The organism is Mastigocoleus testarum BC008 (genome assembly GCF_001456025.1).
Taxonomy (GTDB): Bacteria; Cyanobacteriota; Cyanobacteriia; order Cyanobacteriales; family Nostocaceae; genus Mastigocoleus; species Mastigocoleus testarum.
The window spans coordinates 1-57,671 of sequence record NZ_LMTZ01000105.1; the positions used below are offsets into that span (position 1 = coordinate 1).

Here is a 57,671-nt window from a genome sequence, read left to right on the forward strand (position 1 = left end):
TCTGATTATTACGTTAGTTCTGGCTCACAGTTAACACTGTCCAAAACCAGACGGCTAGCGTGTTGCAAATTTTCGGAAGAGTCTAATATCGTTTACTGTGTTGGTGTGTCTAATAAAAATGAGAATAACAAAATTTCAAATGGAAAATTTAATTTAAGCTATCACAATGTATGAAAAGCTCAGCCAATCAAAACCCCTTCTCCAATCCTCAGAAAAGTATTTTCGGTGGTAATATCAAAGTTGGTGGAAACCTAACCGTTGGAAACATTACTCAAAGCAATAATTCCGCCACAACAAATCAACCCACAAGCCGAACCAAAAACCCAACCCCAAAGCGCACAATATTAATCCTTGCATCCAGCCCAATAGATCAGGCAAGATTACGCTTAGATAAGGAAGCGCGGGAAATCGATGAAGGTTTACGAAGGTCACAAAAACGAGAACAATTTACCTTAGAACAAAAATGGGCTGTCCGTCCCGATGATTTACGTCGCGCACTTTTAGATTTTCATCCCCAAATTGTTCACTTTTGCGGACATGGTAGTGGAGAAAAGGGACTAATGTTAGAAAACAATCTGGGAGAAGCACAGTTAGTTCCCACCGATGCTTTAGCAAAACTATTTAAATTATTTAGCGATCACGGTGTAGAATGTGTCGTATTAAATGCCTGCTATGCTGAAGTCCAAGGAGAAGCAATTTCCCAACATATTAACTATGTAGTGGGGATGAGCGATGAAATAAGTGATGACGCTGCAGTTAAATTTGCACTTGGTTTTTACGATGCATTAGGTGCTGGTTGGTCGTACAAAGATGCTTATGATATGGGATGTAATGCGATCGCGTTAGAAGGAATTCCAGAAGAATTGACCCCAGTATTAAAAACAAGATTAATTTAGATCGAGTAACTGATAACTGATAACTGTTAACTGACAACTGTCAACCAACTTTCTGATACTCTGGGTATTCAGAGAGGAGAAGCCCTAGAGGAATCCAAATGTCAGAAAATTTGAGAAGTCGAGCAATTACACAGGGTCCAGAAAGAACACCAAATCGCGCCATGCTCCGTGCGACCGGTTTTGGTGATGGAGATTTTACTAAACCCATTGTGGGAATTTCCAATAGTTTTAGCACCATCACCCCTTGTAATATGGGGATAAACCAGTTAGCCCAAAGAGCAGAAACTGGGATTCGGGAAGCAGGGGGAATGCCCCAAATGTTCGGTACCATTACCGTAAGCGATGGTATTTCCATGGGTACTGAGGGTATGAAGTATTCCTTGGTATCGCGGGAAGTAATTGCTGACTCCATTGAAACAGCTTGTACCGCTCAAAGTATGGATGGGGTTATAGCTATCGGTGGTTGCGATAAAAATATGCCGGGTGCAATGATTGCCATTGCAAGGATGAATATTCCGGCTGTGTTTGTTTATGGTGGGACGATTAAACCGGGACATCACGATGGACGTGACCTGACTGTTGTGAGTGCTTTTGAGGCTGTTGGTGCTTACAAAGCTGATAAAATTGACGATAAAGAATTATTAGAAATCGAACGTAAGGCTTGTCCTGGGGCTGGTTCTTGTGGTGGAATGTTCACTGCAAATACCATGTCTTCTGCTTTTGAAGCCTTAGGAATGAGTTTACCCTATTCTTCTACCATGGCTGCGGAAGATGCAGAAAAAGCTGACAGCACGGAAAAATCAGCATTTTTCTTAGTGGAAGCCATTCGCAAACAAATTTTACCCCGCCAAATCATTACTCGTAAATCTATTGAAAATGCTATTTCGGTAATTATGGCGATTGGTGGTTCTACCAATGCGGTCTTACACTTTTTAGCGATCGCTCGTGCTGCTGGTGTAGAACTTACCCTGGATGATTTTGAAACTATTCGTACCCGCGTTCCAGTTTTATGTGATTTAAAGCCTAGTGGTAGATATGTGGCTACAGATCTACACAAAGCTGGTGGTATTCCCCAAGTAATGAAAATATTACTGGAACATGACCTATTACATGGGGACTGCTTAACTATTACTGGTCAAACGGTGGCTGAAGTTTTAGCAGATGTACCTGCAGAACCATCAAGTAATCAAGATGTAATTCGTCCTTGGGATAATCCTATGTATAAGCAAGGACACCTCGCCATTTTGAAGGGTAACTTAGCACAAGAAGGTGGTGTTGCCAAAATTACTGGTGTTAAAACTCCACAAATGACTGGTCCAGCGCGGGTATTTGAATCGGAAGAAGCTTGTTTAGATGCAATTTTAGCCGGTAAAATTCAAGCCGGTGATGTAGTTGTCGTCCGTTATGAAGGACCGAAAGGTGGTCCGGGAATGCGGGAAATGTTAGCCCCAACCTCAGCTATTATTGGTGCTGGTTTGGGTGATTCGGTTGGTTTAATTACTGACGGACGTTTTTCTGGTGGTACCTACGGTTTGGTGGTCGGTCACGTTGCTCCGGAAGCAGCTGTTGGCGGTACTATCGCCCTTGTAGAAGAAGGGGATTCCATTACAATTGATGCTACTGCACGTTTATTGCATTTAAATATATCTGATGAAGAATTAGAACGTCGTCGGGCAAATTGGAAACCGCGATCGCCACGTTACAATACAGGAGTACTAGCAAAATATGCCAAACTAGTATCTTCTAGTAGCTTGGGAGCTGTTACTGATTTGGATTTATTTTAAGCGATTGAAGATTGAGGATTGGGGATTAAAGATCGTTTTATTGAAGTTATCTATATAACTATTAGAACTCTAAAATGCAGTACAAAGTAAAAAAATGATTATTAAGCTAAGTTAAAAATAGATTAGTAATCAAATAATAACTATGTACCCTTTGCACAGATATAGCGATCTAAATTCCTAGTTCTCAATTCCTTGAACTTTTCTAATTTCTTAAATTCACTTAATTCTTGCAACTCCCACGCAGAAAATGAAATTTAAACATTCAATCAACCTACATAAAGGTACAACTTTTCTTTTTGTTCTAGGTCTAATGTTGTGGTACCAGAATTTTACTATAGGACCTTGGGTATATTTGGCTTTGCATGGTAGTTATGGAATCATGTGGTTGATTAAAGACAATATGTTCCCAGATAAACAATGGGATAAAGAAACTTCCATACCAATGGGAATATTTATTTTTGTAGGTTTGGGCTTATATTGGGTTGCTCCATTTATTTTGATAAGTAGCGGTTCTCAACCTCCTGCTCCATTAATAGCCTTAGCTATTATCATGAATTTATTTGGAGTTTTTTTACATTACAGTGGCGATGCACAAAAGTACTATACTCTCAAATATAAGCCTGGATTAATTACGGAAGGATTTTTTGCTCGCTGTCGCAATACCAACTATTTAGGAGAAATCCTGACTTATAGTAGCTTTGCAATCTTGGCTCAACATTGGCTTCCTTTTGTTGTTTTGGGGTTATTCGCTTCAGCAGGATTTATTCCAAATATGATTAAAAAAGAGAAATCACTTTCCCGTTACCCTGAATTTGAGGAATATAAAGCTAACTCGGGATTAATTTTGCCTAAATTATTTGGATTTGGAATTGGTACTTCAACTCAAAGCTCAACAACAGCAAATACATCTCAAGAAAGTCGTTAATTTGATTATTTTGTAAAAGCAAGACTCAATCAGCTTTACAACAGTTTAAAAGAGGTCTATCTGCTAAGTTCTCAAGTTCTTCAGACAGAAGTAAATTTGTCCATTTTTCTTGTAGTGAAGTGTCTTGTGGTTTCGCAAGACGAAGCTTTGCTAAATTCATTAAGGCATCATACCAAATTCCGTTTTCCGCATACAGTTCTATTTGTTGCAAAAGAGTTCCCTGTTTGAGTTTTTCTGTCAGGTTAGGGCTTAGTTCTATACGTTCTATCCATCCGTCAATTGTTTCTAATTTGGCTGGTTGTTCGGGGTCGCATTTAACTCTAACCTTGAGAAACCAATGGTACATTTTGTGATGCATTTTCTCACTTATTTCCAAGGCTTGAATACTTTTATTCATAGGAATGCTAACAACACCTGGAGTTTCTGGTTTATTTAAAAAATTTCTATATAGTGTTTTACTAGGTGTTTGAGATTCATCTTTAATTACAAATTCTATTGTTGCAATTGACGATTGATCGTAGGGAACAAAAAACCAGAAAGTAGGGTATTCAGCTGTTGTTAATCCCCAAACTTTAGTCACAGGAATTATTTCTTCCCGATCAAATGTAATTGTTTGTTGGTAATCAGGAGCTAAAGCCATTAGAGGTTGTTCGCCATTATTACATCCCCTACTAGCAGCTCCTCCACGATTCCCTGCTGCACTGCGGTCGGGTGGTGGCGGTGGTGGTGTAAATTTTAATGAGTTACTTCTAAAATTAGTAGGATTAGCAAAAATTTCTGAGGAGTAAACAATATTTACCAAACATAATCCAATTAAGGTAGCAGATAAATTTATAATAAATAAATTTATTATTTTTCGCCTATTTTTTACCATAATTAAATTAAAAAAATTATTTAAAGAGAAATATTTATGAATTATTCTGTTTACAGAACTTTGAAGTTTTTAATATAAAGTGCTTACAATAGATAAAACTTTTTATGAGTCTTAATATTCAATATTCTCATATTAATTTGATAAATTGAGAAGACTGCAATTTATTGTTACCAACTATTTATTTCTGCTTGATTTTTGAACCTAAATATACTGTTGTAATAACATTGGTGCTGACAAAAATTAAAGCAGCAGGAATAAGAGGAATCAAACAACCAAATAAACTTAACAAGATAATTGCAATTCCATACAAAATAATAAATCCTATCCCTACAGCTAACAGCAAATAGCTTGGTCGTCGCACATACCAAGCAAGTGAAATACCAACTATCGACCAACCCCAAATCCAAATCACCTCAAACCATATTGACCAACTCCATAGGAGGGGTCGTCCATCTAGAACAGCACTTAGCAGTTGACTGACCATTTGTGCTTGGAGAATAACTCCCGGTATAGTTTTTTGTTTTCCTTCAATCGTATAAGGAGTCAAAGAGTAATCTCGAAAGCTCTCTGCGGTGGTACCAATGAGAATTATTTTATCTTTTACTGCTGCAGCATTGAGTTTACCTGCTAACAGTTCTCCTAAAGTAATCTTGGGAGCGATCGCTTGTGGGGAAGGAGAAAAGCGGTAGTTGAGTAAAATTTGGTGTCCTAAAGCATCAATCCTTTGGTATGCTCCAGTATGTGCTTCCAAAGGTTTAAATTTTAATTGACCTAGTTTCCATTTACCTTGCGACGTGAATTGTAGCTTAACTCCTTTCTTGTATAGATAGCGCAAAGCTAGTTGCACGCTTAAAGCATAAGAAGCTTGACAGGGAGAAGAGAGAGGAGGAGTTAAGGCTAAATAATGGCGGCGCACTACATTATCTTTATCCAGAAGAATATCGCTAAAACCTAAATGGTCTTGGGAAACTTCTGGAGGTGGAGCAACACCAGATTTACCTGTTTGGGGTTCGCTAACCTTACAAACTGCAACTAACCGATTCTGCATTAATTTTACTAGTTGGGGATATTTTTTATCTGTTGGATAATCCCGGTATATATCTAAACCAATAGCTGCAGGTTGATGTGGCTCTAACTTCGCTAATAATTGGGTAAGAAATTTATCTGATAATGAACCTCGAGGTTTTTCCGATTGTTGCGATCGCACATCTTCTTCGGTAATAGTTACAATCAGTAGACGCGAGTCTGGTTTCTCTGGGGGTCGCATTTGCATTAACCAATCAAAGGCTTGGATTTCTAATGATTGCAGTAATCCTAAATATCGGCTTCCCATTAATAACCCAGTCATTAATAAGCTTGCGAACAATATAAACGGTAAGCCCAATCGATTTAAAACTCCAATTCTTGGAGTATGGATAAATTGCTCTGATTGTGAAGGTGTAACTACATTAGTTGGATTACTGGTTGAACTGAAATATAGTTGCGACCAAGTTAAGGGTAACTCAGCAGGATTTTGACAGATTACAGGTAACCAAGTAGCACAGGGGAACTGATTTTCTAGTGCTTGTAATCTTTCCCTTGCTTCCCGGACGGCTAAATATGAGGAATCTCCCCGTGCAAAAGCTTCTAAAAAATACTTTAAAAATTGCTGTGCGACTCGGTCGGGGACGGGTTCGCGCATAACGACAATTTGGGGAATATTTAAATCTGCAAACTCCCGCGCTAATCCCAAACCATCGCAGGAGTTGAAAATTGCTAATTGTAATCCCCTTTCCACAGCTTTTTTCAAAGCATACTTTAACTGACTAATTGTTAAACTTTCAGTTTGATTGATGTAGATTTTTCCCGTTTCATTGGTTTGAGTTGCGCTATGTCCGGCGAAAAAGAAAATTTGCCAATCTTGTTCCCATAATTTATCTGTGAGGTCTTTAGATTCCGGCTCAACTAAAAAAGTAATATCTGCATTAGGTAAATTTTCCAACAGTATTCGGTCTACTTTAGTATCAATTCCTTGGCTATTACCCAATATTGCCAGTATTTTTACTTTCCCGTTGGTAGCTGTCATTTGCTCTACTCGTTCGTAACTAGGCGCACTCAGAGCTATTTCAGCTTTAGGATAGCGTTCGATTAAATCCCACAAATGCCAAGGAAATTTTTGTAATCGTAGATCTCTAGTTTGTAAAATTACGCGTATTGTGTCGCCAGGTGTGAGTTTTTCCAACCATTTCTCACAGATGGGACGAAATGAATCAGATGCTAGCCAAGTATTAAAATTAACTTTTAACTTTTGGGCTGCTTGATGACATTCTTCCAAACTAGGGGCTTGAGTAACCTGCTTTGGTAAACCTATGGGGCGAGATGGTAAACGGAGATGACGATAAATAGATTGCCAATGATAATAATCGCGGAGAATAGTTGGGTTGGGGGGAAGTTTAGCCGTAATTTCCACCGCAGGGAGAGCATTTTCATCACCTATCTGTAAAATTGCGTAAAAACCTTGTTCAAAATCTCCCTCTATTAACTTTAAAACTACTAACTTTCCCACAGTCGCTTCTCCTAAGATGGTGATCCTCTTAGTAAATTCAGTAACGCGAAATCGCTTGAATAAAATTTACTGCAAATTATATTGACTTGGCTACTTTTGCTACATAGTTTGTAATTATTATCGCTGCAGATAAAGTTAATTGGGATTTTCTGGAAATGGGAAGGAGCATTAAAGGAATAATTATTTGAATTACTCATCTTTCAATTCAAATCTTTACCTTGATTCAGTTGGATATATATTATATCTTCCTCTTCTTAGACCAAACCTGAAAGTTTTGTACCTGTCAATATATAGGGATTCCCAAGAAGTTTTAGTTGTCCACTGTTGATTATGGAGAGTGTTCTGATACACTCTAAAGTATACCATTGGGAAAACATCTGTTCCCACAGCTTGACCACATCTATTGTATTTAGTGTTTGGCATCTTCATAGTGATTTTAATACTAGATCTGGGTTCGATGTAGTACTTCCTACGCCTGTATGTGAAAAAGCTGAACTCTGCAAGTCTATGAGTATCGTTATGGATAGTAAATTTATATGTTTTTCTCGTAGCGCTTCTTACGCAAGATGGTCTGGGTTTAGGTCTATGGATATGAGGTAGAGGGATTCCAAATCTATCTTTCTTCCGGTGAGCTTCTACTTTTTCATTTCCCACGACAAAAAATGTAGATAATAACAATCCTGCGATTAGTAATCTTTTCATAACTCTTGTTTAGTTAATAAATTTATTTGTTGTTAGCTACTACGATAACTTTCTATTTTTATGCATCAATACGGTTAAGTTAAGAATTATTTTGAAACGAATAAGATGCTCTGAGACACTATAGAGACTGAGTTCTACCTGTCTACCTGCAGCGAAGGTATAGAGTTTCTATTGCTTCTCTACCAAGAAATTCAGGCTTGAATGAAGCGCAGCTTTTTATATAAAAAAGCAAAGTTATTTGTTGTCAAAAATTATAAAATGAAGTACTTAAAGATATATTCAAACCCTAAGTACTTCACATTCAAAATAAGAATATATGGAAAATCAAATACTCAAGTTTAGCTGCATGTCAATCTGTAGGTATACTTGAGAAAATTTGATCCCATATGAATCTTTCTTCTTGGCCAAATTCTTTTCTTCAAATATGGATTAGAGCTTCTCGCAGATAAATATACAATAGCATTGCGTGTTGGGAAAAGATAACCATGCTGTCCAGCTTTTAAGGAATAATTAGTAATTTTCCATTTAGAGGAATTACGAGGAATATACTTTACTTGAACCTTAATAGGAGATGGACAAGCATTGTCTAAATAAAATTTGTATGCGGTTTCATCTAGTCTACGTTGGTCTAATTCTCTTCCGGTCTTCCGGATACCAGAGTTTCGATTAAATACATCAAGGTCTTTGATACCCCAACCTGCATAAACAGGACTAAGTACACTTGAAAATGCTAATCCTAAAAATGCACCTGTGGTTGCAGTTTTAATAACTACTTTTTTCCAATTATTATTCATATTTTTATACCTGTTTATTTGATTTATCTGTTGCACTTATGAGGTCAGTTCCTCTGATGTCACTCTCTACGATGACTTTTAATCTTTATGCACTTGAAGCGAAAATTTTTGGAAAAATCTTTCAAACCCGTTTTTCGCGAGCAATCATTACTTCACTCTTAATGATCTGAATTTTTCTAGCCATTCTTCCCTTCTCGACTATTTTCAGATTGCGATCGCTCACCTGAGAAAAATCCTCAAAACCTTCAATCCTGAATACAGTTCCTATTTAAAAAGTTACGCAAAGTTATCTTTTGAGTAAATTATTAAGGATGAATTACGTTTGCGTCGGGAAGTAGATATTTGTTCAGATTGAGGTTTGTTATATAAATTCAGCCGTAATATCATGTCCATTAAATCAGTTACGATATGTCATTGCGAGCGGAACGGAGCGCAGCGTCTCCCCTCGGGAGAAAACAATCGCAGGATTTTGCGATTACTATGTCCTGTCGGACACGCTGCGCTAACACTCCGCTATCGCTGCGTTCGTAATGACAAGCGTAATTACAAGCGTTTAACCGGACATGATATAAAAGGTTGATAAAGTCACCACAAAATATGGGTTTTACACTACGATTATTAACTGAAGACTTACAACTATTTGAAAATAATCAGGACACAGCAACAAGTCCTGTAGAAATGTTGTATCTGGAAGTTGTTTTAGAATCAGGAGAAGGACTAGTTTGGGAAACAGAACCAATATCGGATGACTGGGAGAGAGAAATATTATGGCTTTAGATTTGACGTCTTTGTCTCATGCTTCCGTAAAAATCTACTACCAACACCTAACACAAATAGACTACCTAACACTATAGTTGGTTCTGGTACTTCAGTGCTTGTTTGAGAACCAATTTGTTTGATTTCTAAATCATCCGCACCATTACCAAATCCTGTTCCTCCATTCAAATCGTCACTTTCATCTGCACTCAGGAACTTGATTGATGAGTTAATAGCCAATCCAAGTATACCCGAACCTGATTTTGTAAACGTCTTATCCACTTCATTTATTTCATAGATACCGGGAATACTATCATTTAATATAGATTTGATGTCGTTCACAAAATCATACCGCAAATCAGAAGATACTTTTATTGGAGTAAACCGTAAAAAACTTTCTGGATTTTGATAATTATTAGCATCCCCGAAGTAAATCTGATAAGTAATTTCATCATTATTTAATACAGCGCTAAGATTAGCTTTAAATCCGCTGCTCGAAAGTCCTAAAGTATCAAGCTCTCCACCTACTTGTGAACCATTTATTAATCTTCCCGGTTCATTTTTAATATCAAAATTACTTTCAAAAACTGTAATCGCATTTTCGAATATGCCGATGTTATCATTGTTTAAAAAATTATCTTTTATCTTTGTATTATCATCTCTCTCAAAAATAGCTTCAAATTGTAATGCAGGAAGATTCTTTGATTTATTATATGTCTTACCTTTTCTCGCTGCATTCGCTGATTCTGTAAAATTTCCTATAGCTGATGTTGTAATTAATGAAAACATTAGGGTTGAAAGAGTAAATTTTCGTAAATTCATTTTTTATTAATTAGTGATTTTTATTTTGATAGATTTATACTATCATTCAAGTATTATTTACCAGGTAATAGTACATAAAATTTACTTTTGTTTTAAGCATACTTTATGTGTTTTTTACACATAACAAAAAATACAAATTTAATTAAAAATATTTTTACAGAAAACTATTTATGATTTTTAATAGTATGTGTTAACAGAATTCTCAACTACATTGATAACAGTATTGATTGATAATTCAGTCAAATTCTATTAAAATTTTGTTTTATACAGATGGCATTAAAAATGACTATTTTTTGGTCGTATAGAATTTTAAAATTTAAAGTTTTTGTTTTTATTGTTTTAAGTAATTTAATACTGAGTGTTTTAGGCAATAAGACTCTGGCTCAAATTACTGCAGATGATAGTCTTGGTAACGAGCAATCAGTAGTTTCACCAGCAAGTAGTCAAACTGACTTAATTGAGGGAGGAGCAGCGAGAGGGAATAACCTCTTTCATAGTTTTCAGGAGTTTAATATTGGTCAAGGACGAGAAGCTTATTTTGCCAATCCAGTAGAAATAAAAAATATCTTTAGTCGAGTGACGGGAAGTAATCCTTCTCGTATATTAGGTAAATTAGGCGTTTTAGGCGATGCCAATTTATTTTTCATCAATCCGAATGGAATCGTCTTTGGAGAAAATGCAAGCTTGGATGTAAATGGTTCTTTTCTTGCTAGCACGGCAAATAGCATCCTCTTTCCTGATGGCAAATTCTTTAGTGCTAATAATCCCCAAGGGAGCCAACCTTTGTTAACTATTGATGTTCCCATTGGTTTGCAATTTGGAGGTGTACCTGGAAATATAATTAACCGCTCGGTGGTAAGTGATGAAGATAGTGGCGAACTTGTTGGACTTGGGGTAAAGCCAGGAAAAACTTTAGGTTTGCTGGGTGGAGATATCCAAATAGAAGGTGGTTCTCTAAATGCGGAAGCTGGAAGAATTGAGTTGGGAAGTGTCACAGGGAATAACACAGTCAATCTAACTTTAGGAGATGAAGGGTTTTTATTAGGTTATACAGGAGTAAACAATTTTGCAGATATCAGTTTATCTCAAGCTGCTGAGGTGGATACAAGGGGTGACAAGGGAGGTGATGTTCAAATTCAGGGAAGAGAAATAACCCTTACAGAAGGTAGTCAGGTACTTTTAGATTCTTTCGGGGAAGGAAAAGTTGGAGATTTAACCGTAAAAGCGACGGAATCGGTCAAATTAGAAGGTACGGGAATAGGTGAAGATGAAGAAGGAGAGTTTCAATTTCCCAGTGGATTTTTTGGAGATGTTACCGATATAGGTGATGGGGGAATAATTTCAATTGAAACCAAACGATTGATAGTCAAAAATGGGGGAAGTATCTCAACATCTACTTTTTGGGAAGGAAAAGGCGGTAATTTAACTATCAAAGCATCGGAATCAGTAGAAGTTTTAGGCACAGCACCAAATGGTGATTTTCCCAGTGCTTTATTTGCTGATGTTTTCGATACAGGTGATGGCGGAAATCTAACAATTGATACACAAAAACTCATTATCAAGGATGGAGCGCAAGTTTCAGCTTCAACTTTTGGTGACGGTAGTGCAGGAAATTTAATAGTGAAAGCTTCAGAATCAGTGCAATTAGAAGGTGTGGTCCTAGGAACCGATATTCCCAGTGGCTTGTTTACTTCAGTTGAAGAAGGGGCTACAGGTAACGCCGGAAACTTAAGCATTGAAACTGGAAAAATTACCGTTCGCGATGGCGCACAAATTGCAAGTACTGCAAGAAATGGCTCCAAGGGTGGAGATTTAAATATAAATGCCTCTGATTCTATCCTTGTAAGTGGAACTGCACCCAACGCAACTTTAATTAGTGGACAAAGCGGGATTTTTGTTTCTGCAGAACCTGCATATACAGATGAATCAGGAGAATTAGTTCCCACTACTGGAAATTCTGGAAACTTGTTGATTAATACTGGTAAGTTAATTGTTGAAGATGGGGGAAAAATTTCAGCGGATACTTTTGGTTCTGGTAGAGCAGGTGAGTTAACTTTGAATGTCAATCATTTGATTGTCCGCAATGGAGGATTGGTTAGAACTGGTTCTTTGCTAGAAGATGGTGCAGTTAATCAGGAAAGAGGAAACGCTGGAAATTTAACAGTTAATGCAACTGAATCAGTACAGGTAATTGGGACTGGTACAATTGGAGGTGTGCAGGTTAATAGTAATTTATTTACAGCCTCTGAAGGTTCTGGAGATGCGGGAAATATTTTTGTAACTACCAAGAAAATGGATATTCGAAATGGTGGGGAGGTAACTGCTAGTTCTTCCGGGGATAAAATAGGCGGAAATATCAATCTTGATGTTGATTCTCTTACTCTGGATGATGGAACTATCTCTGCCCAAACCCGTAGTAATACTGGCGGTAATATTAACCTGAACTTGCAAGACTTATTATTACTCCGTAACGGTAGTAATATCTCCACTACTGCAGGAAATCAGCAATTTGGTGGTAATGGTGGCAACATTACAATTAATACACCTTTTATTGTTGCTTTACCTCAAGAGAATAGCGATATTACAGCCAATGCTTTCAGCGGCAATGGTGGTAAAATTGACATTACTACTAATGCTATTTTCGGAATTTTTCCTCGAGATACATCAACTCTATTTAGCGATATTACAGCTACTTCCCAATTAGGAGTTAATGGCGAAATCAGTATTGATACCCTAGATTTAGATCCTTCTAGCGGTTTAGTAGAACTACCTTCAAACCTTGTTGATACTTCTCAACAAATTGCTCAAGGTTGCAGTACTACAAGAAGCCGAAAAAGGGTTAACAGCTTTACTCGCATCGGAAGGGGAGGATTACCTTTAAGTCCGAATGAGTCACTCCGGGGACGTGCTGTAATTACAAACTGGGTTGATTTACCGTCACAAATTGTTAGTAAAAGACCTAATCAAAGGAGGAATCAATTATCTGCAGTACCTGTAGGCTCTCAATCTAGCGATCGCGATCAGATTATCGAGGCTCAAGACTTAGTTGTAGATGCAAAGGGTGATATCTTCCTTGTGGCTAAATCGACTCAGAGTAATGTTACTCCTTCTGGTTTTTCATGCGGTAAATAAGAAGGCGACATATAAGAAATTTTATGAAATATGAATTTATGAAATATAAATTTATGAAATATAAATTTATGAAATATAAAAATGGTCGAAATAACCACCAAAGACTTATAGGTAAACTACTGACGGGTAATAGAGGTTTTATTCGTCATCTTAAAATTAATTACTTCCCTGTATTTACTGTCTTGGTTTTGGTAACAACTTTTTTGTGCGTTATTACATTTCCTGTAACTGCAACTGTGGAGATATCTTCAGAACCGCAAACTGTATCTCTGCAACAGGGTAAAAAACTGTATGAATCTGGAAGATTTACAGAATCTGTCAAGATTTTGCAACAAGTTGTAAAAAAATATCGCAACCAAGGAGATGAATTACAGGAAGCTGTAGCATTAAGTAATTTGGCATTAGTCCATCAAAAATCTGGCAATTTAACTCAAGCACAGCAAACAATTAATGAAAGCTTGAAATTACTGGAAAACACTTCTACTAACCAAAATTTAAATATCCTGGCCCCAATTCTTGATATTCAAGGTAGTATTCAATTAGATTTGGGACAAGCAGAGCAAGCCTTACAGACTTGGCAACGTAGTGAAAAAATTTATCAGCAATTAAATAATAAAAGTGGTATTGTCCAGGCTCGCATCAATCAAGCACAAGCATGGCAAGTTTTAGGATTTTACCATCGAGCTTTAACGACTTTAACTGAATTACAACAAAATTTAGAATCCCAACCTGATTCCATTACTAAAGCTGTAGAATTAAGGGCTTTAGGTGATACGCTGCAATTATCAGGTAATTTACAGCAATCGAACCAAGTACTACAGCAAAGTTTAAAAATAGCCCAAAAGTTAGATTCTCCTCAAGATATAAGTTCTGCTTTATTTAGTTTGGGTAATACAGCTCGTGCAAAGCAAGACTTTGAAAGTGCGATCGCTTTCTATCAAAAAGCTGCTGCGATCGCGCCCGATCGAGTTACTAAGGTTCAAGCTTTAATTAATCAATTCACGCTGTTAGTAAACAGAGAAGACACAACAGCACAACAGCTATTACCACCGATTCAGAATTTACTGAAAAATCTACCCGTTTCCCAAACATCAATTTATGCTCGCATTCACTTGGCTCAAAGTTTATTAAAATTAGAGACTAAACCTGAAAAAGTAGTTCGGGAACAATTTTTCCAACTCTCCATTTTCCAACTCTCCACTACAGCCATAAAACAAGCTCAAGATTTAGGAGATAAGCGAGCGGAAAGTTTTGCACTTGGAACTTTGGGGAATATATATGAGAAAACTGAACAGTTTGCCAATGCTCAAAGTTTAACTCAACAAGCGCTTAATATCGCACTAGGAATAGATACTCCGGATATTACTTATCGTTGGTATTGGCAATTAGGACGCTTATTAGAAAAACAGGGAAATATACAGGATGCAATTATTGCATATGATGGAGCTATTAGTAATTTACAGACTTTACGTAATGATTTAGTCGCAGTGAATCGGGACGTACAATATTCCTTTAAGGAAAGTGTAGAGCCAGTATATCGCGAGTCAGTTGCATTATTATTAAGTCCACAAAATGTAGGAAAAACCCAACAAACCGATCAAGATCAAACCAATCGAGACCAAAAAATCTTAGATAAAGCCAGACAAAGGATTGAAGCACTACAATTAGCAGAATTAGATGATTACTTTCGACAAGCTTGCATAGATGCTCAAACTGTTATTTTAGACAAAGTAGTAGATGAGGATAATCCCACTGCTGCAATTATTTACCCAATTATTCTGCCGCAACAGTTACAAGTAATCGTCAAAATACCCAAACAACCCTTACGTAGCTATACAGTTAAAAAATCGCAAGAAGAAATCGAAGCTGTTCTCACGCAGTTGCGCGAATATCTTTTAGAGAGCGATCGAGAAGAAGAAGTACAAGCATTATCCCAGGAAGTATATGGTTGGTTGATCGAGAATATAGAGTCAGATTTACAGAATAGTGGGGTTAAAACCCTAGTATTTGTCCTAGATGGAGCATTAAGGAATGTCCCCATGGCTACTCTGTATGATGGTCAACAATATCTCATTGAGAAATACGCTGTAGCCCTTAGCTTAGGACTCCAATTACTTCCTCCCAAACCCATTGCAGAACAACCACTCCAAGTCATAGCTGCTGGTTTAGTAGAACCACCAACAGAATTTAAAAAGTTTCCACCCCTACCAGGAATTACATCTGAATTTGATTTGATAAACCGAGCAGGGGTATCTACTAAGCAATTACTCAACCAAGAATTTACCAGTAATAATTTAGAAAAAAGTGTTAACACTAATCCCTTTAATGTCTTGCACTTAGCAACCCACGGTCAGTTTAGCTCTCGACCGGAAAATACTTTTATTCTTGCTGCCGATGGTGCTATTAATGTAAATCAGTTTGATAGTTTGCTGCGTCGTCGGGATGAAATCCGTCCAGAACCTTTAGAAATGCTAGTTTTAAGCGCTTGTCAAACTGCTACTGGCGACAATCGCGCCACATTGGGGTTAGCAGGGGTATCGGTGAAAGCGGGTGCTCGTAGTACATTAGCTTCATTGTGGCATATTAGCGATCGCTCTACTGCGGTATTGATGGGTGAATTTTATCGCGAGTTAGCAACTAGCAAAGTAACGAAAGCAGAAGCTTTACGTCGCGCTCAAGTTAAACTCTTGAAAAAATATCCTAATTATGAATATCCTGCTTTTTGGGCTCCTTATGTATTACTTGGTAATTGGCTTTAAATGCTGATGGATGGTTTTAACATACTGTCCCAAATGATATTACTGCAGCAAAAATAAAATTGACTATTTGAAATATGAGCAAGTTTAATATTGATATACTGAAAAAAACCTAAGTCTTATAGGTGCAGGAAAATAGAATTTCATCTCGAAATGCATTTTATTAGTGAGAGAAAGTAATATGCCAGTAGTTCTGATTAAAGGTATTTTCAAACCTGCTGCTGGTATACCTGATGGTGATACGATTCGATTTGCTCCATTCAACCCATCTCTTCTACTCAGGCTAGAAATAAAAAGTAAAAATCCCCGTATAAACTCAAATAATGGCACAATTTCCCTACGCTACGAAGGAATTGATGCTTTAGAAAAAGATGCTGTTGAATCTTTTGCTTCTCAAGCTACCGCAACTAACCTCAAGTTATTGGGTTTAAAAGGAGTAAATGATGAAACTGAAGGTTATATACTTGCTAGCTGTGTTGGGACTAATGGTAGACCAATTTCCTTTGTATTTTCTGGGACAACAGATGAGAAGGATGGTTCCCGAATATTCCTCAATCCAGAAAGAATGAAGGATAGTGTAAACTACAAACTATTAAAAATTGGCTTAGTGTATCCATTGTTTTATGATAATCTTTTTCCCGAATTGAGGGAGACATTGGCTTCGACAACAGCTTCAGTACGAGAGTCAGGTTTAGGAATTTGGCCTAAAGACAGAACAAAAAAAGGTGTAACCTGGAGAGGTCCTCGTTCTCTTGCAAAACTTCCACCAATATTTCCTAAGTTGTGGCGCAGATTAGAAAACTATACCAAAGTTCGTGATTTTAAACATCGTTGCGCAACCTTAAGGTATTTTCAGGAATATTTACAAACAAAGCACGATCGCATTTTTATTGTTTCTGAATCTAGGTTTACTAGTTTGGCTCGCATTGTAGCAATTAATAATAATAAAATTAGTCTTTCCTATTTACCTGAAGATATAGTATTTCACAGGATACTTTAAAAGTAGGGTGTATTTTAATTAAAGGGAACGGGGAACGGGGAACGGGGAACAGGGAACGGATTCAAGGAATTGATGTGTAGAGGTATTTTTTGAAATTTGTATTATATGATGTCCGCTTAATTACTTATGAAAAAATATGTTTGTAGTAGCGCTTTAGCGCCAATGTTTGTCTATTGCGCTAAAGCGCTACTACGAACCTTATTACAAGTGTTTTACCGGACATGATATTAGACCCAATCATAAGTTTCATTTGGGGTTAAAGTGCGCTCGAGTTTGATATATTCACTTTGTGTAGCTTCAAGTAGGTGAATCATCTGAATTTTTTTACCTTCCTGTGCTGCGCGAAAAGCAGCTCTGAGGGCGATACTTTTGATATTACCCCCGGCTACATTTAACCGTCCTAACTTTTCAAAATCTCTGGATTCATCAATATCCAACACACCATGGGGGAAAACTCTTTGCCAAATTTTGATTCGTTCTTCTTCATTTGGGAAAGGAAACTCTACAACAAAGCGCAAGCGACGCAGGAAAGCAGTATCGAGGGCATCTTTGATATTGGTGGTAATAATAGATAGTCCGTTATAATCTTCTAAACGCTGTAACAAGTAACTAACTTCCATGTTTGCATAACGGTCTTTAGAATCTTTAACTTCGCTTCTTTTCCCAAATAGAGCATCACCTTCGTCAAACAGGAGAATAACCCCACCAACTTCAGCAGCATCAAAGAGTTTTGCAAGATTTTTTTCGGTTTCACCGATGTATTTGCTTACGGTAGCAGAAAGGTCGATTTTGTAGACATCTAAATTTAACTCCCGTGCGATAACTTCTGCAGCCATGGTTTTACCGGTACCTGGTACCCCAGCAAACAAAGCGCAAGTACCCAAACCGCGATTGTTTTTACCCCCGAACCCCCATTTTTCATAAACTACACTCCTTTGACTCAAATGAGCAATCATTTCTTTAAGAATCAGCTTGGGTTGTTCTGGAAGAATTAAATCGTCCCAAGTAGCTTTAGCTTCGATACGAGTTGCGAGATTATCTAGGGAGGGTCGGGCTTGAGCGCGACAGCTATTCCAAAGGGCTGCTTTTAGTTCCTTCTCATCATTCAAAGCTGATGTCTGAGATAATGCAGTATGAGTGGCATTAGCAATAGCCTCAGGAGTAAGTTGAAAATTAGTTACTAGAAGATCAATTTGGGATTCTAATTGGGAAGAATAATCGCCAAGATTCTCAAACCAAATTGACCTTTGCTCTTGATTGGTAAGCGGTTTAACTTCCCAAGTAGTTATGGAACGGCGAGATAATTGCAAAGGTTCGGGGCTGCTAATAATTATAGGTGCGTTAATATTATCTAAGAAAAAGTTTAAAGCTGTCTGTCGAGAAGCATCAGTATCATTTAGGTTTTCACAGTCTAAAAACAAAATGCTGGGTACAAGTCGATGTTCTCTTTTCCAAAGCAGAATTAATCGGTCTAAATCGGTTACTTTCGTAGGCAAAAACATTGCAGATGTATAATAAAGCGCCCATCCTATTTCCTTACTAACCCGAGCTGCTATGTGCAATTTGCAACTTACTTGAGTACCGCATAACTGGATGAAGGGATTTTTAACAGTTGTTTGCCACTGTTGTAAGATTTGTTTAACTATTTGAGAATGTGTTGAAGATAAGTCTTTAGAGTAAGTATCCGCTGGAATTGGCTTGATTCTACTTTGAAGTTCGCGATCGATTTTATTATCTCCCAATAAATGATAAAGTAATCTGCGGTTAACTCGAAGAGGACTGTTAATTAAAGCAGTTTTATCGGAAATAGAGATCAATTCCCAGTTTCTCAAAGGAGATTGATAGTGAAATAATTCAAAGGAAAAATCAGAAAATATTGTAAGAGCTAAATTAAAAGTTGGATAGTGTATTTGGGAATTATTTTGGATTTGGGCAATCAATTTATTAAAATGGCTATCTAATTCCCAGCCAATACAAAGCAATAGTAGCTGTCGTTCTAATTTAGATAAATTAAAAGATTTGCAAAGTACTTCAAAAGCAGGGAGATATTCTTGTTCGGCAATTGTAGCACTTAATTCTTCTATTAATTCTAGTTGGGAGTCCTGGGGATATTCTTTCCCATCTATACAGGATTGCAGTCTTTGACGGATTTTATCAATCGCATTCAAAAGATAAATTAAATCTTGTTGACTGACTTGATGGGATGGGGTGAGAGTCATAGAGAATCTTTAACTTTAAATGTAAATAGACTAGATTTTACTTATTTTTGTAGAAGAATAAAAATATCTTTTGGTTTATTCCCATTAGATTATTAACATAGTAAGATACTGCAAAACCTATCAAACTGAGATTTACTTGTAAAAGTATTTAGTTGTAAAGTATCTAGTTTCAAAAATACCTGCCTTAATAAATAGTAAAAACTTTAAGTTTTATTGATATGTCTAAAGAAGAAGATTTGAATCGGCGATATAGTTCGGCTAATCAATCTCAAAATCAACAAAGACTCAAAGGTTCTAAGTCTCTAAACCCTAAGCGTTCTTTGAATCCCAAACGTTCTTTGAATCAGAGCAAGTCTTTAAATTCACCTAATTTATCACAGGATTTAGGTGGTAGTAGTCCCTTGATAAAAGTACCCTCGAGTAGTCTTGGGGGTTCAAGTTTATTAATGAGGGCTGCTAAAAATACTAGTTTTACTCGAGAAGTTGATGGAGGTAATAACGGACAAAATTCCTCAAAATATTTATTTAATAAAGAAAACAAGAAGGAAAATGAGAAGACAAAGCAAAATAATGAAAATGGACAAATAAGTCCTCCAGGTGACGTAGATGAGTGTCAGAATCTTTTAGCAGAAATTGCTCAGTTAGCTCTGGAGGTAGACCAACGTTATAGAGATCTACTCGAAGATAAACACAATTTATATAATCGACGGCGAAATATTAGCGATCCTCCATTAACAAGTTCTTCTGGTAGGAACATCGGATCGTGGGAGGGACATCAAGAGAAATATAAGGACACGAGAGAACTGATGGAGAAAAAAATCAAAGAATTTCAAGAGAATGATAATTGTGACGATAAGTTCGACCCGCTAGGATACGGATTTGAAAAGGAGTACGAGCTTGCGGAAAGCTATGTAGGAAAACCGGCTCCAGAAGAACCTCTTCCCAAAGATCGCAATCAACTGCTAGATAAAGTTAAAGAGTTGGGAGGATATGTCGAAGATGGTGCTATATGGTTCGATAAAAACGTAAGTCCTGTTGTAGTGACTACATTGACTGTAATCGCTGCTATCCTGGGACTTGTTTTTGGAGGTTTCAAATCACCATCACCATATTAGTTATCATAGTTACAGGATTCACGCACAAGAAAACAATCACTTCTCTATGAGGTTAACCGAAACTCTGAGCCCTCTTATGGCGATCGCAGTCATTGATTAATATGGTTTGGGATCACATTTTCGTAAGGTAATAGTTATCCCAAGCTATTAGAAATCCCTCAAGATTACGTAAGTTCTAAGTTAGAGATTTTTTTACGTCAATAATTTATCTAACAAATTTGGATGCTTTAAAAGGTAGTAATGAGTTTATAAGATTAATTTATTCATTATTTGTTTGAGGATATAAAAAATATAAAGATGGGAAAAGAAGTAATATGAAAAAATATTTTTTTAAATATTAAGAACAAAAATAGTAACTTAAAAAAAATTAGCAATGAAATCAAATATTTATTTAAATGTACACTGGCATAAAATTCTTTCACTTCCTACTTTAGACTGGGCTAAACCTTTTTTGCCTATTGTGGAAGTACCCGAACATATTTTAAATAACTTGGATGCTTTGAAAGTTATTTATGCTAATTCGACTAATAACTATAATACAAAAAGGAGAAAAACAAAATTTTCATTAGAAGAAAGAGGAAAGCAAGAAGCGTTATTAACCAGAGAAATGGTCAGTGAGTATCTGAATGAAATTAGTAAACAAATTTCAAAAGAAGCTGCGATAAAGTTGGAACGATGGTTTCATTTTCATTTTTTTAATAATGAAGCTGAGATAGCGTTAAGAGAGTGGGGATTAGTTTTACATTATAGTTACATGACTCCAAGGGATCGGAAGTTTTATAGAAAAATTCCTTGTCCAGCTTCATTGATGCTATTACTCCCAGAATTAGAAAATTTAGTTAAGCTACAGACGGCAAACAAAATTGAAGAAGAGATATTAAAAGCAGCTCCTCTTGTAGAAATTGAAGAATGGGAAAAAGAATATGGCTTTGTTCCTGAAAGTGGAATGAAACCCTGTTTTGAAAGTGTGTTACTTCGACAAGCGCTAGATTCTACTTTAATATTTAAAGCTTTGCGGATAATTGCATGCAAGCTGGATCCTAAAGAACAAAAAGAAGTAGTTGATTGGGCTGAAAATCAATTTCAAAGAATCTATAGTCATAGACCTAAAATCCAACAGAGTGGAAGACTTTGTGGTGGTAAATATTTACTGAGTGAACTACCAGAATTGGATGAAAGTTTAGTACTTTCATACTAAGATTAATAGTTTTTTATAAATGAGATTCTGACAGAATTCCAGATGATTGGGATTGGTAATTAAATTAAAAATGACTAGAATTACAGATATTAAAAAAATAAAAAGCAAAATTGAACCTCTGTTGGGTCAAAAATGTTGGAATCTAGCAATGGGTCACGGATCATTTCTTACTTTTGAGTTTGGAAAAATAAAAATCCCCGCCAGACCGTCTTTTCTACAGAAAAAATGGCATAGCTTACCACCAAGTAAACTCAAGGAAGAATTACAAGATAGCTACAAAAAAATTTTGCCACCAGAAGGAGAATGGCATCTTTGGATTTATATGTGTGCTTGGGAGATACTTCACAACAATCAAATTCTGGTAAATAGTGAGGATGAACGAGAAGTAACGGAGACTTATATCTCAAATTTTGATGGATTAGTACTTAAGTCTTTAGAATTATTAGATGATAATGAGTACTAGATATTTAGCCGCAGTATTTTTTATATCTCAAGAAGAAAATATCTCTTTAGAAACTTTGCTGGAAAAAGTCCAAGCTACTGATATTGGGAACCCACATAGTGATGTTGAGAATGAATCAAGCAACTCATCAGAATCTTTAAAAGCACTATATTGTAACTGGTCATATTTTACAGGTTGCATTGCATGGCTAAAAAAATTAGATTATTATTTACTACTTGTAATTTGGTTTTCACAATCTCAATTTCTTAGAAAGTTACCTCTTGAAGATTTAGATTTGCCTGTGGAAGAAGATCCAAATTTAGAGCTAGCTCTTACTTTCAGAGATGCTTGTGAAGAAATTTTACCAGAAGTTGCTTATATAATCACGCACTTAGATCGAGCTGAATGGGAAGAAATTGTAAAAATTGAAAATAAAATTCAAGGCTTATATGCTGATTTTATTGCTAATCAAGGTGGATTAACTTATCTTTCTGGGTTAATTGCTGATGTACTGACACCTCGTCCGCAAGAATATGAAAGAGATAATTTACCTGTGAAAAACGGTAAATTAGTATTTAGTAGCAGAGGGAGTTATCGTTGGTTTTAAAAGTAGTGATTTTATAGCTTTGCTGACTATTTTAAACATCACGTTCTCTGTAATTTTATTAAATCTTACCCATCAAATCAATATCAGCAAAATAGTTCCACTTCAGTATCAGAAGGAGAAATATAGCCCCTAAATCATTTGTGTTCGCGTGAGCGTACCGTAGGTAAGAATTAATATTGTAGAGACGTTGCATGCAACGTCTCTACAGGATTTATCTATTCACAAATGAAATATGATTGCTATAAGAGAATCGATTGGAGTTATAAATTAGGCATTGCTTAGTTATGGGATGATTTAGCCCCCCTAACCCCCCAATTATGGGGGGAATAAATCTCTCAAAGTCCCCCAAACTTGGGGGATTTAGGGGGCTACACTGGCGACTATAAATTTTAAACATTCATCCCTATATTCTGCAACGCCATAAATTAAATCTCGTTGCTTGATTTGGTGAGATGGGGTAAGGGTCATATATGAAAATTTCTAATATTAACAAGTGTAAGATAGACTAGATTTTATTTATTTTAGCTGAAGAAGAAAAACCTGTTTTAGCTGCTTCCCATTAGGTTACTAACATAGTACGATGTTTCGAGTGTTATGAAATTGGGATTATTTAGGTTTTATTAAGATGTCTAAAGAAGAAGATTTTGAACGCTGGCGACATAACACAGGTAATGAGTCTGAAGACGAACAAAGTCTAGAAGGTTCAGAATCATTAAACCCGGATCGCCCTTTGGATAGCGATCGTTCTTTGGATGAGAGTAGTTCTCTAGATTCACCTAATTTAGGGGGTAGTAGCAGATTCAGCAAAGTACCTTTGAGCAGTCTTGGTGGTTCTAGTTTATTGATGAGGGCTGCTAAAAATACTATTTTGGGTGGTCGCGCTACAGAATTAGTTCAAAGTAGCAACCAAAACAAAGAATCGCAAAAATCAAATAAAGAATCTGCTCCTCTATCAAATAAACTTGATGTTAAAGATACAAACAAAGATCAATTAGTTGTAAGTCTTCCAAGGACTCCAATTGATATCGCATCTGCAGATACTTCTGCAAAACTTTCTGGTGAAGAACAAATTTTTGTTAATGCACTCTTAGGTTTGGGTGTAAGTCGTCAAAAAGCTCTTGAGGTTCTCGAGCAAATAAAATCTGGCGAACGGGACCGCAAAGTTTTAATGGATGGATTGTTATCGGTCAATCCTGCTTTAGCAGCAACTTTACAGGTTAGTGGAATATTCGATAAGATCATCGATGGCTTGGTTGAATATTACTCAAAAAATAAATCACAGCAAAATATTTCTAGCCCCCCATCGCAAGCAGAGAAAGAAGAATATTTATCAAAAGAAGAACAAGAAGGATTAATAAAACAGCGCGAGTATTATCACAATCTTAAGACTGCTTTACCTACTGCAGTAGAAAGAACCAATCAAGACTTAGCTAAAGATAAAAAACAACCCTTTAGCTTCGATGGGTTGATGAAGAAAATTGAGAAAGGTTCGGGTAAACAGGACGATCCAAATGAAGGTAAGAAGCAAGTCGAACGTATTAATCGAGAAGTCGCCGATAAAGTCCAAAAGCTACATCGAGTTGACAGTCAAAGTCCCAGACAAATCGATCCAACTGCCATTCGTAATACTATTTTAGTCCGGGATTATACTGAAGCACAAAAAGCTGTAGGTGGGGATGAACCTCAAAGAAAAATTTTAGAACAACGTTTTAATAACCTCAAGCCAGATGGAGCAGAAGGGGAAATATCTCAAAAAGCTGTAATGAGCAAAGCCAATGCAATGTTCAAAGCTGCTACTGGTAAAGATGGTCCTGAAAACGAAAAAGATCGAAGATTGCTTGAAAGTTTCCGTAATTCGGTTATTTTAGAGTGGATGCCCAATGCAATCAAACAAGATAAGCAGTCCGGGAAAAGCGATGATAATCAAAAATCCAAAGATCCAGTAGGAGCATTCAAGCAAGGGGTAAAAGCTAGAGCACTCAAACAGTTAGAAGAAAATAGGCAATTAATATTAGATGCTAAAAAGGAATATAGCGAGTCTAATAATCCCCAAATATCCCGTCGAGTTGAGCGTTTGCGAGAAGTAGAACGAAAAGATAATCAACTAGCACCAAAGCAGAAAGAATTAGAAAAGCTTTCGAAAAATGTTGGAATTCTAATTGCACATGGGGAAAATACTGCTCAAGTCTACAGAAAGCGAGGTAATACAAACAAAGCAGATAAACTAGAGCAAGCGATCGAAGCGAGAAAAATCGAACAAGCTGCATACTTGCAAAAGTTAGAAGAGGTAAAACAAGCTAGATTCACTTTACTTACCCTTTTCCCTGCAACGGGTGTATTGAAAGGTGATGATGTTAAGGGAGATAAGACTGATGGAGAAGTTGTTGAAAGATTGAATTCGGGTTTCGATAGCGTTCTTTCTGATATAGAAAAAGTTGAAGCAGGTATTCATAGTGGAGATATACCAATCACCAAACTTGGTGCAGTAGTCAATCAAACTTTAGCTGAAATACCAACGGACGAAGAGAAACAAGTAGTTCAAAAGTATTTAGAGTCAGAACGCAGCAAAGAAAATAAAATTGCTCTGTCCTCATTTGCGATTCAAATCGGATTAACGGTAGCTGCTCTGTGTACGGGAGGAGTAGTAGGAATAATTATAGCTGCAGTGGGAGCTAGTTTAAGTATTGGTAGTGCGGCTTACGAGTGGGAAATTGCAGATGACTTGAATACCGTAGCCAATACGGGTAAAGTGGGTGGTAATCAGTTACTAGAAAATCCCCAAGCAGCCCGTTTTAACTATGTAATGGGCTGGGTGAATTTAGTTTTAGCTGGGGTAGATGTACTGCTCGCAACTGGTGAAGTAAGTAGTTTATTTAAAAATGCGAAAAATGCTGAACGACTGATCAATCTTCCTGGAGGTGAGGTTTTTAGTCGTTTAGAACCACAAGAAATCCAACAGTTAGATCGGGTTCGACGATTAAGGGAAGCTGGAAAAACTGATGAAGCTGAACAAATGTTACGCCAACTTAAGGGAAAAGTTGGTGAAACTGATGCTGAACTTGGTTTAAAAACTCTTTCTTCTGATGAAGCTGCGCAAATTAGTGGTAGGGGTCAAAAAGGTACGGGAGACGATCTTAATGCCGATAGTTCTGCCACTCCTAAAATAGAAACACCTCACACAAGATCGGAAACGGAAGTAAAATTACAACAACTTCGTGATAGTTTGAGCGAAGAAGGTAAAACTTATTTTGATTCACTGCGAAGTTCTCGCGATAATTCGCAGGAGTTTTTAGAATGGCTCGAACAGAAAGGCAACCCTCAAAAATATATAGAGGGATCTGCTAGAGGAACTGCCAATCAAACGCGAAGAGCTGCAGAATCGGCACAACGAGTTCAGCAAGCTAGAAAGCGGCTTGATGAAATTAACTTTTTTGATAGAACTGACGTCCTAAAAATAATTAATAGAGAAGATAGTGCTGCGTTACGCAGTAAAATAGCCGCAGAAATATCTAAACAAGATGCTCTTAGACAGTATCCTCCTAAAGACGGCTATCAAGTTTTTGAAGAAGTTCTCGTTTCCGAAGCTGTACCAGGATATAAAAGTAAAGAACAATGGATTGCTGATAATCCTACTAAAAATCCAGATTCTGTATATTTTTTAAACGGACAATTATGGCGCAATGTTTCTGATATTGATTTAATAGTTGTTAAATCACCTTCTGATAAAAGTAAATATAAAATTATTAGAATAGAAGAAATTAAATCTGGTAAAAATGACTCACCTAATAAAGCAAAAAGACAACAAGAAAATATCATAGACGCTATTAGAAAAATGAGTGGAGAAAACCAACAATATCAAATTCATCTTGATAAAAGAACTGATATTAGCTCTGAATTTGATACTAGTAGTATTCACAGTGCAGAAGCAGTTACTCGCGGTCCTAAAGGTAAGCAATTTGATGAACCTCTGCTCTTGAATTTTGCAGAGTTAAATGAACTAGTTAAAAAAATATTATCTGAAAAAAAAGGTAAATAATAATGGGTTTTTGGTTAAAAGGAACGATAGATGAAGTAGGTTGTGAAGGTGAAGGATGTGTTAATTGTCCTTATCGCATTATGGATACTGAGAGTTATGCTTGTACCGCCGAAAATTACTGGAGTGCGCTTTATAAGGCAATAGCTTTATGGAAATTACTAGAAGATGAGAGAGGACAACAGCTTTACAATCTTCTAAAAGAAGAAATTGAAATTAACATAGTAGATGAGGTACCTGTTATTACCTTAGAGAAGATTAAGAAAGTATTATCACTACTCGCAGGTTTAGATGAAGCTTTGTATGCAATTTCTGAAAAAGATTGGTTTATTAAACCTGAACATATTGATTATGTACTAAAAAATGAATCAGATTTAGTAAGTTCATGGCAAAATACTGATGGTAAATGGGTTCATACTTTAGCGAACTCTCTAAGTCAAGTACAGGGAGCAGAATTTTTCCTCAAAGGTGCACTTCGTGTCGGACGAGAAGTTGAACTGGATTAAATATCTTGGAAAAAAAAGAATTTCACAAGAAAATAGCAGCTACTATCACTTCAATTAAAGAATTAAATACTTTAAATTTTGAAGAAAAAACTTTTCCCATTCGCGAGTATAAAATGGTGGGAGTAATGAATAAAATACTGGAGGTTTATTTAGCAATTAAAGTAGATTCTGATTTACAATCAGATCCTATATTTCAGGATTATCTTGATGAAAGCGCTAATTTGTTTTATGGAACAATAACAGCTGATATATATCTTTATACTCGCTCAATTGAAAGAATAGCTGGCTCAATATTAGAACCAGGAGAATGGGAAAAATTATTTTGGCGAAGATCGGCATTTGAAGCACTCAAAGAGTTATATCAGGGTACAGTTTTTGAGCAGTATTTAGTAGATCAAGTAGAAATTGATGAAGATACTGAAGAGCGTATGGAATTCTTAAGTCAAAGAGAAGGACCTGTAAGCGAAGATGACATTCCAAAAGGAATTCCCTCATCTCACTGGTGGTGGTGGGGAGAACCTCCAGAAGAATCAGATGATGACTAAATTCTAGAAGGAATAATTTGCTAATATACCTTCTTCGCAAGTATTAATTAAAACTTGTTATTCACAAGTTTTTGATATAAAAAATATATTTATTTACCGTGATAGAATTATCAATGTTTGACACAGCTTACCTCAGCTTTCACTTTATATAAAAAGAAAAATTACATAACAATTAATAGATATATGAATTATTTAGCGATCGCTACTGTTACCACCGCTTTAAAAAATATACTCCAAGTGGGCATAAATAACGAAATGCCAGGTACTCAAGTAACGACAGTGCGACCAGATAAATTAAACGCTGGGGTAAAAGAAAGGAAGGTTAATATATTTCTTTATCAAGCCGCTCCCAATAGAGAATTATACACCATTGATTTAACTACCCATCGTCCTAAAGATGGTATGACTCAAAAACATGCACTCGCTCTAGATTTAAATTATATTTTGACATTTTACGGTAACGAAATGTCTTTAGAAACGCAAAAACTTTTAGGACTAACGGTTAAGACTTTAGTTGATTACTCCAAGCTAAGTAAGGATATTATTCAAGCCACTATAGATAGAGATCCTTCTCTTAGAGACTCCACTTTAGCGAATCAAGTTCAAGAAATAAAATTTATTCCCAACATAATGACTCCAGAGGAGTTATTACGCATTTGGTCTATTTCATTTCAATCACCTTACTCTTTATCCTTAGCTTATCAAGCAAGGGCTGTGACAATTGAAGGCGAAGTAATAGGTAAATCTGCCTTACCAGTACGAAGTACTAGTATTTACTTAAGCTTTGCTAGCCCCACAATAAAAGAGATTGAAGTTGAACCGACAAGCTTTAACACCAACAAGGCTATAACTATAGAAAGTAGTCTAATAATTTATGGTGACAAATTAAACAGTGACGATACAAAAATCAAGATAGGTAATGCTAGAATAACACCACAGAAAGTTGAAGATAAAGTAATCAAACTAGATCTTTCTTCTATTCCAACATCGGAAATTAAGAACTTAAAAGCTGGAGTTCAGAGCTTACAAGTAATTCAAACTCCCAAAAATAGCGATCGCAACCCAGTAAAAAGTATTGAATCTAATGCTTTACCTTTGGTTTTGCGTCCTAATATCGTCGGTGATATAGTCCTTTCTCAAAACAAAGCAAATTGGGAAAATTTATACTCTGGTGAGGTTGCTCTTGAAATCGATTTGAAAGTTAGCAAGAGACAACGAATATACCTACTGCTTAATGAAATATCCAACTCTCAACCAGAAGCTTACGTTTTCCCAGCAAAAAAAATCGAAGACAACCTCAATCGGATTGTTTTTTCAGTCCGTAATGTCAAAATCGGAGAATATCTAGCAAGAATTCAAGTGGATGGAGCTGAAAGTCCATTAAAGATAGATACCGATCCTAACAGTAACACCTACGAGGAATATTATCAGCCGAAGATATCAATTTCTCATTCCCAATCCCTGAATCTGAACGGAAACTCTTCTCGCAAAGACATCAGTGCTTCGTCAAAATAGTCACTGAATCTCGAGGAAGGCTTTTGGATTTACTAGCACACTCATAATTTTATACATCAGGTATATTTCTTGGATCGTAAGAAAAAATAAATAATTTCGCTAAAAATTATCCAATATGAAAGATGTTTGTTAAAATGCGTAATGTTAATAGCATAATATATATGTTAAATAAATAATGTCTCGATTATGTAACTATTGTTGAGGTACTATCTAATCAATATTTAATAGGACTAGCTTATGGAGAAATAATTTGAAATAGTTTGTACCATTACCATATATTTATCCTAAGCGATCTGTTTTTTTGATTGCCATTATTTGTCATATTAAAATTCTGTTGTCTCGCCTGATAAGGGTGAATCAATACTATGAAATTGCCCAACATACAACTATTAAAAGATGAATTTTAGCAGTAAATATTTCGGAGGTTAGTACTTACCTAATATATATCTTAGGTATTAGTAAATTCATGTTGTCAGGGCGAATAGTGAATGTTAATGTGCCTATAGGCTCAAAATCTTGTTCCCGAAATCCCAAAATCAGAAATGAACAGCAGTTAGAATGTAAAATTCAAAGACTGTTGGTAAAATTTGCTGTGTTATCTTCACCTATATTTTTGATATATGAAGATTCTTCATTGAAATACTAAAACATTTACAAAAAAATTACTTTTATCCATATTTGCAAGTGGTTATGTTTATAGTATATCGTTATGTTTGCACTCACAGCTATGTTATCTTTCATCTATTAGATTTTGGACAAATGAAGCTTGTTAGCAAGACATATGCAAAGCGTTGATTGTTAATCAATAATACTTGAACAATTATCCAGAAATTATGACATTTTAGTTTTAATAAACTCACATGTAACTAAAATAAAACCCATAGACTTCATTTAAGTAATATTCAATGTTGCAGTTATTTTCGATCTCTTTTTCAAGAGATCTGAATTTCGGCTCTGCAATATCAAGTTATGTTATATCAGCAAACAGAGAATAGGACACAGAGAACAGCAACTAAAAATAGAAATAATAACTGATAACTGTTAACTGTAGCCTGTAAGGGCGTGGTGTTAGCCATAAACTGTTAGCGCCTAGCGGAAGCGTACCGTAGGTATTGCGTGCGTGCGCGGTAGCGCATTAACTGGTAACTGGTAACTGATAACTGTTAACTGGTAACTGATAACTGATAACTGATAACTGATAACTGTTAACTGGTAACTGATAAAGGAAAATAATAATGGCTAGACTAGATTACTTTGCTCCTGGTGTATACGTCGAAGAGGTTGATCGCGGTAGTCGTCCAATAGAAGGAGTACAAACAAATATTGCAGCCTTTGTTGGGTTTACTGAAGCTATTCGGAATGGTGCAGAAATCGGAAAACCAATGTTGGTTACAAGCTGGAACCAATATTTGCAGTACTTTGCAAGAGAGAATTCCGATGGATTTACAGATTTCGATGCTTATTTACCTTTTAGCGTAAATGGTTGGTTTTTGAACGGAGGTGCTCGCTGTTGGATCGTCAGTATTGGTACACAATTACCCAAACCAGCAGAACAAACCACTCAACCAGGACCGGAATCGACTGCATTAACTGTTAAAACAACAGCAAAGCGAGATTCTCTACAGTTCACCCTTAAAGAGGGACAAACAGATAACGGTTCTGTAAAAGTAGAAATTATTCCCGATGAGCCAAAAACAATCGAACCCAGTGACGAAAACGCTCCAGCACCTATTCCTGCAGAATTTTTCCAAATAAAAATCCTTAGAGATGGGGAAGAACTCGAACAGCACGGAAACTTGACTATGGATCCTGATGTTAGTCAAGAAGTCGGAACTTACGTGCAAACAGCACTGCGTACATCTCAATATATTAATGTAGAAATTAAAGCACAAAAAGGATTACCTTTAGCTCGTCGTCCCATCAACGGTCAATACGAGGTGAGTCCTCCTCCAGTATTACCTACCCAAGAAAATTTAACCCGATATGTGCAAGGGGTGCGCGACGATCGCAGCGGTATTCAAGGGCTATTTGAGATAGATGAAGTCACAATAGTAGCCTGTCCGGATTTGATGAAAGCTCACCAAGTTGGTTTGCTCGACTTGGACCAAGTCCACGGAATAATGGAGTTGATGGTTAGTTTGTGTGAAAACGCCGCTCCCAATCCACCTAACCGTATGGTTGTTTTAGATACACCATATGACGTAAATAAACCTCAAGAAGTAGTGAGATGGTTGAATGATGACTTCTGTCGTCGTTCTATGTTTGCAGCCTTGTACTACCCTTGGATCAAAGTACCAAATCCACGTAAAAATGGAAAACCAATTCTCGTACCTCCTTCCGGTCACATGATGGGGGTTTGGTCCCGGACAGATGAAAGCAGAGGTGTATATAAAGCACCTGCGAATGAAACTCCTCGGGGTGTAAATGGTTTAGCTTATGACTGTAATTTCCGGGAACAAGAACTACTCAACCCTCTAGGAATTAACTGTATCCGTACATTCCCCGGTCGAGGTATTAAAGTTTGGGGTGCAAGAACTCTGGTAGAACCAGATAAGAGCGAATGGCGTTATATCAGCGTCCGTCGTTTAATGAGTTATATCGAAAAATCAATCGAATTAGGTACTCAATGGGTAGTATTTGAACCCAACGATCAAGATTTATGGGCGCGGGTAAGACGTACTGTCAGCAACTTTTTAGAACGTCTATGGCGTGAAGGTGCATTATTTGGAGCATCACCAGAACAGGCTTATTATGTGAAATGTGATGAGACTCTCAACACACCAGATACAATGATTTTGGGACGCTTGTATGTGGAAGTTGGTGTTTGTCCCGTACGTCCTGCTGAATTTGTAGTCTTCCGCGTCAGTCAGTGGACGGGTCAAGACGAAGAATAATATTGGAACTGCAATAGTAGAGGTATTCTATATTCTATTGGAATATCTTTACTTACAATTACTAAACTTGCGATCGCTAAACTTGCAAGAATTAAACTTGCAATAATCAAACTTGCAGGAATCAAACTTGCAAAAATTAACAAATAAATTACTAAGAAGTTACTAGGAAATTAAATTATGGCTGTACAAGAAGAATTATTAGTCAGTTGTAGGTTTTACTTTGAAGCTGATGGTTTAACAGACAAACAAATTTTGGAAGTTTCTGGTTTAAGTTCGGAAACACCAGCAGCAGGTGGGGATAAGGTATTAGGTTCGAGTAAAAATGCAATCAATTTGCGTCAAGCTGCACCTACCCGTGCAAAGTTTACCCAAGTAGTAGTAAAAGTCGTAGCTACCACTAATAAAGACCTTTATAAATGGTATGAAGACTGTAACAAAAATGAAGGTGGTAGATCGGACTGGGCTTCTAACCGTAAAGCTTCTTCAGTCAGCGTTTACGACCAAGCTGGGGATATGAAAGCTCGCTGGGAGTTACTCAATTCCTATCCGACCAAATATGAAGGACCAAAGTTAGAAGCAGGTTCTAATGATGTTGCAAATGAAACTATCACCTTAGTCCACGAAGGTATTAAGCGCGTTCAGTAATCATAATGGGGCATGGGACATTAGATAATGAGCATAGTAAAAAATACTAATCCCTAATCCCCAGTCCCTAATCCCTAATCCCTAATCTCCAATCCCCCAAAATGACAAATCTAATCAATAAGTTTCCCGAAGTTTTAACCAATGCTCGCTTTTATATTGAATTGAAACTTGATGGAAGTGAGGAACCTGTTGATGGTTACTTCATGGAATGTAAGGGTTTCAAAATTAGCCAAGAAGTTATTGATATTTGCGAAGTCACACCTAGACGTTGGGGTGCGGCTAAAACAGGTCAAGTAGTACGGACAAAAATTCCTGGGAATGTGAAGACAAATAATATTACTTTACGTCGAGGAATGACTAGGTCTACAACTTTGTGGAAATGGTTTGAAGCCGTTCAAGAGGGTAATTGGGCGAAACAACTTCGTAATGGCTCTTTAAGTATTTATGACCAAGCAGGAACTCAACAAGCAATATTTCAATTTAAAGGTGCTTTTCCTGTTAGTTATATTGCAAGCGATTTAAATTCTAGTAGTAGCGACTTAGAAATTGAAGAAATGGAAATTGCTGTAGAAATTTTTACTCGCCAAAAGTAGATATTAGCTGATTTTACTTGTATATTTGTGGTTTGGTAATTGGTAATTGGTAATGGGTGATGGGTGATGGGTAATTGGTAATGGGTGATGGGTGATGGGTGATGGGTAATTGGTAATGGGTAATTGGTAATGGGTAGTGGGTAATAAGATATTAAATAATTCATTATTGGTAATAAGATAGTAAAATTAACCTGTTTATCATATTAATTAGATTCAGTAAAAACTATTTGGTAACAACTATTGGATAACTACTCTAATGTTACAAACAAAATTTGAATTCACTTTACCTAAAGGCTATTTAGATGGGGATGGTAATTTACATCGTATTGGAGTAATGCGTTTAGCTAAAGCAATAGATGAAATCACACCTTTGCGAGATCCCCGTGTAAAATCAAATCCTGCCTATGCAACTGTAATTATTCTTGCTCGCGTAGTTTCTCAGCTCGGTGCACTCGAAGAAATAACTCCTGCAATTATTGAAAATCTTTTCGCTTGTGACTTGAATTATTTGCATCAATTCTATCGTAAAATTAATGATTTAGAAGAAGAAATTACAGAAGTTAAAGAGAACAAAAAAAATATTAATAATTCAGCTTTCTCTGTTCGAGATTAATAGTTATTATGGGAAGGTATAAAGATGAGGCTTTCAGATGTTGTTAATTTATTTAATTTTAGATTTAGAGTAATTTCTAACTTCGTTCGCTATCCCATAGAAAATATTACTCGAATTGTAGAACGTCGCGCCCAAAATATTTATGAAAATATCGAAATTCCCTGGGACAAGGACAAAGAAAATTTAACAGGAGATAATCGAACTGAAAATAACCAAACTAGACAATCATTTATTAGAAGAAAGCATAGTACAGGAATACAAACTAAGGAATTTAGAGAAGGAAGTATTCGGGATATTTCCAGTTTTAATGGAAGGTCTTCCACTATACATTTTAATGGGAATAATTCTCAAGTATTAAATCAACAGTTAATAGACAAGCAAAATAATTTAGATTTACTAAATTTACTTCCACCTTTAAAACCTAATGCTGAAATTAGAGGTCGTAGAGGTCGGTATCGAGTTGAAAGTCTCAACTTAAATCAAGAATCGGAAAGGGTACGACTCTATCAAGGTATTCATGTTCTTAATAATAAATCAGTTTGGATAGAAGAATATTTACTACCAGAATTTGACTTCAATCAGCAAGAAACTAGGGAAACAAAGGAGAAATTTGAATTATTATCCACCATTAACTTTAAAAATGAAAGCGGGAAAGACTTTCGTTTAATTACTCCATGGGATACTATCGCTTCTCGTGATGAAAGACGTTGTTATTTGATTACTGAATTTGTAGATAACAGAACTACATTGCGAGAATACTTGTATAATAAGCAACACCCAATGACTTCGAAGCAGGTATATAAAGTCTTAGAACTAGTATTAGTCTCTCTGACATATCTGCACACAGATTCTAAAATCAATTTACCTTTAGATAGAAGACCTCATGGTAATCTTAGTCTGGATAGCCTAATTATTTCTACAGATGAATTATACGACAACAACGAAGATGAGCAATTTTTTATATATTTGAGTGATTTTGCTCTGTGGGTAAACCTATTTCAACCACCCAACTTAAAATTAAGTTATCCTTCTGTAGAAAAAGACTTACAAGATTTGGGAGCGATCGCCTTTTATCTTTTACATGGTGGAGATACCGATCCAGTTTACGGTCACCCTCTCGATCCGAGAAATGAGAGACACTGGGTAAATATAAGTGATACAGCGTTAAAAAATTTCATTAGGTCTCTGTTGGGATTAGATACCACATTTGTAACCGCTGAAGATGCGAGAATTTTTCTCTTAACAACATTGCAACCCCAAGTCCAAAACATTGGAGAATACACAAATCTTGAATTTCAAGATGAAGAGCAGGAAACAAACAATGATTCAAAAGTTATCCCGATCGCACTGGTAATTATTATTTTAAGCTTAGTGCTGGGTTTTGTCGGAGGAATTAGTTGGTTTCTCTTACATTGGATTATGACAGGTAAACCTCCTTTAATGTCTGCAGAAAAAAAATCAACTTGTTGCATTCAGGAAGTACAAGTAACTGAAGCATTAAAGGAAAAGCCAAAACTTACTTATAATGCTCCGATTTCTGAGACCACACTAAAGTATTTGATGAAGACAGAAAATCTTGTTTCTGCGGGTAAAACATTTCCCGAAGAACTACGCGATCGGGTACAAAATTCATTAGGATTGCAGTTAGATTATCAACCGGTTAAAAATATTGATTTTGCAATTAAAAACTTTGATAATAAAGATAAAATAGATTTTTTTATTACTCAGTTAGCATATAAATTAAAAGGACAGTTAGAAGATAAAGATCTTAAATTTGAGACAGTTGCTTATGAAGGAATAGTAGTATTTATTCCCTTTAGCTATTCTCGAAGAGAAAATAGTTTCCCTACAGCATTAGACGGTAAAATTTCTTTTGATGATTTACGAAAAATTTATAGCGGTCAAATTAGTAATTGGAAAGATTTAAATCAAAATTTACCAGATTTACCGATTAAACTTTATATACCCGAAGATGAAGTTATAGTACAAGAATTTCGACAAGTATTATTTCAAAATCATGCCCAAGAAAGAAAGTTGTTTGATGAGTTAATAGATAATGGAAAAATCATCAAAAAAACAACTCCCAAGACATTAAGAAATGTACTTTATGAATTTGAAAGTAATGATGAGGGTGGAATTGGTATTGGCTTTGGTGTTTTGAGCCAAATTTATAATCAATGTGCAGTTTATCCATTAAGTATTGGAGAAAAAGGTAAAGAAATTCAAGCATTAATACAGAAAAATGGTGAAGATATCAATCCAAAAATTAATTTATGTAAGAAAGGAGGTTATCATCCTAACGCGAAAGCGATTAAAGAAAAGTATCCTTTGAAATATCCGATTTCTATTGTTTATCCTCAAGAACATAAAGAATCACCCGGTAAAGTATTTATTGAAATATTACAAACAGACGAAGTACAAAATTTACTTAGAGAAGCTGGATTAGTACCAGTACCAAATGACAATTAAAATTCTTTATTTTTCTAAGTTCAGTTTGCGGATAGGTCGGTAATTACAATAGCAAAAGGTAAAGAATAAAAAATATAAGGTAATTATATGGTAAGGAATAATAGTACAAATTATGAATTAAATTACGTTACAACTAATCGCTTTTACGTAGAAATGGAGAGTAATATTACAGCATCATTTAGTGAATGCTCTGGTTTGGGAGTCAAGATAAAGAAAGAAAATTATCTAGAAGGAGGTGTAAACGATCAACAAAGAGTTATTTTAGGTCATGCAGAATTTTCTGATGTAACCTTAAAACGTGGTGTTACCGATGATTTAGTATTTTGGGAATGGCTAAATAAAACAGTTAGCGACGGTCAAAAACAGCGACGAAATATTAATATTATAGTTTTTAATCAAGCTGGGGAAACCATGCAGAATTGGACGTTAATTGCTGCTATTCCTATCGCATGGAAAGCACCAGGATTAAAAGCATCTGGTAATAATGTAGCGATTGAAGAATTGACTTTAGCTTATGAAGGATTGAAAGTTATGAAAAAAGCTGAAGGTGGAGGTGCAACTAATCTTAGTCCAGGACGTCATTCATCTGGATATTTTATTAACTAATTTTAGCGTTTGCAAAGATAATGACTAAGAATTAAATCATGTTTTTTGATTCTCTGGGATTACAAGATCCTTTATCACCACTCGAAACATTAGGACAGAAATTTCCTCCATTACAACCACCTTCTCCGTTAGGTTTCTCCGAACCTCCTTTAGGAGAAAATGTGAATGATGGAGAATTTCTATCATTTCCTTTTGATGAAGCTTTCAACTCTTTACAATTAGGCTTTCCCGAACAATCTAGAGATAGCGAGGGTTTACAGAGTCAAAATATTCGAGTGTTTGAAGAATCAAGAAATGATGAGAGTCCTTATTCTATCTCTCAAAATATAGAATCAACCGATTTACAGACACAACCTTCATTACAACAAACCGAACAACAAAGGGATACTACTGTTCAAACTAAATCTGAAATTCTACAAACTTCAATTCAACCAACATCATTAGAAGATGATTCTACTCCACAATATCCAGAATCAATCGACTTAGAACAACAATCTTTAGTACAACAAAGCGATCGCACTGTTCAAACTAAATCTGAAATTCTACAAACTTCAATTCAACCAAGATCATTAGAAGACGATTCTACTCCACAAAATCCAGAATCCATCGACTTAGAACAACAATCTTTAGCACAACAAAGTAATCGCACTGTTCAAACTAAATCTGAAAATCTGCAAACTTCAATTCAACCAACCTCATTAGAAGATGATTCTACTTCGCACAATCCAGAATCAATTGACTTAGAACAACAATTTTTATCACAACAAAGCGATCGCACTGTTCAAACTAAATCTGAAAATCTGCAAACTTCAATTCAACCAACCTCATTAGAAGATGATTCTACTTCRCACAATYCAGAATCAATYGACTTAGAACAACAATYTTTATCACAACAAAGCGATCGCACTGTTCAAACTAAATCTGAAAATCTGCAAACTTCAACTCAACCAAGATCATTAGAAGATGATTCTACTCCACAATATCCAGAATCCATCGAATCAGATAAGCAATCTTTATCACAACAAAGCGACGCTACTGTCCGAGCGAAATCTGAAAATCTGCAAACTTCAATTCAACCAAGATCATTAGAAGATGATTCTACTCCACAACATATAGAATTGATCGACTCACAGCAACAATCTTTATCACAACAAAGCGAACAGAAAATTGATATTACTGTTCAGACTAAATCCGAAAATCTGCAAAATCCAACTCAACCAACATCACTGGTAGATGATAATACTCCACACAATCCAGAATCAATTGACTTAGAACAACAATTTTTATCACAACAAAGCGATCGCACTGTTCAAACTAAATCTGAAAATCTGCAAACTTCAACTCAACCAAGATCATTAGAAGATGATTCTACTCCACAACATATAGAATTGATCGACTCACAGCAACAATCTTTATCACAACAAAGCGAACAGAAAATTGATATTACTGTTCAGACTAAATCCGAAAATCTGCAAAATCCAACTCAACCAACATCACTGGTAGATGATAATACTCCACACAATCCAGAATCAATTGAATCAAGACAACAATCTTCAGTAGAACAAAGTGATACTACTGTTCAAGGAAAATCTGAAAATCTGCAAAGTTTAACTCAACCAAGATCATTAGAAGATGATTTCACTCCACAAAATCCAGAATCAATTGAATCAAGACAACAATCTTCAGTAGAACAAAGTGATACTACTGTTCAAGGGAAATCTGAAAATCTGCAAAGTTTAACTCAACCAAGATCATTAGAAGATGATTCTACTCCACACAATCTAGAATCAATCGAATCAGATAAACAATCTTTATCACAACAAAGCGATGCTACTGTTCGAGCGAAATCTGAAAGTCTGCAAAATTTAACTCGACCAACATCATTAGAAGACGATTCTACTCCACACAATCTAGAATCAATCGAATCAGATAAACAATCTTTATCACAACAAAGCGATCGCAATGTTCAAACTAAATCCGAAAATCTGCAAAATCCAACTCAACCAACATCACTGGTAGATGATAATACTCCACACAATCCAGAATCAATTGAATCAAGACAACAATCTTCAGTAGAACAAAGTGATACTACTGTTCAAGGAAAATCTGAAAATCTGCAAAGTTTAACTCAACCAAGATCATTAGAAGATGATTTCACTCCACAAAATCCAGAATCAATTGAATCAAGACAACAATCTTCAGTAGAACAAAGTGATACTACTGTTCAAGGGAAATCTGAAAATCTGCAAAGTTTAACTCAACCAAGATCATTAGAAGATGATTTCACTCCACAAAATCCAGAATCAATTGAATCAAGACAACAATCTTCAGTAGAACAAAGTGATACTACTGTTCARRSKAAATCYGAAAATCTGCAAARTYYAACTCAACCAASATCAYTRGWAGATGATWWYACTCCACAMAATCCAGAATCAATTGAATCAAGACAACAATCTTCAGTAGAACAAAGTGATACTACTGTTCAAGGRAAATCTGAAAATCTGCAAAGTTTAACTCAACCAAGATCATTAGAAGATGATTTCACTCCACAAAATCCAGAATCAATTGAATCAAGACAACAATCTTCAGTAGAACAAAGTGATACTACTGTTCAAGGGAAATCTGAAAATCTGCAAAGTTTAACTCAACCAAGATCATTAGAAGATGATTTCACTCCACAAAATCCAGAATCAATTGAATCAAGACAACAATCTTCAGTAGAACAAAGTGATACTACTGTTCAAGGGAAATCTGAAAATCTGCAAAGTTTAACTCAACCAAGATCATTAGAAGACGATTCTACTCCACACAATCTAGAATCAATCGAATCAGATAAACAATCTTTATCACAACAAAGCGATGCTACTGTTCGAGCGAAATCTGAAAGTCTGCAAAATTTAACTCGACCAACATCATTAGAAGACGATTCTACTCCACACAATCTAGAATCAATCGAATCAGATAAACAATCTTTATCACAACAAAGCGATCGCAATGTTCAAACTAAATCCGAAAATCTGCAAAATCCAACTCAACCAACATCACTGGTAGATGATAATACTCCACACAATCCAGAATCAATCGACTTAGAACAACAATCTTCAGTAGAACAAAGTGATACTACTGTTCAAGCAAAATCTGAAAGTCTGCAAAATCCAACTCAACCAACCTCATTAGAAGATGATTCTACTTCACACAATCCAGAATCAATTGACTTAGAACAACAATTTTTATCACAACAAAGCGATCGCACTGTTCAAACTAAATCCGAAAATCTGCAAAATCCAACTCAAACAACATCATTAGAAGATGATTCCACTTCACAATATCCAGAATCAATCGACTCACAACAACAATCTTTAGCACAACAAAGCGATGCTACTGTTCAAACGAAATCTGCAAATCAGCAAAATTTAACTCAACCAACATCACTAGTAGATGATTCTACTCCACAATATCCAGAATCAATTGACTCACAACAACAATCTTTAGCACAACAAAGCGATGCTACTGTTCGAGCGAAATCTGAAAGTCTGCAAAATTTAACTCGACCAACATCATCAGAAGATGATTCTACTCCACAATATCCAGAATCAATCGAATCAGATAAACAATCTTTATCACAACAAAGTGACGCTACTGTCCAAGCGAAATCTGAAAATCAGCAAAGTTTAACTCAACCAACATCATTAGGAGATGATTCTACTCCACACAGTCTAGAATCAATCGAATCAGATAAACAATCTTTAACACTACCAAGTCTACAAGCAAGTAATTATAATATTATTCAAGCAAAATTAAATCATGAGTCTTTCTCCATTACTAAACCATTAACTGAATCATTACCTATCGTCGAACAATCTAATTTTCAAATCTCTGAACTTTTTACTGAATTTTCGGATGACACACCTTATACTTTCAACGAGAATATACCACTATCTAGTTACGACCCAAATTTAAAATTCGTAGCAGATGGAGAACAATTAGAATCACAATCCCTCGCAAGTGAAGATTTTAATCAACAAAAACCTATTGATATACAAGATTCAAATATTCCCGAATCATGGTCAGATATTACAGAATTACTGAGCATCGATCCTAATAGTACAATCGATGAGATATACTCTCATAAGCCTTTAGGAATTAATCAATATCTGAAAAATTCAAATGATTCTATATTAAAAAATTTAGATTTAAATCCTGATTCAATAATCGAAGAAGAACTTGAATCTACTTATGCTGATTTCCAAACACAAAATATAAATAATCCTAGTGCATGGTCTAATATTTCTGAACTTTTAAGTGTAAATGCTGTAAAAACACATAAGAATGTTAGTACACTACCAGAAAATGATACTTCACCCGTCTCTCACCTTGTCTCACCGACTTTAAATAATGATTTTAATGAAGATATTTCATCACCTAACCCAATTTCTTCACATTTAGAATCAAAGCAAATTGATTCTAAACTAGATGGTGATAGTAGAGACCCTCAAGATTTAACAACAAAGACTGAGCAGCAATTAGAATTTTTAGCCCAAGATATTTACAAATTATTACGTCAAAGATTGGATATCGATTTTGAAATACAAGGTCATAAATCAGTAAGCTATCCACGTTGGTTAAATCACTATGATTCAATTAATTTAATGTTTCACTCTAGGAATAATATGAATTATGAAAACAGAAAACAGGGAAATAATGATGAGATAGATCCATTAGATAATAATCTAAAAGCTTTAATTGAGGAGGTTTATTTTCTGCTTCAACAAAGATTAATAATAGAAAAAGAAAGATGGTAAGTTTAAAATAAAATTAGTTATTTATATACAAAATTATGACACTACAAAAAGCAAAATTAATATGTCTTGACGGCGCAAGTAACATAGAATTTATGTTTAATCCCAGTCAGTTAGCTTTTGAAGGAATTGTTAAAACATCAGAAAACCCGGGAGCACGTACTCAAGATAAAGGAACACCTAAAGTCAGCTTTTCTAACATCAAGGCTTATAAAGTTACGATTAGCAATATTTTATTTGATACTTATGAAGAAGGTGGTGATGTCATAGATCAATATATTAGTAAATTTAAAGAAGCTGTAGAATTTGCTCCTGGGAAAGAACGTCCACCGATTTATCGATTTGAATGGGGTAACAAAGTTTATTTAAGAGCTTGCTTTATTGAAAAACTCAGTTATAAGTTAACTATGTTTCTTCCGAATGGTACTCCCGTTCGTGCGGTAATTGATAGTCTTAGTCTTAAAGAAGCTGACGAACCAAAACCTAATGGGGCTGTAAATGCTCCTAATACTGATAACAAAACTCGTCAAACTGATACACCTCAGAATCGAAGAAAAAGAGTTAACAATCGCAGGAGATAGTAATTATATAATTTAAAAATATCGCGATACATACTAATAAATCAAGAATATTTTCTGTTTTTTTATAACTAGTTCTTTTATCAATTTTTAAAATAATTTTCAAAATATGAAGAGGGAACAGAAAATACTATAAAAGATATATACTTTAACGCACACTACAGACATACCTAGGATAAACTTCTTTAACAGCGATCGCAGAAAATGAGAAAAAACGGCTTAATGACTGTATAAAGTTATATATAATTGCACGTCTGTGCTTGTACTTTGGGTCGTCCTCACTTTGTTCACGCGTAACGCAATACTTGGGATAAAATACCCACTTCAAACTTTCCCTAATCTCCAATTCCCAATCCCCACCGATGTATGGCTAATTATAATCCCCCATCCGAAGATACTGCTAATTATCGTGCTAAACCACAGATAGAAATAGATGGTAATCCAGTTTCTAGTCTTTTCATGGAAGATATTCTGCAAATTGTTGTAGAAGAAAGCTTACACCGTCCGGGAATGTTCACTTTAGTAATTCAAAATGATTATTTTCCCGGTCGGAAAGAAGATGAAGTATGGCGTCACAAAGACTTATTACAGATAGGGAAATCAGTTAGAATTGGTTTTACTTCTAGTACTACCGAATCTCCTGATTTTTCAGATGAACATACAAGTTATATTTTAGATGGAGAGATAACAGCCATTGATACCAATTTTACCGGTAGATCTCAAGCACCTGTAGTTGTTCGAGGCTATGATTTTTCCCATCGTTTACATCGTGGAAGACACAATCGGTCTTTTCTGAATATGACAGATAGCGATATTGTTCAGAAAATTACTGAAGAAGTAGGTATAAAAGTTGGTCAACTCGATCCTAGTGGTGTTGTCCATGACTATATTTTTCAACCTAATCAAACCAATATGGAATTCTTGCGGGAAAGAGCAGCAAGAATTGGCTTTGAACTGTTTATTCAAGATGGTGTACTTAACTTTCGCAAACCTAAAGCTGATAGCGATGAATTGACTCTTAAGTGGTTAAAGGATATACACGGTTTTCGGGTTAACGTGACTAGTGCAGAACAAGTTAGGGAAGTTGAAGTAAGGGGTTGGGACTACGCTCAAAAAAGACCAATCGTATCAATAGTTCAGTCTGCTTCAGTAATTACACATACCGATAATGGTGTAGGTAGCGAAACCAGCAACAAGTTTAATGGTAAACCTCCCAAACCTAAGATGATTATTGTAGATAAACCAGTATTTGAACCTAAAGAAGCCGATATAATGGCGCAAGCATTATGTGATGAATTGGGAGGACAATTTATCAGTGCTGATGCTCAATCGGAAGGGAACGCCGAAGTTCGCGCAGGTAAAGTAGTGAACCTCAAAGATATGGGACAACATAGCGGTAAGTATTACATTACTGAAACCCGCCATACATATTCCGCGAGGGTTTATACTACAGACTTCAGCATTCGTGGGAATAGAGGAGGTAATCTATTCACCGCTTTAGCAAACCAGAATAAACCCGACCCAGGACACACACTTTTAGTCGGAATTGTTACGGATAACCAAGACCCAGAAGGTTGGGGAAGAGTCAAGGTAAAATTTCCTACAATGACAGAAGAGCATGCTAGTAACTGGGCGAGGGTGATCGCTCCAGGTGCTGGTGCGGGTAGAGGAATTTACTATTTACCGGAAATCAACGATGAAGTACTAGTTGGTTTCGAGCATGGAGATATTAATCGTCCTTATATCATTGGTGGGGTATGGAATGGTGTAGATCCTACTCCCAGAGATATTGGCGATACAGTCGTTGATGGGAAAGTGCGTTTGCGCAGTTCTACAACTCGCTTCGGTCATAAAACCTGGTTTGTAGATGATGATAAAGGTTCAGAAAAACGGGGTTACTACATTCAGACTGGTACCGGTCCCGGTCATCGATTGCGCTTTAACGATACGGAAAAGTTTATTGAAATTGAAACTGCAGGAGGACAGAGAATACATTTAAGTGATGTAGATGGAAGTATAAGTATTAAAGCTGACACCAAAATAGATCAAACTACCACAGCTAATATTAGTTCGAATGCTGCATCAATAGATACTAATGCTGATGCTAGTCTCAGTATGAAATCTGGTGGAACTGCCAATTTAAGTGCTGGTGCAACTGTAAACATGACAGCCGGAACGACTATTAATATTAGTGCTGGGGGTGCAGTTACAATTAGCACTCCAGGTGCTTTATCCATCAATGCTGGGACAATGACCTTAACTACTACAGCAGGACCGATTACGATGATTACTCCTATTACTGGTCCAAAGCCAATACCATAGGACGTTTAATATTGTTTTTTTGTGTATAGCTCGAGAAACTGCGATCGCACCTCAATCTACTAATGATTAGTATTCTCAATTAATTAATTGATTTTATTTGTAGTCTCACAACCCTTAAAACGTGTTTGGCTAAGCTTTTAGAGTGCTTGTCAACCCAAAAGCTTGGACCTACTAACAAAATTTACTTTGCTTGATATAAATAATTAGAGTGAATTGTTGCAAATGAGGGCTAGCTGATTTTTGTTACAAAACTTTGTATTAAACTGCATAAGCTTCGTATATGGTATCTATCTATAGTTTACTAGACATCTAATACTTTAGTGTAGAATAAGTGTCAATAACTGTTAATTAAACCCGCATTAAATTGTCCCGTCCCGTTTTTCCTCCCAGCCATAACATAGACTGGGTTTCTAAACTCCCGAGAGGTTTTTATGAAAAAGTTAAACACTTTTAATATTTAATTTGTTGTAGGTACATAATTACGAGACATGGTAAGGTGAAATGTATTTCCACTCTAAACTCTGCATGGCGGTATTTTTATTCGTATTAGATTATTAGATAGCGTTACAAAGTTATTCAATTGCCTACTTGGACTTAATCTATACACTCAAATCAAAAGATTCCAAGAAAACTGTCGTAAACTTAAATTTTACATTTGAACCCATGAAATCGCGCAAATCAAGACGCAGTCGTGGTGTTGTCCTTACTCCTTTAGGGTGGCGAAGGTTTCAGGATGCAAAGCTTAAATTGGAAATAGATGAAAATAATGGACAAAAGTATACTTTTGAAGATTTAAGCGGTCACACTGGATTTACCCCCGTTACGTTGCGAAGAGTACTCAGTTGCGAAGAGGGAGTTGACAAACGAACACTGATTTATTTATTCAAAGCATTTAATTTAGAACTAAACCAAAACGATTATTCAAAGCCAGAATCTAATTTTGAGAAGATTGAACGGAAAATCTCCCCTAAGCGCCAAGATTGGGGAGAAGCAATTTGTGTTTCAGCTTTTTATGGACGGACAGAAGAAATTATTCAGTTGGAGCAATGGATTATTAGTGAACGTTGCCGAATGGTGGCAATATTGGGAATGGGGGGGATCGGAAAAACTTCTCTATCGGTAAGGCTAGCAAAAAATATTGAGTATAAGTTTGAGTTTCTCCAGTGGATCTCGCTACGAGATGCTCCCCCGGTTGAAACTGTAATCGCTCAAATGATCCAATTCCTTTCAAATGAGGAAGAAACAGAAATTGATTTACCAGAAAGTGTAGGCGAGAGAGTATCGCGACTCATTGGTTATTTACAGACATCACGGTGTTTGCTAGTACTTGATAATGCAGAATCGATTTTGTGCGATAGTAGTAGAGCAGGACAATATCGAGAGGGATATGAGGGCTATGGTGAACTCCTCAAAAGAGTGGGAGAAATCCCCCACCACAGCTGTTTAGTTTTGACTAGTCGTGAGAAACCTAAAGATTTAGTCCCACTTGAGGGAAAACAATTACTTGTTCGCTCATTACAATTGAGTGGTTTAAAGGCAGCAGAAGGGGAGAAAATCTTAAAAGTTAAGGGACTTAATGGCTCTGAGGAAAATTTGAGGAAGCTGGTCAAACGCTATTCAGGTAATGCTTTGGCTATAAAAATAGTTTCTACGACCATTCAAGATTTATTTGATGGTAGTGTTGATGAATTTTTAAAGCACAATGCAGTTGTTTTTGGTGATATTCGCGAGCTTTTAGAGCAGCAGTTTGAGCGCTTATCCGAGCTAGAACAGGAAGTAATGTACTGGCTAGCGATTAATCGCGAACCAATTTCACTATTAGAATTGCGAGATGATATTGTATTGCCAATTCCAGAAGGCAAATTACTGGAAGCTTTGGAATCTCTGGGACGGCGATGTTTAATTGAAAAAACTGCTGCATTCTTCACATTACAACCTGTAGTGATGGAGTATGTGACTGAGGGATTGGTCGCTGAGGTTTGTTTAGAGATTTGGCGAGGAAAAATTGAAAACATTGTACTTTTTAATTCCTATGCTCTGATGAAGGCGCAGGGGAAAGATTATGTTAAAGATACTCAAGGTCGTTTGATTATCGAACCTCTGATAAATCAACTTCTCGTTGTTTTTAGAAAGAAAATAAATTTAGAACAACAACTCAATAAGATTTTAGTAACGCTGCAAGAGACATCGCCCTTGGAACCAGGTTATGCAGCTGGAAATATTATCAATTTGTTTAGAAATAAAAAATTGGAAACGGATCTCACAGGCTATGATTTTTCTAATTTGTGTGTTTGGCAAGCAGATTTACAGAATGTGAATTTACATGATGTAAGCTTTCAAAATTCCGATCTTGCTAAGTCTGTTTTTTCTGAAACGTTTGGTGGTGTTGTATCAGTAGCCTTTAGCCCTGATGGTAAACTTTTGGCGATGGGTGATACTAATGGTGAGATTCGCTTATACCAAGTTTCAGATTGGAAACAACTTCTCATCTACAAGGATCACACCAACTGGGTTGTGTCGCTTGCCTTCAGCCCTAATGGCAAGACTATTGCTAGTGGTAGCATGGACTACACCGTGAGTTTGTGGGATATCAGTACTGGTCAATCCCTTCAAACATTTCAAGGTCATGATAACGAGGTTTGGTCAGTTGCTTTTAGTCCGGATGGTGATACACTAGTAAGTGGTAGTGACGACCAGACAATTAAGTTATGGAATATTCAAAGTGGTGAATGCCTCAGAACTTTCCACGGACACACAAATTGGGTATGTTCTGTTGCCTTCAGTGCTAATGGGCAAACACTGCTGAGTGGTAGTAATGACCAGACAGTAAAGTTATGGGATGTTAGCAGTGGTGAATGCCTCAAAACTTTCCATGGGCACCGTGATGGAATACGGTCAATTGCCGTCAGTTCTGATTGTCAGATGCTGGCGAGTAGCAGTGAAGACCAGACAGTGAAATTATGGGATGTCAGCAGTGGTGAATGCCTCAAAACTTTCCACGGACATTCCAATGAAATATATTCAGTTGCTTTTAGTCCACGAAACGATCTCCTAGCTAGTGGCAGCCACGACCAGACAGTGAGAATATGGAAAGTTAGTACTGGTGAATGCCTCAAAACTTTTCAGGGGCACTCCAGTTGGGTATATTCAGTCGCCTTTAGCCCACAGAGCAATCTCTTAGTAAGTGGCAGTTACGATCAGACGGCGAGGTTGTGGAGTTCTCACACTGGTGAATGCCTCAAAACTTTTCAGGGATATACTAATCAGATATTCTCAGTTACCTTTAGTCCAAATGGGCAAATACTTGCAAGTGCTAGTCATGACTCTTCAGTGAGGTTGTGGGATGTCAGTACGGGTCAAGCTTTAAGAACTTTCCAGGGGCATAGTGCAGCGGTTCAGTCAGTTGCCTTTAGTCCAGATGGGCAAATGCTGGCAAGTGCTAGTCATGATTCTTCGGTGAGGTTGTGGGATGTCAGGACGGGTCAAGTCTTGAGAATTTTACAGGGACATCATGCTTTGGTCTGGTCGGTTGCTTTTAGTCCTGATGGTCAAACACTGGTAAGTGGAAGTGAGGATCAAACGGTGAGATTGTGGGACGTCAGTACGGGTCAAGCCTTGAAAAATTTCCAGGAACATCATGCTGCAATTTGGTCAGTTACTTTTAGTCCTCAAGGAACGATGCTAGCTAGTGGTGCTTTGGATCAGACAATCAAATTGTGGGACGTTAGCACTGGTGAGTGCAAAAGAACGTTGGAAGGTCATAAGAACTGGGTTTGGTCAATTGATTTTAGTGCTGATGGTGAATTGCTTGCAAGTGCTAGTCCGGATGGAACGTTAAGGTTATGGAGTATCTACACTGGTGAATGCCTAAGAATTTTGCAGGTAAATACGGGTTGGTTGCAATCAGTTGTCTTTAGTCCAGATAGCCAGACATTAGCAAGTTGCAGTCAAGATCATACTGTCAACCTGTGGGATGTCAGCACTGGTCAATGTCTCAGTAATTTGCAAGGACATACAGGTAGGGTTTGGTCAGTCGCCTTTAGTCCAGATAATCAAACTCTGGCTAGCGTTGGTGAAGATGAGAAAATTAAACTTTGGAATGTTACAACAGGTAAGTGCTTAAAAACTCTGAAAGCTGAGAAACCTTACGAGCGTATGAAAATCATGCAAGTTACAGGTTTAACGGCACCAGCAATTGCTACCCTGAAAGTGCTGGGAGCGATTGATTGAAAAAGCGTATTGCAGCAGCAGTTCTAGAAAACTAGTAGGGTTGTAGGGACTTCATCAACCCAGAAAAGCTTACCTAATGGTCTAACTGTTACGGTAGTCAGCTTCAATGAGCATTATTTCCTTGCACTTGTTTCGCACAAAAAGCTTAAAAAGCTTGTCTATTATGGGTTTCAATTTTATTCAGCAAGCCCTAAATAGGGCTTGCTGAAAAAGTAGAGCTTCGCGAATCTATAAGCCACACAACTTGCTTTTATAGTGCTTTCATCCCTTAGTTTCGAATTTACCTGGCGATATTGCGGACTAAAGTGTAAGGTTTTTGAGAATATAAATGCTATTACCTTTTACTTGTTTAGCACAAACAAGCTTTAAAGCTTACCTGTTATAGTTTCCAATTTTATTTTCATGTCTCTACAATTCTACAAAGGTCTAGTTGTTAACTCAAGTCTGAATCATTAGACGGATGGATAACCATAATGTATCAATTAGTCATTTCTAAATCGCTTGGAAATCCTTGCTCAAATTCAGTAGTCAAAATGTTTTCCAAATCAACTTCGATGTCATATAAGACTTCAAAAGTACTATCAATGAGCTTGCTGATAGAATCCAGGCTCAATGATTGTTGTTCGATAGCAGCAGCTTTTGTAGTTTCCATTTTCTTCTCCTTATAGTTGTTCTGATTGGTACTGTTAATGATGCTTAAAACAATTTGTCTTGGCTATTGGACTTATTAATAATTAGGTCTCACCGGTGGTTTTTATATGCTTTAGTGGTTTCAACACATGATGCAGTTCCTCATCTGATATATAGCCCTCTTTGGGTGGGTTGAAGCACAGCAGTGCTGTCTTGTAACAGGCATTGGCTATATCGTTACGCTCGGAAGGAGAAAGCCCCGCAACCATTTCAACCGTTTCCTCTACGTGCTCTACATCAGCGCCAACACTACTGTGTACACGCAGACAACGAGTGGCATTGGTATCCTGTGGCAGCATAGTCTCAACTGACTGTATATACTTTTTTGTTCCAATCCCTGTTGCTAGGCGTTCCATTGTATAGGAATAGCCAACGCAACCAATTGGATCTGGAGACTTTACTGTTTGGGTAAAGTAATTCACTAAAGCCACTGCACCGGGGTGAACTACTGCTTCTACCAGGGCAGAAGCTTTATATCCCATTGACTGAATATCCTGTAAAGTAAGTAGATCGTGACCCTGTTCTTCTTTAGCTTTCTGTTCAGCCCACTGCGCCAAACTCGTGCGACCAGTTTTTGCAAAGTGTTGAGCAGCTTTTTTAATCAGTGGCGGGTAGGAATGAGTAAGATGGTAAGAACCTGCTAGTCGCCATACCCAGCGAGTAGAGGTTAAAGCAGGTGGTCTGCGGTTTGTCATCACATCTCTCCAAGCAAGTGCGATCGCGCCATCCAACAACTTCCGGGTTTTCGCTAATTTATCTGCGTCAACCGACTTTCTTGAACCGGGATCGACGATCCCTGAAGAATTAGATTTATGCGCCCAAGTTCTTTTGGTAGTCTTCCCTGCTACTTGCTCAGCCACAAAACCTGTAGATTCCGTATCGTTCGCAGATTTCTGGCTACTAACAGCCCAAGTACCTTTAGTAGTCTTCATTGCTACTTGGTCAGCAATAAAACTCGTCGATTCTTTATCAACTGCAGATTTCTGTTTTTTTGCTAATTGATCTTTCCAAGCCCGTTTGGCTGTTTTCTTTACTACCCTTTTGGACGCAAAACAACCCGATTCAATATTAATTGCTGACTGTTGATTGTTAAAATCAGGTATCATGTCTAGCTCCTGATGAAAATTGATAATTCCTAACAGATCTATTTGTCAAAGATGACTTGGATGGCAAGAAAATTAAATTTCTAGAAGATGTTTAAGATAGTGAAACTGTATTCTCTATCGTGACTTGGAACTCGTTACTTCTACGAGCTTAATGGTATTGTTGTGGAGTTTTTTAGATTTGTACTAGTGGTTGACCACATTAATTTCGATAGGTATAAAATTTATTGGAGGAGCATCTCACTCACTACTAGTAATTAGTGAGCAAAATTATCTCACTTATTAAATCCTTCATAAATAATACGGTGAAGTAGTAGCATAAAGATCTGGCTGTCAACTAGTTAATCTGAACAATTTTGTTTGATTCTCTAGATATAAGCCCAGAAGCTTTTAGCTTTTGAATCACCGTATGACCGCAAGCTTTATATTTCTAAGTTTGTAACCCCAATAAATTTTTACCAAGAAAATATAGTCAAGATAAAGAAAAGATAAAAACTTTTAGGTTATCAGCTGTTCATAAAATTTAGTCCTCTCCTAAGCTGATGCGCATTAAAATTGAATAATTCAGTGGCTGTAATACTTTCACAGCCTTAGTTCCTATTTAAAATTAAATGCCGAGCAGCTTATCACTTCAAGGAGATAAAAATCTCAGATAATTTTTAAACCTCAGATAGAGGCTGGGTTTGGAATTTCATTTTCTAACATCATGGCTAAAGTTATCAATTTTGCCTAAAAGTCTTGTGTGGCAAGAATTTCATTTGTACTCTGACCAGAGTTATGGAAGAGCGTTAAAGTCCATAATTTATTAACTTTTTTAAATTAAAGTTTCTGCGGTAAGCTCAGCCCGGTAACCAGAAAATTTTGCTCAGGCTCTTTTTGAGAATGCTGCAAGTTATTGCATGCAAAGGATTTCTAATGGGTGAGGTACAGATGATATTTTGTACGCTGAGCGTCTTTGCCTGCCCAAGTGACCTCATTAAATTGCAAATTGTTGTAAGTTTAGCTATTACCCGAGACATTAGTAGTGACAAATTATGTTTTTGTAGATTTGTCAATATAACTATGGAGTTGAAATAACGACAATGAGAAAAACTTTGTTTTTAAATTAGCGAACGCCTAACTTTTGCCAAAATAATTCACTTGCATACTCAAATCTCGGCATAAAGCTTAGCTTGAAACTTTAATCTAGTTTTATTTTCAGCATAATTCATGGTTGACTAAAGCTGCTGTAGTTTTTTTAATTTGAGCTTCATAGACACACGGACTAATTAGAAATCCACTGGCTTTTAGCCGTGGGTTGTTGATTCGAAAAATTAACCATTCCTATTATCCAGATTCGATGTGAGCTGAAAAGCTCTCTGGTCATGGTTTAGGGTAATTTTTTTTCGCAAGCGACTTAACTTTTTCCTTAACTTTTTCCTTAACTTTTCTATCTTAACTTTTCTATCTTGATCTGCTCAAATATTCTTGAAGTAATAAATTAGAGGTGATTAAGTCAATAGTGTTGAGTAAATACACAACACTAGATCTTTCAAACCTACTACTAGACACACAAACCCTAAACTTTCAAGATTTATCTGACACAGGTACCGGTACGAATTGCGCAAATTTAACGGGATAATAAAAGTTTAACTTTGTCTTGCTACCTAGCACTCTTTGGTTACTACAACAACACAATGGCTTTAACCCAGGCACCACTGGGAATCTAGATTTTAATTTTTCACACAAAGCCTGAATGTGCAGCTAGAGCCTGCGGCGTCGGCAAAGCCTCTGCCGGAACGGCTTTAACATTGATTATTGCCTGAAGCCTTTGCTTGTAAAAGTTACGAAATTGTCGTTTACTGCTCTATTTATTAAAACATTCTCTTAAAGTAAGTAAGTAAGGGTCAATTATTTTACTACTTGCTCCATACCCTACCTTGTTAGTGCGTCACTGCGCTTAGCATTTTGCAATTGCTTAATTGCTGTTATTACTTGCTCAACTCTAATCGAAGATTCCGTTATCTACCAACATAGTAGAAAGTTTTTGCATGGCTAGACCAACTAACTACTACCAGGAACTGATTGCAGATTATTCAAAAGCAAACCTAGTTTCTAATGAACTAGCAATCCAATTGCTAAATAGTGCTGAGAGATACATTTCTCTCCGTGAAGAAGTTTTACCTGAAATCAGTTCAGAATTTACCTTAGCGCAAATAGAGCAGGAAAATAAAGATTGGTGGCCAACCCACTGTGAAGCCCTACGACAAGGACGAGCAGATATACTAGCCCTTGAATACGCTAATGAATTTACTTGTTTTTGTGCTGATGGACCTTTTTATAGCAAAACATCAGCGATAAATAGAGAAGTAAACTGGTGGGCAATTCTTGCTCAACCAGGTGTAACAATGGCCTGGCCAATTATTATCTTCAATGGTGAGGTCATATATACTGAATGGAATTGTTATGATGATGTGACTAATGAAACAATCGCTGAAGGGAATGAAACTTTTCTTCGGCGAGGTCACAAAGGTTGCTGCTATTTAAAATGCCAGCAACTTAGTTTTTCTCGTGATGTTTATGCTCCTAATGAGTTGTTACATTGGCTAAGGCGTTAAGAGTTGATTTGATAATTAATTCTTAACCAGTAGAAAGTTATAGTGTGTCCTTTAACTAAATAACGAGGATTATGTGATGAATACCTTGCACAATCACACCGAATCCCACAATCTTAATATAGATCCATTCCTTAATACTACTGAATGGGCAATAGATTCCCAAGAGTGTTTACCTCATCCCCAACCACTGCTGTTGAAAGTTTTCCGTTTCATTGAAGAACATTATCAAGAAGCGATTAGTCTTCGGGATGTGGCTGTTGCAGTTAGTCGATCTCCAGCTTACTTAACCGATCTTGTCCGAAAAAAGACCGGAAAGACTGTTTTAAGTTGGATTGTTGAGCGCCGCATGACAGAAGCACGTCGCCTGCTCCTTGAAACTAGTCGGACAATTGAATGGATTTCTGAAGCCGTAGGCTATTTTGATAAACGTCATTTCAGTCGCCAGTTTCTCCGACACCATGGGACCAACCCGCGAGCATGGCGAAGAACACATCAAAGTTGGAGCATCCCACTTTCGCAGATACATGAGCTACAAGAAATGATACCAAACCATGTCATTACGTACAGAGCCATGAATATGACTAATAGAGAAGCTCAAAGGCTAGAAGCCTGCGTGCAAGAAATTTTTACAATCCTTTACAAAGATTATTACGCTGATATAGAGTCAGAAAACTTAAGATTGGTTGATGAACAATATCTACAATTAATAAAAAGCGAAATCCCGGTTAATGCATGATTGGGTAGTTTAAGAAATTGTCAAATTGTTAATGCTGAAAATCCTCAAAGAAGAGCTTGTTTATATTGTTACAACTTTTGATTTTTAAAGTATTTCAAAAAATGCTTAAAGCAAATTGTTGGGATGCGGCTTTTTTAGAGATATAAATTGTATCTTGCCATAAAATCTAAAACTTATGTAAGGCAAGAAACACAACCCTTAACCGTCTAAAAATATCTTCACTCAAATTTCCCGGTATCTGAATCACATCTCTTTGTTAAAAAATCGTGTCATGGCTTAAAAGGAGATTTTACCTTTGCTTAAGGGCGAAAATAAGCTTGGGAACAACGCCCGTTAAAAATTATTTCAGTTGTAAACAGGGTTACAAGCATTAACAAAATTGTTATTCTGTATTAGCAAAAGAGCCGCACCCAAAGTTTTGTTACATAAATAGAAAAAACACTTGACAGTTGTTTGATTTTGCTAACTTAACTCTGCATTTCAGAACAATATGTATGAAGATATTTTTAGAGATTTAAATTGTATCTTGCTATAAACCCTAAAACTTATACAGGATAAAAAACGCAGTCCTTAATCGTCTAAAAATATCTTCACCCAAATTTCCCGGTATCTGAATCATATCTATCTCTTTGTTAAATCGTGTCATGGCTTAAAAAGAAGTTTTTACCTTTGCTTAAGGGCGAAAATCTAATAGGAGAAACGCCCGTTAAAAATTATTTTAGATGTAAACAGGTTATAGGATTTTTTTACCTTTGTGGTAAATGGAATATCGATATTTTCGTCAGCAAAACTAAGGGATTTATAAACATTCAATAGAAGGAAAATATAAATGTTAAATACAACTGTAATTATGAATCACTTGGAATTAGATATGGATTTATCTATGATTCCTATTTTACAGAGATTGCCCAATTTATTTTTAATAGAAGGGACTGAGGGTGGAGGAGAAGAAAAAGCTGCAATAGCTGCCATGATAGCAACGGCTGGGATAATTTTTATCTTTAGTCTTATCCTTGGAGAAATTTGTACTCGTCTTAAATTACCCTCCGTATTAGGTGATTTGGTTTCTGGAATATTACTTGGAGGTTCAATATTAGGAATTTTAATCTTTTCTACAGAAGGTACAGAAGCTAATAGTGTATTACTGAGATTTTTGCAATTTATTACGGGTGTTTCTTCGGAAACAATGGAACAAGCTTATAATTTTCAGATGAAGGAATTTCTCGATGAAAGTGCAAACATCGGACTTTTGACACTATTATTTACCACAGGATTAGAATCGAATCTCAAAGAATTGATTCGCGTAGGTACTCAAGCTGTAACTGTGGCGTTTGCTGGTGTAATTTTTCCTTTTACTTTGGGAACTTTAGCACTAATCAAATTTTTTGCTATTGGAACTATTCCTGCTTTATTTGCTGGTGCAGCTCTCACTGCTACAAGTATTGGTATTACAGCTAAAGTATTACAGGATATTGGTAGTCTTAAATCTGACGAAGGTCAAATAATTCTGGGAGCAGCAATTTTAGATGATATTTTGGGGATAATAATTCTAGCAGTTGTACTTAGCTTAGTACAAACAGGAGAAATTGAAGTTATCAATGTTATCTATTTACTTATCAGCGCAGCCTCATTTATTCTAGGTACAATTTTTCTCAATCATATTTTCGGTTCTATTTTTGTCGCTACAATTAAGAAAATTAATAATCCTGCGGCATTAATGCTTTTGGCAGTTATATTTTTAAATTCTTGTGCTTTACTAGCAACTAGCATCGGTTTGGAAGCAATTTTAGGAGCATTTGCGGCAGGTTTAGTATTAGGAGAAACTGAGTTTCAGAAAAAAATACAGGAATTGTTTGAGCCATTTATATTTGTTTACACAACCATATTTTTTGTGACAGTTGGGGCAAGAGTTGATTTAAGTGTTCTCAACCCTACAGTAGCAGCCAATCATAAAGGTTTGATTATTGCTGCTTGCTTAATCATTATTGCAATTATTGGCAAAGTTATTGCAGGCTTTTTAGTATTTGCAGATAGACCTATAAATAGATTAGCAATTGGTGCTGGAATGATTCCCAGAGGTGAAGTTGGATTAGTGTTTGCAGGCTTGGGTGTTACCACTGGGGCTTTGTCAAACTCCTTAGGTGCAGCAATAGTTGTTATGGTGATTGTCACTACTTTAATTGCGCCAATAATCCTTAATTATGTGTTTCCTAGGTATTCTTCAAAATTAGATGATTCTAAAGATTGTACAAAAATAACTGAAAGAGATTGTCTACCTATTTCCAAGTTTAACTGAAATTACAAGTGGTAGATTATAAGCAGTTTATAAGTTAAGTCAATAAAGTGAATACTGCTTAGCTTTTCAATCTCTAATATCTCAGAAAATCACTTAACAATACAAAGATTAATATCAGTCTAATTGTGGAGTATTTTCTCTGATATTTTTATCTATCATTTATGTGCAAATTATTAAAATAATGTGAGCAAAAAATAAGAAATTTTTTATGAATTTCCAACTCATTTATTGTCCTAAAATTTACTTAAACAGAGATAATAATGAGAGATTTATCGTTACCTTTGAAATATAAAAAAATTCTGTTTTTTCTAATATGCATATCAAAATAGATTAATTTATGTTTAATAATATCAATAGAATTAAATATCTAAAATTATGGTTGATAGATAGCAGGTATCCTATTAAAATAGGAATATGATAATAAGCTAAGAATAAAAATTTTAAATAAACTTAGCTTGCAGAATTCAATATATTGCCCGTTTATTTAAGCGAATATGTACACTTAATTATTGATAAATATTTAATAGATATATAGCTTTTTTATTATTCTTAGTAAGTAGTTAAGCTTTTTTAGTAGGTAAATTTAGTATATTTAATAAGCACTATAAATTCAAAGGTAAAGTCTTAATTTATAGTTATAAAATCTATAAATAATTGCTATGGTGTCAATGTTTGTAATTTCCCATCATTATTTTTTGATTACCCATGACTTATTCTTCTGAAACTTCAAATTCTACTATTAATGGTAATGGGTTACGACCAGAAAAGCCCCAAAATAAAAGAAGATGGTCGTGGTTATTAATTGTTCTTGGAATTCTAACTGTTGGAGGACTAAGCTGGTATTTTTTACTTCGTAATGGTTCTGAACCATCACAACAGCAAGCTAGACTATTTCCAGTAAGTTTGCAGAAAGCAGAAACAGATTTATTTGAGAACAGTTCTGATTTTGTTGGAACTTTAGAGGCTCAACAAAGGGTAACTCTACGTCCAGAAATGACTGGGCGGATTGTAGAGATTTCTGCAAGATCGGGGCAGTTTGTGAAGGCTGGTACTCCTATAATGCAATTGCGCCTAGATCGTAGTCGGGCTCAATTAAATGCAGCTACAGCTAATGTAAATGTTCAAAGAGCCGCCCGCACGAATGCACAAGCATCCTTAAGGACAGCACAAGCCCGTCTTAGAGAAGCTGAAGAAAGAAAAGAATCAGTAGCAGCACAGTTAGAGCGTCAAACAGCAGAAGTAGCACTGCAAGAGGCAGAATTTAAGCGCACCCAAACCTTAGTAGAAGAAGGCGCACAATCAAAGCAAGAATTAGATATACAAACACGAAATTT

General features: G+C 36.2%; 37 protein-coding genes (1 of these 37 running past the window's edge). 30 read left to right on the top strand and 7 right to left on the bottom strand.

The annotated features are described in order from the left end of the window. Nucleotides 1-170 precede the first annotated feature (170 nt). The 3 genes from BC008_RS24755 (at nucleotide 171) to BC008_RS24765 (ending at nucleotide 3,605) form a co-directional block, all read left to right on the top strand. Nucleotides 171-896 (top strand): CHAT domain-containing protein, encoded by a 726-nt coding sequence (locus tag BC008_RS24755; protein WP_058183969.1) that lies wholly within the window; start codon nucleotides 171-173, stop codon nucleotides 894-896. Between the two features lie 98 nt (nucleotides 897-994). Next, entirely contained in the window at nucleotides 995-2,680 is a 1,686-nt protein-coding gene (ilvD, locus tag BC008_RS24760) for a dihydroxy-acid dehydratase (protein ID WP_027844233.1), read from the top strand. 247 nt (nucleotides 2,681-2,927) lie between these two features. Then, nucleotides 2,928-3,605, top strand: coding sequence for a DUF1295 domain-containing protein (locus BC008_RS24765; RefSeq protein ID WP_027844232.1), 678 nt, complete (start codon nucleotides 2,928-2,930; stop codon nucleotides 3,603-3,605). A gap of 25 nt (nucleotides 3,606-3,630) precedes the next feature. Here BC008_RS24765 and BC008_RS24770 read toward each other — a convergent pair whose 3' ends face one another. From BC008_RS24770 to BC008_RS24785, 3 genes are all read right to left on the bottom strand, one after another. Then, entirely contained in the window at nucleotides 3,631-4,479 is an 849-nt protein-coding gene (locus tag BC008_RS24770) for a DUF928 domain-containing protein (RefSeq protein WP_036266154.1), read from the bottom strand. A gap of 178 nt (nucleotides 4,480-4,657) precedes the next feature. After that, nucleotides 4,658-7,024, bottom strand: coding sequence for a CHASE2 domain-containing protein (locus BC008_RS24775; RefSeq protein WP_036266151.1), 2,367 nt, complete (start codon nucleotides 7,022-7,024; stop codon nucleotides 4,658-4,660). Nucleotides 7,025-8,064: 1,040 nt separating this feature from the next. After that, nucleotides 8,065-8,520, bottom strand: a complete 456-nt coding sequence (locus BC008_RS24785) for a hypothetical protein (RefSeq protein ID WP_058183971.1) — start codon at nucleotides 8,518-8,520, stop codon at nucleotides 8,065-8,067. A gap of 385 nt (nucleotides 8,521-8,905) precedes the next feature. Here BC008_RS24785 and BC008_RS48640 point away from each other — a divergent pair, with 385 nt between their 5' ends. Next, a complete protein-coding gene (locus BC008_RS48640; RefSeq protein WP_153009660.1) occupies nucleotides 8,906-9,100 on the top strand; it encodes a hypothetical protein in 195 nt (64 codons plus the stop codon). A 17-nt stretch (nucleotides 9,101-9,117) separates the two neighbouring features. Next, a complete protein-coding gene (locus tag BC008_RS24790) occupies nucleotides 9,118-9,297 on the top strand; it encodes a DUF1822 family protein (protein ID WP_058183972.1) in 180 nt (59 codons plus the stop codon). Here BC008_RS24790 and BC008_RS24795 read toward each other — a convergent pair. Then, nucleotides 9,286-10,098, bottom strand: a complete 813-nt coding sequence (locus tag BC008_RS24795) for a hypothetical protein (RefSeq protein WP_027844229.1) — start codon at nucleotides 10,096-10,098, stop codon at nucleotides 9,286-9,288. The genes BC008_RS24790 and BC008_RS24795 overlap by 12 nt on opposite strands. Nucleotides 10,099-10,380: 282 nt before the next feature. Here BC008_RS24795 and BC008_RS24800 point away from each other — a divergent pair, with 282 nt between their 5' ends. The 3 genes from BC008_RS24800 to BC008_RS24810 all read left to right on the top strand — a co-directional run bounded on the left by BC008_RS24800 (nucleotide 10,381) and on the right by BC008_RS24810 (nucleotide 16,986). Continuing rightward, complete coding sequence (locus BC008_RS24800; RefSeq protein ID WP_063800813.1) at nucleotides 10,381-13,230, top strand: beta strand repeat-containing protein; 2,850 nt, start codon at nucleotides 10,381-10,383, stop codon at nucleotides 13,228-13,230. Nucleotides 13,231-13,298: 68 nt separating this feature from the next. Beyond that, nucleotides 13,299-15,989: a CHAT domain-containing protein gene (locus BC008_RS24805; RefSeq protein WP_082650621.1), complete on the top strand. Its 2,691-nt coding sequence runs from the start codon at nucleotides 13,299-13,301 to the stop codon at nucleotides 15,987-15,989. Nucleotides 15,990-16,167: 178 nt separating this feature from the next. Then, nucleotides 16,168-16,986, top strand: coding sequence for a hypothetical protein (locus tag BC008_RS24810; RefSeq protein ID WP_058183974.1), 819 nt, complete (start codon nucleotides 16,168-16,170; stop codon nucleotides 16,984-16,986). A gap of 227 nt (nucleotides 16,987-17,213) precedes the next feature. Here the strand turns inward: BC008_RS24810 and BC008_RS24815 are convergent, their stop codons facing one another. After that, nucleotides 17,214-19,205 carry an ATP-binding protein gene (locus BC008_RS24815; RefSeq protein WP_027844466.1) on the bottom strand — a complete coding sequence of 664 codons (1,992 nt, stop codon included), beginning with the start codon at nucleotides 19,203-19,205 and terminating at the stop codon, nucleotides 17,214-17,216. Between the two features lie 218 nt (nucleotides 19,206-19,423). Here BC008_RS24815 and BC008_RS24820 point away from each other — a divergent pair, with 218 nt between their 5' ends. From BC008_RS24820 to BC008_RS24905, 18 genes are all read left to right on the top strand, one after another. Beyond that, on the top strand, nucleotides 19,424-20,320 hold the full coding sequence (locus BC008_RS24820; RefSeq protein WP_058183975.1) for a hypothetical protein: 897 nt from the start codon (nucleotides 19,424-19,426) through the stop codon (nucleotides 20,318-20,320). 373 nt (nucleotides 20,321-20,693) lie between these two features. Beyond that, complete coding sequence (locus BC008_RS24825; RefSeq protein WP_027844464.1) at nucleotides 20,694-21,518, top strand: hypothetical protein; 825 nt, start codon at nucleotides 20,694-20,696, stop codon at nucleotides 21,516-21,518. 70 nt (nucleotides 21,519-21,588) lie between these two features. After that, nucleotides 21,589-21,981, top strand: a complete 393-nt coding sequence (locus BC008_RS24830) for a hypothetical protein (protein ID WP_058183976.1) — start codon at nucleotides 21,589-21,591, stop codon at nucleotides 21,979-21,981. After that, the gene (locus BC008_RS24835; protein ID WP_058183977.1) at nucleotides 21,971-22,567 is read left to right on the top strand and encodes a hypothetical protein; all 597 of its coding nucleotides are present in this window, start codon (nucleotides 21,971-21,973) and stop codon (nucleotides 22,565-22,567) included. Before BC008_RS24830 ends, BC008_RS24835 begins: the two co-directional genes overlap by 11 nt. 625 nt (nucleotides 22,568-23,192) lie before the next feature. Further along, complete coding sequence (locus tag BC008_RS24840; RefSeq protein WP_027844461.1) at nucleotides 23,193-26,603, top strand: hypothetical protein; 3,411 nt, start codon at nucleotides 23,193-23,195, stop codon at nucleotides 26,601-26,603. 2 nt (nucleotides 26,604-26,605) lie between these two features. Next, nucleotides 26,606-27,106 carry a helix-turn-helix domain-containing protein gene (locus BC008_RS24845; protein WP_027844460.1) on the top strand — a complete coding sequence of 167 codons (501 nt, stop codon included), beginning with the start codon at nucleotides 26,606-26,608 and terminating at the stop codon, nucleotides 27,104-27,106. Nucleotides 27,107-27,111: 5 nt separating this feature from the next. Continuing rightward, on the top strand, nucleotides 27,112-27,651 hold the full coding sequence (locus BC008_RS24850) for a hypothetical protein (protein WP_027844459.1): 540 nt from the start codon (nucleotides 27,112-27,114) through the stop codon (nucleotides 27,649-27,651). Nucleotides 27,652-27,834: 183 nt separating this feature from the next. After that, entirely contained in the window at nucleotides 27,835-29,166 is a 1,332-nt protein-coding gene (locus BC008_RS24855; RefSeq protein WP_058183978.1) for a DUF4255 domain-containing protein, read from the top strand. 1,235 nt (nucleotides 29,167-30,401) lie between these two features. Beyond that, nucleotides 30,402-32,060, top strand: coding sequence for a phage tail sheath family protein (locus BC008_RS24860; protein WP_027844458.1), 1,659 nt, complete (start codon nucleotides 30,402-30,404; stop codon nucleotides 32,058-32,060). Between the two features lie 177 nt (nucleotides 32,061-32,237). Next, nucleotides 32,238-32,705 (top strand): phage tail protein, encoded by a 468-nt coding sequence (locus BC008_RS24865; protein WP_027844457.1) that lies wholly within the window; start codon nucleotides 32,238-32,240, stop codon nucleotides 32,703-32,705. A gap of 101 nt (nucleotides 32,706-32,806) precedes the next feature. After that, nucleotides 32,807-33,298, top strand: coding sequence for a phage tail protein (locus BC008_RS24870; protein ID WP_027844456.1), 492 nt, complete (start codon nucleotides 32,807-32,809; stop codon nucleotides 33,296-33,298). Between the two features lie 256 nt (nucleotides 33,299-33,554). Then, nucleotides 33,555-33,911 carry a hypothetical protein gene (locus BC008_RS24875; protein WP_027846652.1) on the top strand — a complete coding sequence of 119 codons (357 nt, stop codon included), beginning with the start codon at nucleotides 33,555-33,557 and terminating at the stop codon, nucleotides 33,909-33,911. 24 nt (nucleotides 33,912-33,935) lie between these two features. Further along, complete coding sequence (locus BC008_RS24880; RefSeq protein ID WP_027846651.1) at nucleotides 33,936-36,380, top strand: PstS family phosphate ABC transporter substrate-binding protein; 2,445 nt, start codon at nucleotides 33,936-33,938, stop codon at nucleotides 36,378-36,380. 87 nt (nucleotides 36,381-36,467) lie between these two features. After that, a complete protein-coding gene (locus tag BC008_RS24885) occupies nucleotides 36,468-36,986 on the top strand; it encodes a phage tail protein (protein ID WP_027846650.1) in 519 nt (172 codons plus the stop codon). Nucleotides 36,987-37,024: 38 nt separating this feature from the next. Next, on the top strand, nucleotides 37,025-41,788 hold the full coding sequence (locus BC008_RS24890) for a hypothetical protein (RefSeq protein WP_058183979.1): 4,764 nt from the start codon (nucleotides 37,025-37,027) through the stop codon (nucleotides 41,786-41,788). Nucleotides 41,789-41,823: 35 nt separating this feature from the next. Next, on the top strand, nucleotides 41,824-42,366 hold the full coding sequence (locus BC008_RS24895; RefSeq protein ID WP_058183980.1) for a CIS tube protein: 543 nt from the start codon (nucleotides 41,824-41,826) through the stop codon (nucleotides 42,364-42,366). Nucleotides 42,367-42,729: 363 nt separating this feature from the next. Next, nucleotides 42,730-44,685 (top strand): VgrG-related protein, encoded by a 1,956-nt coding sequence (locus BC008_RS24900; protein ID WP_058183981.1) that lies wholly within the window; start codon nucleotides 42,730-42,732, stop codon nucleotides 44,683-44,685. A gap of 663 nt (nucleotides 44,686-45,348) precedes the next feature. Beyond that, nucleotides 45,349-48,915, top strand: a complete 3,567-nt coding sequence (locus BC008_RS24905) for a WD40 domain-containing protein (RefSeq protein ID WP_058183982.1) — start codon at nucleotides 45,349-45,351, stop codon at nucleotides 48,913-48,915. A 478-nt stretch (nucleotides 48,916-49,393) separates the two neighbouring features. Here BC008_RS24905 and BC008_RS50740 read toward each other — a convergent pair whose 3' ends face one another. Then, nucleotides 49,394-49,567, bottom strand: coding sequence for a hypothetical protein (locus BC008_RS50740; RefSeq protein WP_201026176.1), 174 nt, complete (start codon nucleotides 49,565-49,567; stop codon nucleotides 49,394-49,396). Between the two features lie 82 nt (nucleotides 49,568-49,649). Next, nucleotides 49,650-50,711: an iron-containing redox enzyme family protein gene (locus tag BC008_RS24910; RefSeq protein ID WP_235595933.1), complete on the bottom strand. Its 1,062-nt coding sequence runs from the start codon at nucleotides 50,709-50,711 to the stop codon at nucleotides 49,650-49,652. Between the two features lie 2,027 nt (nucleotides 50,712-52,738). Here BC008_RS24910 and BC008_RS24915 point away from each other — a divergent pair. The 4 genes from BC008_RS24915 to BC008_RS24930 all read left to right on the top strand — a co-directional run. After that, nucleotides 52,739-53,305 (top strand): hypothetical protein, encoded by a 567-nt coding sequence (locus tag BC008_RS24915; protein ID WP_027845234.1) that lies wholly within the window; start codon nucleotides 52,739-52,741, stop codon nucleotides 53,303-53,305. Between the two features lie 76 nt (nucleotides 53,306-53,381). Beyond that, on the top strand, nucleotides 53,382-54,041 hold the full coding sequence (locus BC008_RS24920; protein WP_027845235.1) for a helix-turn-helix domain-containing protein: 660 nt from the start codon (nucleotides 53,382-53,384) through the stop codon (nucleotides 54,039-54,041). An 829-nt stretch (nucleotides 54,042-54,870) separates the two neighbouring features. Next, on the top strand, nucleotides 54,871-56,337 hold the full coding sequence (locus BC008_RS24925; protein ID WP_027845236.1) for a cation:proton antiporter: 1,467 nt from the start codon (nucleotides 54,871-54,873) through the stop codon (nucleotides 56,335-56,337). 705 nt (nucleotides 56,338-57,042) lie between these two features. Beyond that, nucleotides 57,043-57,671: the 5' end (the start) of an efflux RND transporter periplasmic adaptor subunit gene (locus BC008_RS24930; RefSeq protein ID WP_058183983.1), read on the top strand. Its footprint extends 799 nt past the window's final position; only the first 629 of its 1,428 coding nucleotides appear in the window; its start codon is at nucleotides 57,043-57,045; its stop codon lies off the right edge, out of view.

Coding starts and splice junctions, on each gene's coding strand:
- BC008_RS24900 (WP_058183981.1), top strand. CDS start 42,730: ATGGCTAATTATAATCCCCCATCCGAAGATACTGCTAATTATCGTGCT.
- BC008_RS24895 (WP_058183980.1), top strand. CDS start 41,824: ATGACACTACAAAAAGCAAAATTAATATGTCTTGACGGCGCAAGTAAC.
- BC008_RS24815 (WP_027844466.1), bottom strand. CDS start 19,205: ATGACTCTCACCCCATCCCATCAAGTCAGTCAACAAGATTTAATTTAT.
- BC008_RS24880 (WP_027846651.1), top strand. CDS start 33,936: ATGAGGCTTTCAGATGTTGTTAATTTATTTAATTTTAGATTTAGAGTA.
- BC008_RS24915 (WP_027845234.1), top strand. CDS start 52,739: ATGGCTAGACCAACTAACTACTACCAGGAACTGATTGCAGATTATTCA.
- BC008_RS24765 (WP_027844232.1), top strand. CDS start 2,928: ATGAAATTTAAACATTCAATCAACCTACATAAAGGTACAACTTTTCTT.
- BC008_RS24770 (WP_036266154.1), bottom strand. CDS start 4,479: ATGGTAAAAAATAGGCGAAAAATAATAAATTTATTTATTATAAATTTA.
- BC008_RS24790 (WP_058183972.1), top strand. CDS start 9,118: ATGGGTTTTACACTACGATTATTAACTGAAGACTTACAACTATTTGAA.
- BC008_RS24820 (WP_058183975.1), top strand. CDS start 19,424: ATGTCTAAAGAAGAAGATTTGAATCGGCGATATAGTTCGGCTAATCAA.
- BC008_RS24830 (WP_058183976.1), top strand. CDS start 21,589: ATGACTAGAATTACAGATATTAAAAAAATAAAAAGCAAAATTGAACCT.
- BC008_RS24855 (WP_058183978.1), top strand. CDS start 27,835: ATGAATTATTTAGCGATCGCTACTGTTACCACCGCTTTAAAAAATATA.
- BC008_RS24795 (WP_027844229.1), bottom strand. CDS start 10,098: ATGAATTTACGAAAATTTACTCTTTCAACCCTAATGTTTTCATTAATT.
- BC008_RS24920 (WP_027845235.1), top strand. CDS start 53,382: ATGAATACCTTGCACAATCACACCGAATCCCACAATCTTAATATAGAT.
- BC008_RS24835 (WP_058183977.1), top strand. CDS start 21,971: ATGAGTACTAGATATTTAGCCGCAGTATTTTTTATATCTCAAGAAGAA.
- BC008_RS24755 (WP_058183969.1), top strand. CDS start 171: ATGAAAAGCTCAGCCAATCAAAACCCCTTCTCCAATCCTCAGAAAAGT.
- BC008_RS48640 (WP_153009660.1), top strand. CDS start 8,906: ATGTCCATTAAATCAGTTACGATATGTCATTGCGAGCGGAACGGAGCG.
- BC008_RS24785 (WP_058183971.1), bottom strand. CDS start 8,520: ATGAATAATAATTGGAAAAAAGTAGTTATTAAAACTGCAACCACAGGT.
- BC008_RS24925 (WP_027845236.1), top strand. CDS start 54,871: ATGTTAAATACAACTGTAATTATGAATCACTTGGAATTAGATATGGAT.
- BC008_RS24865 (WP_027844457.1), top strand. CDS start 32,238: ATGGCTGTACAAGAAGAATTATTAGTCAGTTGTAGGTTTTACTTTGAA.
- BC008_RS24810 (WP_058183974.1), top strand. CDS start 16,168: ATGCCAGTAGTTCTGATTAAAGGTATTTTCAAACCTGCTGCTGGTATA.
- BC008_RS24870 (WP_027844456.1), top strand. CDS start 32,807: ATGACAAATCTAATCAATAAGTTTCCCGAAGTTTTAACCAATGCTCGC.
- BC008_RS24860 (WP_027844458.1), top strand. CDS start 30,402: ATGGCTAGACTAGATTACTTTGCTCCTGGTGTATACGTCGAAGAGGTT.
- BC008_RS24885 (WP_027846650.1), top strand. CDS start 36,468: ATGGTAAGGAATAATAGTACAAATTATGAATTAAATTACGTTACAACT.
- BC008_RS24825 (WP_027844464.1), top strand. CDS start 20,694: ATGAAATCAAATATTTATTTAAATGTACACTGGCATAAAATTCTTTCA.
- BC008_RS50740 (WP_201026176.1), bottom strand. CDS start 49,567: ATGGAAACTACAAAAGCTGCTGCTATCGAACAACAATCATTGAGCCTG.
- BC008_RS24905 (WP_058183982.1), top strand. CDS start 45,349: ATGAAATCGCGCAAATCAAGACGCAGTCGTGGTGTTGTCCTTACTCCT.
- BC008_RS24845 (WP_027844460.1), top strand. CDS start 26,606: ATGGGTTTTTGGTTAAAAGGAACGATAGATGAAGTAGGTTGTGAAGGT.
- BC008_RS24805 (WP_082650621.1), top strand. CDS start 13,299: ATGAAATATAAAAATGGTCGAAATAACCACCAAAGACTTATAGGTAAA.
- BC008_RS24910 (WP_235595933.1), bottom strand. CDS start 50,711: ATGATACCTGATTTTAACAATCAACAGTCAGCAATTAATATTGAATCG.
- BC008_RS24875 (WP_027846652.1), top strand. CDS start 33,555: ATGTTACAAACAAAATTTGAATTCACTTTACCTAAAGGCTATTTAGAT.
- BC008_RS24840 (WP_027844461.1), top strand. CDS start 23,193: ATGTCTAAAGAAGAAGATTTTGAACGCTGGCGACATAACACAGGTAAT.
- ilvD (WP_027844233.1), top strand. CDS start 995: ATGTCAGAAAATTTGAGAAGTCGAGCAATTACACAGGGTCCAGAAAGA.
- BC008_RS24800 (WP_063800813.1), top strand. CDS start 10,381: ATGACTATTTTTTGGTCGTATAGAATTTTAAAATTTAAAGTTTTTGTT.